This window comes from Candidatus Pseudoscillospira sp. SGI.172 (assembly GCF_050313575.1).
Lineage (GTDB): Bacteria > Bacillota > Clostridia > Oscillospirales > Oscillospiraceae > Vermiculatibacterium.
Genome location: NZ_JBNPLQ010000026.1, coordinates 1 through 42,451 on the forward strand (window position 1 = coordinate 1; position 42,451 = coordinate 42,451).

Genomic DNA, 42,451 nt, shown 5'->3' on the forward strand with positions numbered 1-42,451 from the left:
GTTTTACGCCATGAGATACCCATCCTTGCTGTTCATAAATTTGCTGAAAGAGCAATAAGTGGACAAAGAAATGCCGCTGAAATAAAAACTTGTCGGCAAGCTTTCGATGGCCAAGCTGTTTTCTATGGAACATATGCGGTTTGGGGTAAGGATATCATTCATCTTAAAAATTTGACGGAAAGGATGTTCCCATTCGCAGCATCGTGCAGGCTGCGGTCAGACACGCGCTCACGTATGTATCTCCGCTTTGGGAGAAAAGAACCGGTATCCCCAGGCGGCAATCCTGCCTGGGGATACCGGTTCTTGGCCGGTTGAAAGGGGGCGTTTTTTGGGGGGCACACGTTTTGGCTTCTCCCCTCCTTACCGCTTTGTTCCGAAGATGCCGCAGGCGGTATAAAATGTGAGGGCCCCCTTTCCCTAGTTTCCCAATTTGATAAACATAGAAAATCGATTCTGTGTACGCCCCGCCGGGGAATGTGCAGCCGCTCAATGTGTTCGATCAGCCCGTGGGTGCGCCTGTCCAACGGATCCGTCAAGGGCCCGGGCTTTTTCCGGAGAGGAAATTAGGTGAGATTGCCATTCACAAAGTGGAAAGTTTCCGTTATAATATGGTATATTTCAAACAAAAAGGAATGGAGGAGCTCCCATTGAACAGCAAAGTAACCATCCGACATCCCGAGCTGGTGGCCATTGACGGCGCCGACGGAAAGATCTATTTCGGCGGAAGGACGCAATGGCTGCCGGAAGAAATGCGGCAGCTTCGTGGCGGTGCGGTGGCGGCGGCGGAGATGATCTCCTACCTGGCTGCCACCCGGGACGACCTGGGAGATCTGTATCCGCCCCGTACCCGGCGGACGCAGGCGGAATTTGAAACACTGATGGAGCGGGTCTGGGAGGCCATCGCCCCCGGTGACGGCGCGCCCTTGACCCTCAGCGGCTTTGTGGACGGACTGAATGCATTCGCCAAGAGGGCGGGGCACCAGCTGGTTTTTAACGAACTGGACATCCGCGGTCACCGCCCCTCTGCCGATCGCTGTCAGGGCTTTATTGACGATGCCATGGTCCGGGATACGCCGGTGGCTTTTCTCAACCGTATCCACGGAGAGGACGGGGAGATCCTGCGCAACTGGTCTCTTATCGTCGGACAGGTGGGCAACCGGGTCATCTTGGCGGATGACGGGGTGCAGCGCCCCATCGACTTCCGCCTCTGGCACGACACCACCTCTCTGGGCGGCGGGCTGGTTTTTGCCATGCGCAACCCGCTGTAAAGACGGAGTGTTTTCCCGGGGCCCCGATGTCCGGCCGCCCCGAAGGAAAGGATGGAGGGCGCGATGAAGTATCTCGTTTTTTGGTGTCTGGCGCTGAGCCTGGCCGATTTTATCCTCATGGGTGTGGACAAGCGCCGGGCCAGACGGGGTGTTTGGCGGGTGCCGGAAAAGTGTTTTTTTGTGCTGGCGATCCTGGGCGGAGCTCCGGGGGCCGTCTTGGGAATGTGGACATTTCGGCACAAGACCCGACACTGGTACTTTCGGTATGGGCTGCCTGCGATCCTGGTCCTTCAGGCTGCGGCTGTCTGGCTGATCTTCCGGGGCGGAAAATAATCCTAAAAAGAGACTGCAAACTAAATTTTCGACCATCTGCACACTGGGAAAAGGGTATCCTTTTTCCGGTGTGTTTTATTTTATCTCCTGTTGAGAGAGAAGACAAACTGACGCACGATTTGACATGAATAAGTTGTCAGTATATAATGGCGTTATATTATTTACAAAAACAGGAGAACAGACCATGAGATCAACTACCATATCCCCCTACTATCTGCAGGTGGCACAGGATATTGCCGCGCGGGTGGTAAAGGGGGAATTTCAGGCCGGACAGCGGATCTACGGCCGGTCCATGATGGCGTCGGAATACAACACCTCCCCGGAGACCATCCGCCGCGCATTCCGGCTGCTGTCGGATATGAAGGTGCTGGAAGTCAAGCCGCAGAGCGGAACCGTGGTCCTTTCCGAGGACAATGCCCGGCGGTACATCAAAAATTTTGAAGCTGGTGAGACGATCCGCTCCCTTCGGGCGGACCTTCGGAAGCTGACCCAGCAATATACCCAGCTCAATGCAAAGTTCACCAGTACCATGGAGGCGTTTTTTCAGAGCCAGAGTGCGTTCTCCGAGTCGGAATTTGCGCTGCCCAGCTATGAGGTCCCGGTCTCCTCTAATTCCTCTCTCATCGGAAAAAGCATCGGAGAACTTAAATTCTGGCAGTCTACCGGGGGGACCATTGCCGCGATCCGGCGGGGTCGAAATCTGATCCTTTCTCCGGGACCCTATGCGGAGCTGTATGCCGGAGATGTGATCGTACTTGTGGGGACGCCTGCGGCAGCGGAGGCGGCGAGCAGGCTGGTTGAAGAACAAAAGGAGGAAATGCATGATCCAATTTGAGCATGTCAGCAAATCATATGGAAAGACACCCATTCTGAAGGATTTGAACTTTGTCATCCCGGATGGAAAGTTCGTCATCCTCATCGGGCCGTCCGGCTGCGGCAAGACCACTACCCTGAAGACCATCAATCGGCTGATCGCCCCCGATTCCGGCACCATTTCCATTGACGGCCGGGACATCGGGGCTGTGGACAAGGTGGATCTGCGCCGCCACATCGGCTATGTGATCCAGCAGATCGGCCTGTTTCCCAACATGACGGTGGCGCAGAACATCTGTGTTGTGCCCCGGCTGCTGAAGTATGACAAGGCGCGCTGCGATGAAATCGTTCAGACGATGCTGAAAATGGTGGGAATGGAAGCCTACGCCGACAAATATCCCTCTGAGATGTCCGGCGGACAGCAGCAGCGCATCGGAGTTCTGCGCGCCCTGGCGGCCTCTCCTCCCATCGTGCTGATGGATGAGCCCTTTGGCGCCCTGGATCCAATGACCCGGGATGCCCTCCAGGACGAGATCAAACGCATCCAGCAGAAGCTGAACAAGACGGTGGTCTTTGTCACCCATGATATGAATGAGGCTCTGAAGCTGGCCGATCTGATCATTTTCATGGACGCAGGCGAGATCGTACAGATCGCCTCCCCGGAGGAGATGCTGGAGCATCCGGCCAACGATCTGGTGCGCAGCTTTCTGGGCAAGCATGTCTCGGAGTCTCAGGTCGCCACCAAGGTGGAGGACTTTATGCGCACCAATATCTACTCCGTGAAACGGACCCGGGGCATCCGGGAGTGCGCCGAGATCATGGCCCGCAACAGCGTGGACACGCTGCTGGTCACCGACGAGGAGGAGCGGTATGTGGGCACGGTCTCCATTGCCGATCTGCGCCACTGGGGCAAAGAACTGAAAAGCGTGGAGCCGCTGGTCCGCCAGACCGCCCGGGTGGCCCGGTGCGGAGACGAGGCGAGGGAGAGCTTTGACCACCTTCTGGAGTCCGGTGAGAACTATGTGGTGATCCTCAACCAGGACGACACCATTGCCGGCCTCGTCACCAAGACCAGCGTGGCCCGCTCCGTGGCGCAGTCGCTGTGGGGGGACGGAGAATGAGTACCATCATTGAAACCTATGGCGCGCTGCTGCTGAGGGCCATTGGTGTCCATACCCTCTATGTGCTGATCTCTGTGCTCTGCGGTTCCCTGGTCGGCCTGGCGGCGGGGATCCTGCTCTCCCGCATCCCCCGGCTTTCCTTTCTCATCCTGCCTGTGGTTTCCGTCTTTCAGACCATTCCGGGGCTGGTATTCATCGGCATTTTGGCGCTGCTCATCGGCATGACGCCGGCCGCGGTCATCATTGCCCTGAGTGTATATGCGATCTTTCCGGTGATGAAGAACACCTACACCGGAATTTTAGGGGTGGAATCCCGGTATGTGGAAGCGGCCAGAGGCTGTGGGATGACAGGGCTTCAGATCCTGTTCCGGGTGGAGCTGCCCCTGTCCATGCCCACCATCGTTGCCGGGCTGCGGATGTCGGCCATTTACACCGTGAGCTGGGCCGTTCTGGCGGCCATGATCGGGCAGGGCGGCCTGGGCAACTTCATCTACCAGGGTACCTCCTCCAACAACAACACGCTCATCCTGCTGGGGGCGATCCCTGCGGCTGTCCTGGCCATTGTCATCGGCGCGCTGATCGATCTCCTGCAGAAAAAAGTGACTCCCAGGGGGCTTGACAAGGGGGTGGGCAGATGAGCTGGGCATTTTTGTGGGAACATCTGTTCCTCGTTCTCGCCTCCGGCATTTTGTCCGTTCTCATCGGCCTGCCCCTGGGGACCGCCGCATATCTGTTTCCCAAGGCCCGGGGCGTGATCCTCAGGGCTGTGGATATTTTGCAGACCATCCCCTCCCTGGCCCTGCTGGGCATCATCATGGTCTTCGCCGGACCGGGAAAGGCCACGGTGGTCATCGGGATCACCCTCTATTCTCTGCTGCCTGTGGTCCGAAACACCTGCCTGGGCCTTCAGCAGGTGGACCCCGGAGTCAAGGAGGCTGCCCGCGGGATGGGGATGGGACGGATGCACCGGCTGCTCCGGGTAGAATTTCCCCTGGCCTTCCCCACTGTGTTTACCGGGATCCGAATTGCGGTGGTAAACGCCATCGGCACCGCTGCCTTTGCCGCTTTTGTGGGCGGCGGCGGGATCGGCGTGATCCTGAACCGGGGCATCCGCATCCAGAACATGGGACTTATCCTGGCGGGCACCGCTGCCCTCATGGCCATTGCCCTGGCGCTGGACCTCCTTATGGGCTTCTTTGAGCGGGGGGCGCGCACCACCCACAGCGGAGCCAAGGCCGTTCTGCTCCCCGCCGCCGCCATTCTGGCCGCGTTTGCGCTGGTGCTTCCCTATGGGATCGAGCAGAAGGCGGGCGGACGGGAGCTGATCCTCTACGATGGGGATTACAGCGAGACCCAGCTGGTCCACCACATGGTCAAGCAGCTGGTGGAGGGAAAGACCGACCTTCAGGTGACCATCCAGGGGCAGATGTCCCAGGTGAACAACTTCAAGGCCCTCACGGGAGACAGCAGTCCCTGCGATCTGATGATCAGCTATGACGGCACGCTTCTGACTACATTTCTCCACCAGGACCCCGATGATGTGCCGGACGGCGTCAGGCTCTATGACTACGCCAATGAAGCGGCGCGGGAAGAGTACGGGGTGTATCTGCTGGATAAGCTGGGCTTTGACAATACCTATGCCATTGCCGTTCCCGAGGAGATCGCCCAACGCTATGGGCTGGAGACGGTCAGTGATCTCATCCCCGTGGCCGGCCAGCTGGTCTTTGGCGCGGAGCACGAGTTCTTTACCCAGGAGGGCAGCATGAAGTACGGGCCGTTTACCCGGTCCTACGGGCTCAATTTCCGGGACCATGTGTCGGTGGATGTGAGTCTGAAGTATGCCGCCATTGAGAGCGGGCAGTTCGATGTCACCGAGGTCTACGCCACCGACGGACTCAACCGCAAGGCGGGGCTGAAGGTGCTGGAGGACGACCGGAACTTCTTCCCCGACTACAACGGCGCCCTGCTTGTCCGGGAAGGGATCTTTGAAAGGTTTGCCGACACTGCCCCCCAGCTGGAGGCGGTCCTGGCCTCCCTGGCCGGGGAGATCTCCAATGAGGATATGGTGGAGATGACCTACCGGGTGGATGTGCTGGAAGAACCGGTGGACCAGGTGGCCCGGTCTTTTTTGACCGAGCGTGGGCTGCTGTAAGCCAAGCGCCGCCCTGTTTTGCGAAGATGCAGGGGCGATGCCTGATTCAGGACAGAAAAAGAGGGGGACAGCGCCGAAAACGGCGCTGTCCCCCTCTTGAATTTAGGGTTTTTCGTCAATCCTTCCGGGGCAGCCGATGTTTGGTGCCGTCCGGTTCCAGGATGTAGGTGCTGTCCAGGTTGGCCCGGAGGCTGGCTTTCACCGCGTCCACATAGGCCCGGCGCAGGGCGGCCTGTTCGGCCTGCTCGGCCTCGGTCAGGCCCTCGGCGGTGCGGGACTTCCGGGCCAGGGCGTTGATGCGCGCCACTTGTTCATCCGTAATCATAGATATGCTCTCCTGTCAGAGCGGAGGGACCGGCCCGCCGCTCAAGTTTCCTTTTCCCGCTCAAAGATCAGATCCACCCGGTCGATCTGGCCGGTGGCCCGCTGAACGGTGGGGATCCAGCCCGTGTAGCGCCAGCCCTCTGCGGCCCGTTGGGCGATGAGCTCCCGGTGGCCGCTGGTGTCGATGCGCAGGCCGCCGAACAGACTGTACCCCGTTCCATAGTCTGTCTCCAGAGAGACGAAATCATACTCGTACATGCCCCTCGCTCCTCACAGATACCGTTCCAGCACCAGCATGGTGCGGCCCTTTTTGGACAGCCCTCCCAGCTCCCTGAGCACGCATTTGCCCAGGCCCCGGCAGGTGATGACGTCCCCCTGGGCCACGGCCCGGTCGGGCTTGACGCAGGGGCGGTGGTTGAGTTCCACCTTTCCGGCGGAGATGAGGTCGGCGGCCTTGCCCCGGGCGATGGAGAAGCCCGAGGAGAGCACCGCGTCCAGCCGGGGGGTGCTCACCGTGTCCCGGACGGTCTTTCCCGTGACCTGGGGCGGCTCGATGCCCTCCAGGCTGATCTCCTCCGTCTTCAGCCTGACCCGGCCCGCGCTGTCCAGATTCTGCAGCAGGTAGGGGGCAAGCTCCCGCATCACCAGCAGGTCGCAGGAGTCGGGGCGGACCAGGATGTCCCCCACCTTCTCCCGTTCCAGCCCCTGGCCCAGGACGGCCCCCAGCAGATCCCGGTGGGTCAGGCTCTCCCCCGCCCGCCAGCGGCAGCGCAGAGCGGTAAAGGGCGGTTCCCAGCCGTCCTCCTCCTGCCAGTCGGGGAGAAAGGCGCACACCTTCCGCTCGGCGTCCGGAAAACCGCCGGAAAAGAGATGCCGGGGGCGGCCGGCGGCGCTCAGCAGCCGCTCCACCGCCTCCTGCTCCGCCCCCGAGAGGAAGGCGGTGCAGGCGGGGACGCCCCGCTGGGCCTGCTCCAGACGATCCAGGGCCCGGGCCAGCAGGGTGCGCTCCCCGGCGGTCTGAGCCGCCCGGTTCAAAAGCTCGGTCTTATTCACCGCACTCGGTGGCCACCACATGGGCGCAGCGGTCGCACAGCTCGGCATGGTGGCCCTCGGTCCCGATGTGGACGTCGTGGTTCCAGCAGCGGGGGCACTTGTCCCCGGCGGCGGGGTTCACCTGGACGGAGAGGCCCTCGAACTCCCTGCCCTCATAGCCCCGGGCCTCTCCCTGCACGACGGAGACGGCGGAGACGATGCACAGAGAGGCCAGCTCGGCGCTGTCCAGATGCATGGCCTGGAAGGTCTCCCACGCCTCGGGGGTGAAGGTGAGGACCAGATCGGCGTCCTGATTTTTCTTGATGCCCTGCTCGGCGCGGGCCAGCTCCAGCGCCTTGTTCACATCGTCCCGGAGGGCCATGAGCTTCTCCCACTTGTCCGCCTGGGCCTCGGAGAGGGCGTGGTCGGACTCCCACTGGGGCATATCGTTGAGCATCACGCTCTCGGCGTTGTCCGACGCGGCATGGGGCATGGCGGCCCAGATCTCGTCGGAGGTGAAGGCCAGGATGGGGGCCACCAGCCGGGTCAGGCCGTCCAGAATGGTGTAGAGGGCGGTCTGGGCGGAGGCCCGGGCGCCGGCGGCGCCGCAGTAGAGCCGGTCCTTGATGATGTCCAGATAGAAGTTGGACATCTCCACCACGCAGAAGTTGTAGATGGCCCGGTAGGCGGTGTGGAACTCGTAGCGCTCGTAGGCGTCCCGGACGGTGCGGGTCAGCTCATTGAGCTGGGCCACCGCCCAGCGGTCCAGCTCAAGCAGGTCGCCGAAGGCCACGGGGCGGTCGGGGTCGAAGCCGTCCAGGTTGCCCAGCATATAGCGGGCGGTGTTGCGGATCTTCAGATAGGCCTGGGAGAGCTGCTTCATGATCTCCCCGGAGATGCGGGCGTCCTGGGTGTAGTCGGTGGAGGAGGCCCACAGCCGGAGGATGTCCGCGCCGTAGTCCTTGATGACCTCCTCGGGGGCCACGGTGTTGCCCAGGGACTTGTGCATGGCCCGGCCCTCGCCGTCCACGGTCCAGCCGTGGGTGACGATCTGCTTGTAGGGGGCGATGCCGTTCATGGCGATGGAGGTGAGCATGGAGGACTGGAACCAGCCCCGGTACTGGTCGCCGCCCTCCAGATAGAGGTCGGCAGGGTAGCGGAGGTTGGACCGCTGGGCCACCACGGCGGTGTGGGTGGAGCCGGAGTCGAACCACACGTCCATGATGTCGCTCTCCTTGGTGAAGTGGGTGTGGCCGCACACGGGGCAGGTAAAGCCCTCGGGCACCAGCTCGTCGGCTTCCTTCTCAAACCAGATGTTGGAGCTGTGCTCGGCAAAGAGGCTGGCCACGCGGTCGATGCTCTCGGGAGTGACCAGATCCTTGCCGCAGTGGGCGCAGTAGAAGATGGGGATGGGCACGCCCCACACCCGCTGGCGGCTGATGCACCAGTCGTTGCGCTCGGCGATCATGGAGACCATGCGCTCCTTGCCCCACTCGGGCTTCCAGGTGATGGCGTCGCAGGCCTTGATGGCCATGTCCTTGATGGCGTCCACCGAGCAGAACCACTGCTCGGTGGCCCGGAAGATGATGGGGTGCTTGCAGCGCCAGCAGTGGGGATAGGAGTGGGTGATCTTCTCGCTGGCCAGCAGCGCGCCGCACGCCCCCAGATCGTCCACCACCATGTCGTTGCCCTTGGCGTAGAACTGGCCGTTGTAGCGCTCGTCGGTCATCACGCCCTTGGCGTTCACCGGCACCGGCACGCCGATGTGGGTGCCCTTGTTCTTGTCGTACCACTGGCAGATGCTGAAGTCGTCCGCGCCGAAGCCGGGGGCGGTGTGGACGCAGCCGGTGCCGGCCTCCAGGGTGACGTGGTCGCCGCACAGGACGATGCTCTCCCGGTCGAAGAGGGGATGGCGGGCGGTCATCAGTTCCAGCGCTTCGCCCTTGACCGTGCCCAGCACCTCGCAGGCGGCGAAGTCCAGCCCGGCGGCCTTGCAGACGGTCTCGGCCAGGTCCTTGGCCACCACGTAGGTCTCGCCGTTGGGCTGCCGGAGCAGCACATACTCAAAGGAGGCGTTGACGCAGATGGCCATGTTGCCGGGGATGGTCCAGGGGGTGGTGGTCCAGATGACAAAATAGGTCTTGGACAGATCGCACAGCCCGGCCAGCTTGCCGTGGTCGTTGGAGACGGGGAACTTCACGTAAATGGTGGTGCAGGGGTCGTCGGCGTACTCGATCTCGGCCTCAGCCAGGGCGGTCTGGTCGTTGGGGCACCAGTAGACCGGCTTCATGCCCTTGTAGATATAGCCCTGCTCGGCCATCTTGCCGAACACCCGGATCTGAGCGGCCTCAAAGTCGGGGGTGAGGGTCAGATAGGGATGCTCCCACTCCCCCAGCACGCCCAGGCGCTTGAACTGCTCCCGCTGCCGGTCCACGAAGGACAGGGCGTACTCCCGGCACTTGTCCCGGAACTCGGCGGTGGTGAGCTCGTCCCGCTTGACCTTCTTGTCCTTGAGGATGGCAGACTCGATGGGCAGGCCGTGGGTGTCCCAGCCGGGGACGTAAGGGGCCTGGAAGCCCATCATGTTTTTGGAGCGCACGATCATGTCCTTGAGGATCTTGTTCATGGCGTGGCCGATGTGGATGTTGCCGTTGGCGTAGGGAGGGCCGTCGTGGAGGATGAACTGGGGCTTGCCCTCGTTGCGGGTCATCATTTTGTGATAGAGGTCCTTGTCGTAGAAGGCCTGGAGCATCTCCGGCTCCCGCTTGGGCAGGCCCGCCCGCATGGGAAAGTCGGTCTTGGGCAGATGAACGGTCTGGTTGTAGTCCATGAATCTTTTCTCCTTTATGTCAATCAAATTAATACTTGGCAATGACCATGCGGCAATCCTTGCAGAGATCGGCCTCCACACCCTTCCCGCCGAGAGAAAGGGGGCTGATGGTGACGTGATCTGTCAAAAAGGGGACAGACTCCGCCGGGAGCCAGCGGATCCAGTAGCCGCCCGCGGTGAGGCGGCCTTCTTCCATTTCTTTTCCGCATTTGGGGCACTTCATACCAGTTCCTCCCACAAAAAAACGCCCTTGTCTCCGAAGAGACAAAGGCGAAAACCTCTGCGGTACCACTCTTGTTGCCCCGGGCAGACCGGGACCCCTCGTCGGCGGGTAACGGCGCCAGCCGTCGGGACCTACTGTGGGTTCAGCCCCGTCGCTCCGAGGTGATGTGTTCGCCCCTCCTCCCCTCCGCCTTGCACCCAACGGCGGCTCTCTGGGCGGGATCGGGGGGTACTTATCCTCATCACAGCGTTTTACTCTAGGCATTTTATCCGTTTTTTGCAGAGATGTCAAGGAAAAAGGGCAAAACAGAAAGAGCCGGACGCCTGCTCCTGACGTCCGGCTCTCCCTGTAAGGAAAGAGGATACAATGAAATGAAAAGAAACTGTCTCTTGCAAGGATTATGATACCCAATAGTTGTGAACGAACCAAACAAAAACTGTTACAAAAAAATTAAATCTCAAAGTTTTTCTGTCATCCTTCTGTAAAGAAGGAAAATACAAAAAGACAGCGGGCAAACCGCTGTCTTTTTGCAAAGGATTGGAGGATAGAATGAAAAGAAGTTGATGTCTCTTGCAAGGATTAAAATACCAGAAGATTGTTACAAAAGCACTCCGTGATTGTTAAATTTATGTTAAATCGCACAATCTACTCCTCTTTCTCTCTGCGCAGTTTGTTGAAAAAGTCAGCCAGCAGCGCCGCGCACTCCTCGCCCCGCAGGCCCCGGTAGAGCCGGGGACGGTGCCCGAAGCCTTCTTCAAAGAGGTTGAGAATCGAGCCGCAGGCCCCCATTTTTTCTTCCCGGGCGCCGTAATAAACCGCTGGGATGCGGGCGTTGACGATGGCCCCGGCGCACATGGGACAGGGCTCCAGGGTCACATACAACCTGGCCCGGTGGAGCCGCCAGCCTCCCAGGGTCTCACAGGCCATGCGGATGGCGGCCAGCTCGGCGTGGCCCAGGGCGTTCCCGTCCTCTTCCCGTCGGTTCCGGCCCTCCCCCACGATGCGGCCGTCGGCCCACACGATCACGCATCCCACGGGCACCTCCCCGTGGTCCAGAGCCTCCCGGGCCAGCTCCAGCGCCCGGCCCATGTATTCCTCGTCGGTCATACCACTTCTGCCCCCCTGCTTTCTTTGGATGTATCATACCCGATTTTTGGCGTCTGCGCAAGGATTTTGGTGTAAAGGAGAACCGCTTTCGACACCGTTCGGGAAAAACTGCCTAAAGATGGAAATTGTTTGAAAGCGGGAGCTGGTTTTCTATTGCTCCTGCGCGGGAATTGTGCTACACTGTACCTAATAAATTTTCAGGGGGAATTATTTTTGGTCGAGATTTTCCTCATTGCTGTCAGCCTTGCCATGGATGCCTTCGCCGTCTCCATCTCCGCCGGGATCGCGATCCCGGGCTTCGGGCCCCGGCAGGCGGCCCGCATCGGCGCGTGGTGCGGCTTTTTCCAGTTTGCCATGCCGCTGATCGGCTGGTTTCTGGGTTCCAGCGTACGCAGTTACATCGAGGCGGTGGATCACTGGATCGCCTTTGCCCTGCTGGCCCTCATCGGAGGACATATGATCTGGGACGCTCTCTCGGGCGGCGGGGAGGAGGCGGTGACCGATCTCTCCGCCCGGCGGCTTTTTCTCCTGGCGTTGGCCACCAGTATCGACGCGCTGGCGGTGGGGGTCTCCATGGCCTTCATGAAGGTGAACATCCTGCTCGCCAGCGTGCTCATCGGCGTGGTGGCTTTCGTCCTGGCGATGCTGGGCGGCCTGCTGGGCCGCCGGCTGGGGGATCTGTTCCAGCGCCGGGCCACCCTGCTGGGCGGCGTTGTGCTGGTGTGCATCGGAGTGAAGATCCTGGCGCAGCATCTGGCGGGAGCGGCGTGAGCTATGGGGATGTGGACCGAGCTGGCCCTGTGCCCCGACCGGCACCGCCTCGTCGCCCTGGTGGGGGGCGGCGGCAAGACCACGACTCTCTATGCCCTGGCCGCTGAGGCGGTCGCGGGAGGGCGCACGGTGGTGGTGACCACCACCACACACATTATGCCCCACCCCCGCCTTCCCCTCACGGAGGAGCCCGCCGCCCTGCCCGCGCTGCTGGCAGAGCACCGGGCGGCTACCCTGGGGAGGTGGGACAGGCCGGGCAAACTCGCCGGGGCGGTGCCGCCCGAGGCGCTGGAGGGACTTGCCGATGTGGTGCTGGCCGAGGCCGACGGGGCCCGGCTGCTGCCCCTGAAGGCCCCGGCGGACCATGAGCCGGTGATCCCCTCCTGCTGCGGCGCCGTGGTGGCGGTGGCCGGACTGGACAGCCTGGGAGAGCCGGTGGAGCGGATCTGCCATCGCCCGGAGCGGGTCTGCGCCCTCCTGGGGGTGGGGCCGGAGCACCGGGTGGCGCCCGCCGATGTGGCGGCGATTCTCATGAGCCCCCTGGGGGGGCGGAAAAACGTCCCCGCCGGGGCGGCGTTTCGGTGCCTGCTGAACAAGGCGGACACGCCGGAGCGCCGGGCGGCGGGAGAATCCATCCGGGAGCGGCTGGCGGCACAGGGAGTCCCGGCCGCTGTCCACAGCTATGGGGAAAAGGAGCGTGGGGGCCTGTGCTGGTTTTGATCAAGGGCGCGGGGGATCTGGCCACCGGCGTGGCGGTGCGGCTGCGCCGCAGCCATTTCCAGGTGGTCATGACCGACTTGGCCCGGCCCACCGCCGTCCGGCGGTCGGTGGCCTTTTCGCAGGCCGTCTACGACGGCACGGCCACGGTGGAGGGCCTCACCGCCCGGCGGGTGTCCGGGGCCGACGAGGCCCGTAGGGCGCTGGAGGCCGGAGAGGTCCCGGTCCTGGTGGATCCCGCCGCCGAGATTTTGCATCGGCTTCCCTTTGACGTGCTGGTGGACGCCATTCTGGCCAAGAGGAACACCGGCACCCGCATCACCGACGCCCCCACGGTGCTGGCCCTGGGGCCCGGCTTCACCGCCGGGGTGGACTGCCACGGGGTGGTGGAGACCATGCGGGGCCATGATCTGGGTCGTCTGATTACCGATGGCGCGGCCGTTCCCAACACCGGCGTGCCCGGGGACGTGGGGGGCTTCACCGCCGAGCGCATCATTCGCGCGCCCGCCGACGGGGCCTTTGAGCCGCTGGCCGCCATCGGCGAGCGGGTGGAGCTGGGGCAGCCCGTGGCCCGGGTGGGAAACGCGGTGGCCGCCTCCCAGCTCACGGGCATCGTCCGGGGGATGCTCCCGGCGGGGCTGACGGTTTTCGCCGGGATGAAGGCGGGGGACATCGATCCTCGCTGTGAGCGCCGCCACTGCTTCACCGTTTCGGACAAGTCCCGGGCCATTGCGGGCGGCGTGTTGGAGGGAATCCTCTTTTTCTCGAAAAAGAGACTTGAAAAGCTTTGACAGAGAGACAGCCGCGCTTGGGGCTGTTGAAATAGGCCGGACCGATTCCCGGTTTTTGAGAGGAAATGGTTCAAAAAGTTCCGAACAGAAAGTGTTTCGTTTGCCTGTTGCTGGAAAGGAGGGCTTCCCTTGTCCCGTCTCATTCTCTGCGGCGCGGGCCATGTCTCCCGCGCCCTGGCCCAGGTGGCCGCCCTGCTGGAATTCGAGCTGTGCGTCCTGGACGACCGGCCCGAGTTTGCCGACCCCGCCCGCTTCCCTGCCGGGGCGCAGGTGCTGGCGCTGCCCTTTGACGAAGGTTTGAAGCGCCTGGGCAGCCGTCCGGATGACTTTTTCTGCATCCTTACCCGGGGGCATACCTGGGACAAGGCCTGTCTGGCCCGTATTTTAAACGGTCAATTCGCCTATGTGGGAATGATCGGCAGCCGCCGCAAGGTGGCCGCCACCATGGAGGCGCTGGCCGCCGAAGGCTATTCTCAAGAGCGGCTGGCCGCTGTCCACGCCCCCATCGGGCTGATGCTGGGGGGACAGACCCCGGCGGAGGTGGCGGTGGAGATCGCCGCCCAGCTCATTCAGATCCGGGCCGAGCTGGGCCCCGCGCTGGCCCCGCCCCCGGCGGAGCCCGGTGTTTTGTGCACCATTTTGAAAAAGACAGGCTCCGCGCCCCGGGGCCCCGGGGCCTGGATGCTGGTGTGCCCCGACGGGCATACTGTGGGCACGGTGGGCGGCGGCGCGGTGGAGTATCAGGTGGGCCGGGATGCCCTGGAGCTTTGGGCTGCGGGAGAGTCCGCCCGGGAGAGCACTTACGATCTGGGCAGCGGCGCGGACCTGGGCATGGTCTGCGGCGGGCGCATCACCATCCGGTTTCAGCGCCAGTGACGGCGCGGGAGTTTGGAAGGGCAGCAGAGAGAAAGGATGAGAAAAATGAAGGAAATTCTACTCTTCGTCATGGCCGGCTGTCCCCATTGCCGTCTGGCCCTTCAGCTCCAGGAGGAGCTCTTTGCCGCCCATCCCGAGTGGAGGGACATCCCATTAAAAATTGTGGACGAGACCCGGGACCCGGCCTTTGCCGATCGGTTTGATTATTACTACGTGCCGACTTACTATGTGGACGGGCAGAAGGTCCACGAGGGCCACGCCGAGCGGGACGATGTGGAAAAAGTCTTTCGTCTGGCGGCCGGAGAGCCGGTCAAAAGCTGAATTGGGCATTTTCCGGAAAGTTTTCCTTGACACCCCTGCCGGGGCGTGATAACATAACAGCCAAATAAACCTGATAGAGGCGCGGTTCTCATGAGTACCACCGGACAAGGGCAGGCAGCCGTCCGTGGGAAAGGGAGCGCCGCCGAAGGGAGTGCCGCTGCCTGGCGGTGCTTGGCCTGGGCCGCCGGGGAAAACCCGTCGGACTGTCACAAGTGTGTGAAGCGCTATCTGGTCTGGTCGAGCCACGCGATGCCGTCCCCGTTTGTGGGGCCGGTGTTTTGGTTCTTTCATTCCACACGGGCGCTTTTCATAGAAAAGCGCCCGTGTTTTTTGCTTGGGCACAGGAAAGGATTGTTTGGATATGAAAAAGAAGCTGTTTGCTCTGGCCCTGACCCTGGGCCTCACCCTCACCGCCTGCGGCGGCGGAGCCTCTACCGAGAGCGCTGCCCCCGCGGCCGTGGAAATCCCCGCCGTGGAGGATCTGACCGGCGTGGACACCAGCGCCATCCCCGGCGTGGAGGACGGCGTCCTCACCGTGGGAATGGAGTGTGCTTACGCCCCCTATAACTGGATGCAGGTCGACGACTCCAACGGCGCCGTGCCCATTGCCAACGTCCCCGGCTCCTACGCCAACGGCTATGACGTGATGATCGCCAAGCGCATCTGCGACGCCTATGGCTGGGAACTGGAAGTGGTCTCCTCCGCCTGGGACTCCCTCTGCCCCGCCATCCAGTCAGGCATGATGGACGCCAACATCGCCGGCCAGTCCATGACCGCCGACCGCATGGCCGAGGTCGACATGGCCGGCCCCTACTACTATGCCACCATCGTCTGCGTCACCACCAAGGACAGCAAGTACGCCAACGCTGCCTCCATCGCCGACTTGTCCGGCGGCACCTGCACCGCCCAGTCCGGCACCATCTGGTACGACTCCTGCCTCACCCAGATTGAGAACGCCAACCTGCTTCCCCCTGCTGAGACCGCTCCCGCCATGCTGATGCAGCTCCAGACCGGCACCGTGGACTTTATCTGCACCGATATGCCCACGGCCTTGGGCGCTGCCGCCAAGGATGACAACCTGGTCATCCTGAACTTCTCCGGCACCGACGGCGATTTCCGGTTTGCCGACGAGACCGAGCGGGCCGAGAACGTAAACATCGGCATGTCCGTGGCCAAGGGGAATACCGAACTGAAGGACGCCATGGATCGGGTCCTTTCCGCCCTCACCGAGGAGCACTTCAACGCCCTCATGGACCGGGCCATCGCCATCCAGCCCGAGATTTAAGACCTGCCTTATATATACCATCCCCGCCCCCGGCCCGGCACCGGGGGCGGGCTCTGCGCAAAGAAAGGAGCATTCCCCATGGAGATCTTCGCCAAGCTGGGCTACGATATGACCCGGCTCTGGAGTGCCTACTGGGTCAAATACCTGGGGGGCATGGGCAGCACCCTGGTCCTGGCCCTGGTGGCCACCCTCATCGGCTGCGTCATCGGCCTGGCCTGCGGAATCCTGAACACCATCCCCGTGGCCCGGCAGGACTCCGCCCCCAAGCGTTTTGGCCTCAAGCTGGTCCGCGCCCTGGTGCGGATCTATGTGGAGGTCTTTCGCGGCACCCCCATGGTCCTGCAGGCCGTGTTCATTTACTACGGCCTGCCCTATTTCACCAACAACTCCATGCGGTTTGACAACATCTGGGCCGCCGCCATCCTCATCGTCTCCATCAACACGGGCGCCTACATGGCCGAGTCCGTCCGGGGCGGCATCCTCTCCATCGACCCCGGCCAGACCGAGGGCGCCAAGGCCATCGGTATGACCCACTTCCAGACCATGACCAGCGTTATCCTGCCTCAGGCCCTGCGGAACATCATGCCGCAGATCGGCAACAACTTCATTATCAACGTGAAGGACACCTCGGTGATGTTCATCATCGGCTTCACCGAGTTTTTCGCCTTCCACCGCTATATCACCGGCGTGAACAACCTCTACTTCCCCTCCGCCGCCATCGAGATGATAGGCTATCTGACCATGACGCTCATCGCCTCTTTCCTCCTGCGGTGGATCGAGAAGCTGATGGACGGCTCGGACAGCTACAAGCTGGTCCAGGCCGACGCGCTCACCATGGCCGCCGGGACCTACCGCCACCCCAAAAAGGTGGAGGACACCCTGGAGCGCAACCTGGAACAAGAGAGGAGGATGTGACATGGCCGAACCCATCATTGCCGTGCGCCATCTGTCCAAGTCCTTCGGGGCCAACGTGGTGCTCCGGGACATCGACTTCACGGTCTCTTCCGGGGATGTGACCACCGTCATCGGGCCTTCCGGTTCCGGCAAGTCCACCCTCCTGCGGTGCATCAACCTGCTGGAGACCCCCACCTCCGGGAGCGTGATTTTTCACGACCAGGACGTGACCGGCCGGGGCGTCGACCCCGCCGCCTACCGCAGCAAGGTGGGCATGGTCTTTCAGTCCTTCAACCTCTTCAGCAACATGACGGTGCTGGACAACTGCACCGTGGGTCAGCGGAAGGTGCTGAAAAAAGACGCCGAGACCGCCCGGAAAAACGCCATCCGCTATCTGGAGCAGGTGGGGATGGCCCCCTACATCAACGCCCGCCCCCGACAGCTCTCCGGCGGCCAGAAGCAGCGGGTAGCCATCGCCCGGGCCCTGGCCATGGAACCCGAGGTGCTGCTCTTTGACGAGCCCACCTCCGCGCTGGATCCGGAGATGGTGGGGGAAGTCCTCTCCGTCATGCGGGACCTGGCCCGGGGAGGCATGACCATGATCGTGGTCACTCACGAGATGGCCTTCGCCCGGGACGTGAGCAATCACGTGGTCTTTATGGCCGATGGCGTCATTGCCGAGGAGGGCCTCCCCGGGGAGCTCTTTCAAGACCCGAAAAACCCCCGGACCCGGGAGTTCCTGGCCCGGTTCCGGGAAAACTAAACAAAAATTGAAAGCGCCGCCTGCCGAGAGGATCTCGGCAGGCGGCGTTTCAGCTTGTCAAAAAAGCCTCGCAGAGTTTCGCGCCCGCAGGCGCGAAAGAGGTGGGATCTGTTTTCTGCCGCGGCGTGTACGTGGCAGAAAACACCTCTCGGCCCGTAAGTGTGCGCATGGTCCGTCAAAGGCGGACCATGCGTGCGCGCGACGGGCTGCATCCTGCTCGAAAAAGTGGCGAAGCCACTTTTTCGACAGCCTCAGGGGCGCAGTCCGCTGCCGCCCTGCATGGTGATGGTTTCACCGGAGATATATTTGGCGGCGTCGCTGCACAGGAACACCGCGGTGCGGCCGATGTCCTTTTCGGGGTCGCCGAAGCGCCCGGCGGGGATGCCCTTGATGGTCTGCTCATAGACCGCGGGGTACTCCTCCCGCCACTTTTTGAGGGCGTCGGTGAGCACCAGGGGGCAGATGATGTTGCAGTTGATGCCGTCGGGGCCCCACTCGGTGGCGGCTACCCGGGTCATGCCCCGGATGCCCTCCTTGGCGGCGGCGTAGCTGCTCTGGCCCGGCTTGCCGAACAGGCCAGCGCCCGAGGCGAAGTTCACCACAGATCCCCGGGTCTTCTTGAGCTCGGGGTAACAGTGCTTCATGTAAAAGAAGGCGGCGTACAGCCCGGAGTAGATAGCCTGGTCGAACTGCTCCTTGGTGTGCTCGGCCAAAGGCACGCCGGAGGCGGAGTTTTGGGCGTTGTTGATGAGGAAGTCGATGCGGCCGAAGGTCTTGACGGCCTCCTCCACCACATGGGCCACCTGCTCCTCCACGCCGCCGTCGCACTGCATGGGCAGCACCTTGACGCCGTAGAGCCGCTCCAGCTCCTCCTGGGCGTCGGTGAGCTTCTTGACGTTCCGCCCGGTGATGACCAGGTCGACGCCCTCCTTGGCAAAGGCGGTGGACAGTCCGTATCCGATCCCGCCGCCCTTGCCGCCGCCGGTGATGATCGCAACCTTTCCCTGCATGGTCTCCATAACACGCTGCCTCCTTTGAAAAATTGCCGCGATCCAAATGATTTGGCTGATTCTGGAACGATCATAGCACAGTCCTGTTTAAATGACAAGTAGATTTTCTGGACCAATAAAAATTAGTTTGATACAAACACAGACCGGCAGGGCCGGGCCCCTCAGAGGCCCGGCCCTGCCGGTCTGCGGAACATTCATTTTTAATAAGTTTGGTCCAAAATCTCGATCAGGCTGGCCACAGCGCCCTCCTCGCAGGCGGGGAGCAGGCGGGCTCCCCAGTCCTTGACCTCTTTGGCGCAGTTGGCGGGGGCAAAGGGGATGGCAGAGACCTCCAGCATGGGGATGTCGTTTTGATTGTCTCCAATGCAGTAGATGTGTTCCCTCCGGATACCCAGCAGTTCGGCCAGCTTGAGCACCATCCCACCCTTGGTGCTCCCTTTGGCGGTGATCTCCAGCATGTGGGGGTTGGAGAAAATGGCCTCATAGCGCTCCGGCCAGTGGGACAGCAGGTCTGCCTGGGCCTTCAGCAGAAAGGGGTGATCCTGATGAAGGATGGCCTTGCCCCAGGGGAGGGGCATGGCGGAGATGGGGCACTCGGTGGCGCCGGTGCCCGCCTTGTTCAGGTGATACCAGGTCCAGAAATTGGGGTTCCAGATATAGATGTCCTCTCCGTGGTAGGCCTCCAGCCCCACCTGGGGATTGCGGGCGGTGAGGGCCTCCAGGTCGGCGGCAATGGTGGGGGCGATGGTGGTCTCCATCACCATGCGGTCGGCGGCGAAGTCGTAGAGCTGGGCGCCGTTGGAGAGGATGACAGGGGCGTTCACCGGCGTCAGGTGGAGAAAGGGGGCGAAGGTGCGGTGGGCCCGGCCGGTGGAGACGGTAAAGATGCCTCCTTCCGCCTCAAAGTAGGCCAGGGCCTCCAGGTTGGCCGGGGGAACAGCGCCCGCGGCACTGTAATAGGTCTCATCGAAATCGGTGGCCAGGAGCACGCCGTCGAATTTTCCCAAAGGGGTCCCTCCTCTTAACGGAGGTCCGCCCCCGTCAGATATTTGTGCATGGGCTTGTAGAGAATGGCGAAGATGATGAGGCACAGGGCCATGTCGATGACCATGTAAAAACCGTTGTAGAGCAGGGAGTAAAACCAGGGGGTGGTCATCGTCAGGTTGAAAAAGGTCTCGGGCATGTATTCGGCCCAGACCGTGGCGCCCACTACGTAGTGGACCAGGAACCGGGCGGCGGAGCCTGCCACGGTGCCCCAGAAGATGCCGCCCTTGCAGCCCCGGAAGAGACCGGCCAGGCCCAGGACGGTGAAGGCCACCAGATAGTCGCCTAGAATGGACTGCCAGCCCAAGGCAAAGCCGCCGTCATACATGAACTGGAGCACGCCCAGTACAAAGCCGGCCAGCAGGCCGCTGCCGGTGCCCCAACGGACGGCGAAGAGGAAAATGGGGAGCATGGACAGGCAAATGGAGCCGCCCCAGGGCATTTCCCAGATCTTGATGAAGCTCAGGATCTGAGCCAAAACGACCATCAGGCCCCCCTCGCAGAGCCTGCGCACGGCCAGATACTTCCGGGAACGGGATCTTGTCGCTGTGTTTTCCATCGTTTCTTTTTCTCCTTTTGAAAAAAGTACCGCAAGCGCAAACCGGGGAAGGCGCATTGCGGTACGAAAAAGAGACGATGTGTCACCAAATCGCTTCCTACGCCGGCATTACCCGGATCAGGTTCAAGGGACCGGGAGCGGCACTACACTCCTGCATCTCAGCCGGACTTGCGTCCAGCGCCCCTGTATTCAGTTTGTCCTTACGGCCTGTGAATTATTTTATACCAAAAGCGGGGGGATTGTCAAGGCGCGGTGGGGAAAAGAGACCAAAACGGGAATCATTTCCGCTCCAGCCGGTCCAAAACCGCCTGGAACCAGTCAGGCAGGGGGCACTCCACCGTCACCCGCTCCCCGGTGCGGGGGTGGAGAAAGGAGAGCTTTTTGGCGTGGAGGCACTGACCCGCCAGACCGGGGACCGGTTTTTTGCCTCCGTAGACCACATCCCCCAGCAGAGGGTGCCCGATAGAGGCCAGATGGACCCGGATCTGGTGGGTGCGGCCGGTCTCCAGGCGGCACTTCACATAGGTGTGGCCGGGGTAGCGGGCCAGCACCTCCCAGTGGGTCACGGCGCTCCGGCCGTTTTTGGGGTCGACGGCCATCCGCTTTCGGTCTGTGGGGTGGCGGCCGATGGGGGCGTCCACCGTCCCGGCATCCTCCTTCAGGCTGCCCACCGCCACGGCGCGGTATTCCCGGCAGAGGCTGTGATCCTGAAGCTGGGCGGCCAGGGCCAGGTGGGCAGGATCGTTTTTGGCGGCGATGATGAGCCCTGAGGTGTCCCGGTCGATGCGGTGGACGATGCCCGGGCGGAGCTGGCCGTTGATCCCGGAGAGGCTGCTGCCGCAGTGGTAGAGCAGGGCGTTGACCAAAGTGCCGTCCGGATGGCCGGGAGCGGGATGGACCACCAGCCCCACCGGCTTGTTGACCACGATGACGTCGGCGTCCTCATAGACCACGTCCAGAGGGATGTCCTGGGGGAGCACGTCGATGGGGGCCGGGTCGGGGATACAGAGGGTGTAGCCCTCCCCCGGAAGAGTCCTGCGGTTTTTCTTCACCGCCTGGCCCTGCTGGAGGACCTTCCCCTCCTCCAGCAGCCGCTGGGCGGCCGAGCGGGTGAGCTCCGGGAGGCTGCGGGCCAGGAACTGGTCGACGCGCTCCCCTTCCCGGTCGGCGATGAGCTCAAGGGGCGTCATGGCGGGCCTCCTTCTGCTTGTCATAGAAAAACAGAACGTAGATCACCATGAGAATGCCGCCCGTCACCACGCAGATGTCCGCCACGTTAAAGACGGCGAAATCCATAAAGGTGGTGGCGAACATGTCGGTGACAAAGCCCAGAAAGACCCGGTCGATGAGGTTGCCCACCGCTCCGCCCAGGATCAGGGCCAGGGAGAGCCGGCCCAGCGGCCGGGTGAAAAGTTTGCGTGCCATCAGCACTGCCACCGCCACAGAGGCGAGCAGGGAGATCAGCGCCAGCAGCCAGGTCAGAGAGGAAAAGCTGGAGAAGGCCGCCCCGGTGTTCTGGATGTAGGTCAGCTCCATGATCCCCGGAAGAAAGGGGATGGACTGGCCCAGGGGGATGGAGGCTCGAACCCAGGCTTTCACCGACTGGTCAATAACAACCAGGACTGCGGCAAGAAGATAATACAGCATGGAATCAAATCCTTTCGGGATGTGGGCAGAAGGAGCGCTCAGGACAGCTCCTGGGCGCGGCAGAGCCTGGCGAATTCCCCGTCCCTGGCCACCAGCTCGTCCCAGGTGCCCAGCTCGGCCACATGATTGTCGTCGATGACGGCGATGCGGTGGGCCGAGCGGATGGTGGACAGCCGGTGGGCGATGATGAGGGTGGTACGGCCTTGGGCCAGGGCGTCGAAGGCCCCCTGGATGCGGTGCTCGGTGACGGTGTCCAGGGCGGAGGTGGCCTCGTCCAGGATGAGCACCGGGGGATCCTTCAAAAAGACCCGGGCGATGGAGACCCGCTGCTTCTGTCCGCCGGAGAGCATCACGCCCCGCTCTCCCACATAGGTCTGGAAGCCGTCGGGCATGGCCATCACGTCGTCGTAGAGCTCGGCCTTCCGGGCGGCGGCGTAGACCTCCTCGGCGGTGGCGTCCGGCCGGCCGTAGGCGATGTTGTCGAAGATGGTGCCCGCGAAGAGGAACACGTCCTGCTGGACGATCCCGATGTTTTTCCGCAGGGAGGTCAGGGTCAGGTCCCGCACGTCCCGGCCGTCCACCCGGATGTCGCCTCCGGTGACGTCGTAGAACCGGGGGATGAGCTGGCAGAGGGTGGATTTGCCGCCCCCGGAGGGGCCCACCACCGCCACCGTCTCTCCGGGGGCGATGTGGAGGTCGATCTTCTCCAGCACGGGAGGCTGGCCGGGGCCGTAGGAGAAGGACACGCTGTCCAGGTCGATCTGTCCCTTGACCGTCCCGGCGTCGGCGGCGCCGGGGGCGTCGGTGATCTCGGGGTCGGTCCGCATCAGCTCCACGAACCGGGTGAAGCCCGCCATCCCCTGCATGAACTGCTCTACAAAGGCGGAGAGCTTGCGGATGGGGGTGATGAAGGTGGTGACGTAGAGGGAGAAGGTGATGAGATCGGTGTAGTCCATCTCCCCCAGCATGATAAAGTAGCCGCCCACGGCGATGACCACCACGGACATGATGCCCACGCACAGCTCCATGCCCGACTGATAGAGGGCCATGGCCTTGTAGTAGTTCCGCTTGGCGCCGCGGAACTGGTCGTTGGAGGCCTCGAACTTCCGCTTCTCCTCCCCTTCGTTGGCAAAGGCCTGGGCGGTGCGGATGCCGGAGAGAGAGGACTCCACTTCCCCGTTGATGACGGCCAGCTTGCCCTTCACCCCCACGGAGACCCGGCTCATCCGGCGGCGCTGAAAGACGGTAAAGACGATGAACAGGGGCACCACGGCAAAGACGGCCAGGGCCAGCTCCCACCGGATGGTGCACATGACGCAGAAGGCGCCGATGAGGGTCACCGAGGAGATGAACAGATCCTCGGGGCCGTGGTGGGCCAGCTCTCCGATCTCGAAGAGGTCGCCGGTGACCCGGCTCATGAGCTGACCGGTGCGGTTTTTGTCAAAAAAGGAGAAGGACAGGGTCTGCATGTGCTCGAAGAGGTCCCGCCGGATGTCGGCTTCGATGTTGACCCCCATCAGATGGCCCCAGAAGGTAACGATAAAGTACATCCCGCCCTTCAAAAGATAGGCCAGGACCATGAGGACCATGACAGTGAAGAAGGTCTGGAACAGCCCCTGAGGCAGCAGTGCCTGCATGGACAGGCGGGAGACGTAGGGGAACACCAGATCCACCAGGCAGATCACCAGGGCGCAGAACAGATCCAGCAGAAAGAGTTTCATATGGGGCTTATAGTAAGACGCAAAAATGGCCAGATGGCCGTGGGTTTTCATCTCTTGGGCAGTCATGGAGAGCCTCCGTTCTTGGATTTTCAGGGCTTTAATAGTATATCCCAAAGAATGGAGTGGTGTCAACTTGCGGGGCAAAAGAGAAAGCCCCCGGCGGGGCAAAAGCGCCGCCGGGGGGAGAGAGGCGGTCAGAGGGAGGGGGGAACGTTGTCAGAAATGCCGCTGGGCGGGGGCGGCAAACCGTCCCCGGATTTTAGAATTCCTTTGAACAAGCAGACCCCGGACAGGGAGGAACAGAGCGTCAGCAAATTGCTTTCCGCCCGAACAAGAAAATTGGGCATATGCAGTCCTTTGCATAGCTGATAAATGAATCCAAAGGCAAAGAGGCAGACGATTGCAAGGAAGAGGGGACGGGCGGAAAAATGGAATCGAATTTGCCCGGGGCAGGACAGGGCACTGACAAATACTCCAAAGTCTGCCCACAGAAGAAAGAGAAACAGGATGGAAAAAACCGGAGAATAGTAGCTGGAAAAGTAACCTTGCAAGTTATGAATCAGAAAGCTGAACAAAAAGAAACACAACAAAAGATTTTATTTGCATTCTTCATGAAAAATTAGGACCGATATTGGTACATGATTTTTACTGCGTCCTCTATGGGATTTTTAAGAGCTGCACCTTTATACATGAAAAAAACACTCATTCTATAAATACTGGAAAGCGTTTCGTGCCCCATAACTCTTTCCTTTACATAAAGGGCTGTCGTATTCCCAAACGGTGCATCCACTTTGGCCTGCCCCGCAGCGGCAGCGGCTAAAACACCTGCTATTTGTCCACTGAGTCCGGGAATTGCATTCCCTATTGCAAGACCTGTGATACCGGCCAGTGCAGCTACAGTAAAGCTGCTGACGCTATTATTGAGTTCCACATCCCACACCCGGTCAGCATTTGAAATGTGTTTGGCATAGTCGTTTCGTGTTCCAAATGGACAATTTTCCACATATGTCCATCCGGTAATAGGCATAATGCCATCAAAGGCATCATGTTTGACTGTGGCCAACTTCTCGTCACCGGAAAAGATATCATCTCCGATTCGATAAAATTCAATGCCATCTATATTGCGGAAGGGCTCCTTCAGCATCCGCGCCCTCCGGCGGAGATATCGGGGGGAAAAGATTGGCTCGGGCAGGACGGCGGCGTCCGTGTCCATGATCCGGTCCCAGTCCGTCCGTTGGGCGCCCAGAAGAGCATAGCGGAGGATGCGGTCAAACTCGGCGTTACTTAAAATGTCCACGTTCGTAGCCCCCTTCCTTCAGCTTTTCACTCCGCAAGGCCCGCCCCCGGTTGACGCGCATCCTGACCGCGCCCTCGCTGAGGCCCAGTTTACGGGCGATGCTCTCGTCGCTCCATTCCCAGAGGAATTTTAGCTCCGGAATCTCCCGGCAAGCTTCCGGCAGGGCGGACACCCGCCCCGCCAGCGCCCGATAATGAGCCTGGCTCTCCATATCCTCCGGGGTGGGCGCGTCCCAGTTTTCCGGCAGGGCCGCGCCCCGGTTCTCCTTTTCCAAATTGTCCAGAGAGACGTTCTTCACTATCCTAACGGTCCAGCGTCTGATTTCGTCACGTTTTTTGAAAAATAATTTTAAATTCCTCAAAATGGTTGATGACGCGCAAAAACGCCTCGTGCACCGCCTCCTCCGCCAGGGCGGGGCTGTGGAGAATATTCAGCGCCACGGCGTAGAGCTTTCGCTCGTACCGGCAGTAAAACGCCGTAAACAGCGCCTTGTTGTCGTCCCCCTCCAGGAGGGAGAGATAAAGCATCAGCATGGCCCGGCGTTTTCTTCCAATTTTTATGATAGCATTTTTAAAAAAAGTATGATATAATACATTGATTTTTCAAAAGGTCGTGTGGGGATGCTGGAGCATTTTCTGGTGGTGCTGGGACAGGTGACCACCCTTTTTCTTCTGATGGGGATCGGATTTTTTCTGGGAAAAACGGGCAGGCTTTCTCTGGTGGGAACCGGAGAGATGTCCTTCCTGCTCATGTATATCGTCACGCCGTGCATCATCGTGGGCTCCTTCCAGACCGACTGGGAGGGGGAAACGCTCCGCACCCTGGCGGTGGGGACGGCGGCTCTGGCTGTATGCTACGGCGTCTACATACTAATCTCGCTGTTCCTTTTTCGAGACAAGCCCGCCGACCTCCAGGCCCCTCTGCGATTTGGATGCATTTACGGCAACACTGGGTTTATGGGTCTGCCCCTGGTGCGGGCGGTGCTGGGAGAGGAAGCCCTCATCTTTGCGGTGGTGTCCATGGTGGTATTCAATGTCCTCTGCTGGACCCACGGGGTCATTCTGATGGGGGGAAAGGGTGCGTTTTCGCCCAAAAAGATCGTGCTGAATCCCGGGGTGATCGCTGTGGCAATCGGGCTTCCCTTGTTCCTGCTGCGGCTGCGGCTGCCGGGACCGCTCTACAACGCCGTGGGTTTTGTAGGGGATCTTAACACCCCCCTGGCCATGGTGGTCATCGGTGCGCAGATGTCCCGGGCCGACCTGCTGAGCACGTTCCGGGGGAAGGAGCTGTATGCGGCTTCTGCCGTCAAGCTGCTGCTCATGCCGGCGGTCACCGCCCTCCTGCTCCTGCGGCTCCATCTGGACCCCTTGTTTTACTCCGCCACGGTGATTCTGGCCGCCGCCCCGACGGCGGGCATCACCAGCATGTTTGCGGAGCGTTTCGGGCGGGATTCCGCCCGGGCGGCCCAGCTGGTGAGCCTGTCCACCCTGCTGTCCATTCTCACGCTTCCCGTAGTGGGAGTGGCCGCCCAGATCCTGGGGGGGTAGTTCTTCCCCGCCGAATGACAGAACGCCCGCCTCCTGTTCAGGAGGCGGGCGTTTTCTCTTATGGTCAGACTTGAGCCGGGTCCACGGAGCGTTCGTCTCCGGCGGCGGATTCGGGCGGTTCGGCATTTCCCCGGCGGGGGTGGGAGCGGCGGATTCCCCTTTGCCTCGTCCGCTCCGCCGAACAGCTGCCCGGGACACAGAAGCGCCCTAGGCGCAGAAACCGGACCGCTGCACTCTTGCGTGATGCGAAAGAATATGTTAGACTGTATTTTGTAAAATAATGTATACCATACGAAAAGCTGTCAGAAAGGGTATGTACCCAACATGGAAATCAACGGAGAACAGGTAAGTGAGATCAAGCGCTATGATGAATTGGGGCTCTCCCCGGAATTGATGCGGGCCATCGAGAAGAAGGGCTACGTCCAGGCCACCCCGGTCCAGTCGGGGGCCATCCCCTACTTCATGGCGGGACGGGACGTGATCGCCAAGGCCCCAACCGGCACGGGAAAGACCTTTGCTTTTGGAATTCCCATGGTGGAGCACGCCGATCCCGAGGGCACCGACGTCACCGGCCTGGTGCTGGCTCCCACCCGGGAGCTGGCCATTCAGATCCAGGATGAGATCCGGGATCTGTGCGCCTTCAAGGAGGGCGTGCGGGTGGTCTGCCTCTACGGCGGGCAGCCCATCGACAAGCAGATCACCCAGCTGAAGAAGCGGCCCCAGATCGTGGTGGCCACCCCCGGGCGGCTCATGGATCACATGAAGCGGCGCACCGTGCGGCTGGACCATGTGGAGACTGTGGTGCTGGACGAGGCCGACCGGATGCTGGACATGGGCTTCATCCGGGACGTGACCCACATTCTGGACCAGATCAAGTCCCGGAAGAACATTGGCATGTTCTCGGCCACCATCTCCCGGGAGGTGATGGACATCTCCTGGGTGTATCAGCGCGACCCGGTGGAGATCACAGTCCAGGCCGACGTGGACAACAAGCCGGACATCGACCAGTACCGCATCGAGGTGGACCGGGGGGCCAAGGCCGAACTGATGCTCCAGCTTTTGAGCCACGGGGGCTACGAGCGGGCCATTGCCTTCTGCAATACCAAGAACATGACCGACCGGCTCACGGGGCTGCTGCGGATGGGCGGGGTCACCTGTGAGGCCATCCACGGCGACATCCAGCAGGCGGTGCGGGAAAAGACTCTGAACCGCTTCCGGGAGGGAAAGCTCCAGGTGCTGGTGGCCACCGACGTGGCCGCCCGTGGCCTGGACATCGACGATGTAGACGCGGTATTCAACTACGACGTTCCCGACGAGAATGAGTACTATGTCCACCGCATCGGCCGTACCGGGCGGGCCAAGCGCCACGGCGTGGCCTATACGTTCCTCTCCGGCATCAACGAGACCCTGCGGATGGACCAGATCGTCAAGGGCACCCGCAACCAGGTGAAAAAGCTCCGCTATGAGCGGGGCACCCTGGAAGAGATCCATTAAAAACAAAGATCCAACGAAGGAGTCTTTCCATCTTATGATCACATTCCAAACGCCTGTGCCCGCCGACAAAGCCTGGGTGGACGCCCATCTGGCCCGCGGCAACTACCGGGGCTGCGAGTACAGCTTTACCAATCTCTTTGCCTGGGCCCCGGCCTATGAGCAGAAGATCGCCGAAGTGGACGGATTTTTGACGGCCCGCCTTCGCGGAAACCTCGGCTGCGGCTACCTCTGGCCTGCGGGGGACGGGGACCTGGATCGGGTCCTGACCGATCTGGAGGCCGACGCCAAAGAGCGGGACAAGCCTTTTCGGCTGGTCTGCCTCACCCCCCGGCAGGTGGAGGAGCTGGAGGCTCTGCGCCCTGGACAGTTTATCTTTACCGCCGACCGGGACGGGTTCGACTACCTCTATGAGATCGACAAGCTGGCCGACCTGGGCGGGCGGAAGCTCCACTCCAAGCGCAATCACTGCAAGCGCTTTGAGGAGGCCAATCCCACCTGGACCTACGAGGATATGACCCCCGCCGCTCTGTGCGAGTGCATCGAGATGGACGCCGAGTGGGACCGCCGCAGCCGTGAGAGGGAGGGGATCGAAGAGGCCCGGGACATGACCAATGAGAAGAAGGCCCTCCTGCTGGCCGCCCAGCACTTTGAAGAGCTGGGGCTGGAGGGCGGCATCATCCGGGTGTACGGCGAGGTGGTGGCCTTCTCTATGGGAGACCTCCTCTCCACGGATACCTTTGACGTCCACTTTGAAAAGGCATACAGCGAACTGCAGGGAGCCTTTGCCATGATCAACCGGGAGTTTGCCCGGCGGGTGCGCCAGCGCCACCCCGGCGTCCGCTACCTCAATCGGGAGGACGACATGGGCGTGGAGGGCCTGAGGAAGGCCAAGGAGTCCTATTACCCGGATCTGATGGTGGAAAAGCACAGCGCCGTGAGAAAAACGGAGGCCTGAGGGCCCCTGGCGGCGAAAGACAGGAGTATTCAGGACGGAAAGGAAGGGAACGGAATGGTGGAAATGCGTGCCTCCCGACGGGAGGAGATCCCCCGGCTGAAAGAACTGTGGCGGGCCGCCTTCGGCGATCCGGACACCTATATCGACTACTTTTTTGACCGCCTCTACACGCCGGAGCGGATGCTGCTGCTGGCGGAGGACGGGGTTCCCATGACCATGCTGGCGCTGCTGCCCATGACCTTTTCCGACCGGGAGGGAAAGCCCGCCCGCATGTCCTATATCTACGCCCTGGCCACAGCGCCGGAGGCGCGGCTGAAGGGATACGGCCGCCAGCTTCTGAACTATGCCGACTACTACGCCCGCCGTCTGGGGGCCGACTGCATCTCCACCGTCCCGGCGGAGCCCAGCCTCCACCGCTTTTTTGGCACGGTGGGATTTCAGGAGTGTTTTTCCACCCGGAAGGTGGAATTCCTGCGCCAGCGGCTGCAAAAGCCGTCGGAGGGCGACTCCATCGTCCCGGCACAGGCTGGGGAATACAACGCTTTGCGCTGCCGCCTGCTCCGGGGGATCCCCCATCTGGCCTGCGCCGACGAGCTGGTCGAGTACCAGAAGGGGCTGTCCCGCATGGAGGGGGCGGACATCTACCTCCTCTCTGCCGCCGGGCAGGAGGGCTGCGCCGCCGTGGAGTATCTCAATGAGGACACCGTCCTGGTCAAGGAGCTTATCATTGCCCCCGAGGCCATGCCGGCCGCCGCGGCTCAGATCGCCCTCCGCCATCCGGCCATCCGCTACCACTTCCGCACCCCCGCTCCATGGGTGGGTCTGCCTGGAAGCTACATCCAGCCTTTTGCGATGGTGAAGTGGTATGACGACGAAAAACGCAAGACCTGGAGTCCCGATGCAAACTGTTATATGGGGCTGGCATTCGACTAAAAACGGCAGAAAACAAGATTCCAAAAAATGCAGGCAGAAATTTTTCTGCCTGCATTTGTGCTTCGCTGAAGAACAAAAAAACCGGAAATGACGGCCACAGATGGACGCCTGGTAGGACGGCTGTCCGCGGTATGAGGACAAATGTAGGGAAGGAACGGTTTCAGGAATAATTTTAAAGGGGATCAAACCTTGACGGGACAATTAGTTTGCGATAAAATAGACAAACCGTTTGGCGTGGGGGGGCAAAAATGTTTGTCATTCCCACCAAGTGAATCTTAGGGAGTGACAAAATGGCAAAATATATTTTAAAGCGTGTGCTGATGGCGCTGCTTACCATCTTTGCGGTCGCCACGCTCACATTTTTTCTGATGAAGGCGGTCCCCGGAAACCCCTTCCTCAGCGAAAAAAATCCCCCCCAGTCGGTCATCAACGCCCTCAATGAGAAGTACGGACTGGACAAGCCCCTGTCGACCCAGTACAAGATCTACATGGGTAATCTGGTCAAGGGAGATCTGGGCGTCTCGGTGAAGATGCAGAAGAACTACCCGGTGATCCGCATCATCTCCGACATGTTCCCCACCTCGGCCAAGATCGGCGCCATCGCCATCTGCTGGGCGCTGCTGGTGGGCGTTCTGCTGGGCTGTATCTCGGCCTATTACCGCGGAAGGGCGGCGGACTCCACGCTGCGGGTGGTGTGTACCGTCGGTATTTCCATGCCCTCCTTCGTGGTGGCAACGCTGCTGCTGCTGCTGTTGTGCGGCGATGGAAAGCCGTTCCCCACCATCTTCCAGGCGGGGAACTGGCGCAGCTATGTGCTGCCCTGCCTGGCGCTGGGCTTCTACCCCATGTGCTATATCGCCCGGCAGACCCGTACGTCCATGCTGGACGCTCTGAATCAGGAGTACATCAAGACTGCGCGGGCCAAGGGACTGGTGACCCGCTCCATCATTTTCAAGCACGCCCTTCGGAACGCGTTCATCCCGGTGCTCACCTATCTGGGCCCCCAGATCGCCTTCACCCTCTGCGGCGGCTTCGTGGTGGAGACCGTGTTCACCATCCCCGGGCTGGGCCGCTACTTTGTTCAGTCCATTTCCAACCGGGATTACCCGGTCATCATGGGCACAACCATTTTCCTCGCGGCATTCGTCATCATCATGAATCTGGTGGTGGACCTCCTCTACAAGGTGGTCGACCCCCGGATCAATCTGGGAAAGGAGAACGGCTGATATGGATGAAAAAAAGACCCCGATCCGCAAGCCCTTCTCCCTGCGGCTGAACGAGGAGGCTTTTGACTTCGGAAGCCTCTCCGCCGACGATTTCGGCTCGGCGGGCAAAGAGGAAAAGGCGGGCTTCATTCCCGACCGCCCCCCCACGTCCTACTGGAAGGACGCCTGGCGGCGGATGCGGAAAAATGCCGTGGCCATGGTCGCCCTGGTGATCGTGGCGCTGGTGGTGCTCTTTGCCTTTGTGGGACCCATGCTGGTCCCCTACCGCTACGACCAGTTTATCAACGACGCCAAAAACCTGCATCCCTGGCACTACTCTCTGGAGGATCAGGAACGGCTGGCCGCAGCCAAGCTCTCCCCGGAGGAGGCCCTGGAAAAGGCCCGGGAGGAGGCCAAGGCCGAGGGCCGGAAGCTCTCCCTCACCGAGGAGGCCACCATCAAGGCCCGGGCCAAGCTCTCCGGCGGGGCGGATGACGGTGAGCTTCGCAGGGAGCTGGGCATCAAGGTCAAGCTCTTCGGCTACTCCAACGCCGAACTGGAGCGGATCGCCGCAGGCGAGAAGGTATTCCCCCACATTTTCGGCACCGACGGCTTCGGCCGGGACATCATGGTGCGCACCATGATGGGCGCCCGGGTGTCCCTGCTGGTGGGCGTGTGCGCAGCCCTGCTGGTGCTCGTCATCGGCGCGCTGTACGGCTCCATTTCCGGCTACGCCGGCGGCATGGTGGACGCTGTGATGCAGCGCATCGTGGAGATTATCCAGTCGGTGCCCGAGGTGCTGGTCATTCTGCTCATTTCCGTGGTGCTCAAAGAGCGCTTCAACGCCACCCTCTCCACGGCGGGCGGCGTGGTGGGCCTGCTGTTCAACACGGTGGGCACCAACGTCATCGCCATGTTTATCGCCTTCGGCGCCCTCTACTGGGTGACTATGTCCCGGATCATCCGCGGCCAGATCCTCCAGCTCAAGCAGCAGGAGTATGTCACCGCCGTCCGGGCCCTGGGCGGCAAGGGAAGGCGGATCATCACCAAGCATCTGCTCCCCAACTGCATCGGCCAGATCGTCACCACCACCTTCCTTCAGATCCCCTCCGCCATCTTCCTGGAGTCCTTCCTGAGCTACCTGGGCGTGGGCGTGGATACCCCCATGACCTCTCTGGGCTCCATGTGTTCCGACGCCCTGGGCGGCATGACCACCTACCCCGAGCGGCTCATCATTCCCGCCATCATCCTGAGCGTCATGATCCTGTGCCTGAACCTGGTGGGCGACGGCCTGCGGGACGCGCTGGATCCGAAACTGAAGAAATAAGAAAGGAGGAGACAACCAAATGAGCGAAAAGAAAAGCGAACACCTGCTGGAAGTAGATGACCTGCACGTCTCCTTCTTCACCCCCGCCGGCGAAGTGAAGGCGGTGGGCGGCATCACCTATACCCTGGATGAGGACGAGGTCATGGGCATCGTGGGCGAGTCCGGATCCGGCAAGAGTGTGGAGGCCTATTCCATCATGGGCCTTCTCCAGTCCCCCGGCAAAGTCATCGCCGGTTCCATCACGTTCGAAGGGGAGGATGTGCTGGCCAAGGACAAGAAGGAGATGACCGCCTTCCGGGGCAACCGGGCGGCGATGATCTTCCAGAATCCCATGACCAGCCTCAATCCCGTCTACACCATCGGCAATCAGCTCATTGAGGCGCTGAAGGCCCATGACAAGGAGATTCCCAAGGAAGAGGCCGCCAAGCGGGCCATGGAGATGCTCACCATGGTGGGCATCAACAACGTCGAACAGCGGATGAAGCAGTATCCCCACGAGCTCTCCGGCGGCATGCGCCAGCGGGTGATGATCGCCATGGGTCTCATCTGCCATCCCAAGCTCCTCATCGCCGACGAGCCCACCACTGCCCTGGACGTGACCATTCAGGCGCAGATCCTGGAGCTGATGAAGTCCCTCCAGGCGCAGACCCACATGGGCATTATTTTCATCACCCACAACCTGGGCGTGGTGGCCGAGATCTGCGACAAGGTCTGCGTCATGTACGCCGGAAAGATGGTGGAGCAGGGTCCGGTGGACGACATCTTCTACTCTCCCGCCCATCCCTATACCGAGGGTCTCCTGCGCTCCATGCCCCGGGTGGACGCCGAGAGCCATGAGCGGCTCATCCCCATTGAGGGCACCCCGGTGGATATGCTCAATCCCCCCGAGGGCTGTCCCTTTGCCCCCCGGTGCGAGCACTGTATGAAGATCTGCCTGCAAAAGATGCCCCCCTATGTGGATGTGGGCGAAGAGCACCGCTCCGCCTGCTGGCTCCGGGTGCAGGAAGCGCTGGAGAAGAAGGAGGGCGGAGAGAATGGCTGAAAAGCTGCTGGAGGTCAAAAACCTCACAAAATATTTTCCCGTAAAGGGCATGAAGGGCCCCGGGGTCCAGGCCGTGGAGAACGTGAACCTGTATATTGAAAAGGGCGAGACCCTGGGCCTGGTGGGCGAATCCGGCTGCGGCAAGACCACTCTGGGCCGGACCATCCTCCGGCTCCATGAGCCAACCTCCGGCCAGATCATCTACGGCGGGGAGACCATTTATCAGCGGGAGTACCCCTTCGAGCGGCAGGCCGACGGCACGCTGGTGAAGAAGAGCGTGCCCCACGCCAAGGCGGTGGATATGTTCCCTTTGCGCCGCAAGATGCAGATCATTTTCCAGGATCCCGCCGCCTCCCTGGACCCCCGCATGACGGTGGGCGACATCATCGGCGAGGCCATCGACATTCACCATCTGGCGGAAAACCGCGCCCAGCGCACCGCGCGCATCAAGGAGCTGCTGGGCCGGGTGGGGCTGAACACCGAGCACGCCAACCGTTTCCCCCACGAGTTCTCCGGCGGGCAGCAGCAGCGGGTGGGCATCGCCCGGGCCCTGGCGGTGCAGCCTGAGTTCATCGTCTGCGACGAGCCCATCTCCGCGCTGGATGTGTCCATCCAGTCCCAGGTGGTGAACATGCTGGAGGATATGCAGCAGGAGATGGGACTGACCTATCTCTTCATCGCCCATGACCTGTCCGTGGTGCGCCACATCTCCAGCCGGATCGGCGTCATGTACCTGGGCTCGCTGGTGGAACTGGCCGAGAGCTATGAGCTCAACCGCAATCCCCTCCACCCCTATACCAAGACGCTGCTCTCCGCCGTACCCGTGCCTGACCCCGAGGTCAGCCGCACCCGGCAGCGCATCGTGCTGGAGGGCGACATCCCCTCTCCCATGAACCCGCCCAAGGGCTGCCGGTTCCACACCCGCTGCCCCTACGCCACCGACCTCTGTAAGCAGGAGACCCCAGTCTTCAAGGAGCACGAGAAGGGTCACTGGGCGGCCTGCCACCTGCTGGACTGAGCGCTGCCCGAAGGGCCATGGAACGGACCTGACATTTGTTGTTTTGAAAAGACGCGAAAGGGCCGCGATTTAACACTTTTGAAACAATTCACTTTACAACTTGTGCGCTGCGTGCTACAATACAAATAATTGCAGCACAGAAACCTGGTGTATCTCGCTCAAACCGGGCGACAATGATACAAATCTGAATTGGAGGTACAAATCGCATGAAGAAACTAGTCTCTCTTGCCCTCGTCTCCGCGATGGGCCTGTCTCTGCTGGCCGGCTGCGGCGGCGGAAAGCCCGCTGAAAGCGCTGCTCCCGCAGACAGCTCCGCTCCCGCCGCGGAGGGCTTCAACCTGAATGTCTGTGTGGCTTCCGAGCCCCAGACCATCGACCCCGCCCTCAGCTCCTCTGTGGACGGCACCATCATGACCCAGCATATGTTCGAAGGCCTCATGAAGTGGGCCGACAGCGGCGAGGCCGTCGAGGGCGTGAGCAACGCCACCCAGGCCAAGCTGGTGGAGGGCCAGGCCAAGTCCTATGAGAAGAAGGACAACGGCGACGGCACCGTCACTTACACCTTCAAGCTCCGCGACGACATCAAGTGGAGCGACGGCAAGGACGTCACCGCCGGTGACTTCGTCTATGCCTGGCGCCGTCTGGCCACTCCTGCCACCGCCGCCGACTACTGCTACATGATCGACATGGTGAAGAACTATGACGTGGTCAATGCCGGGACTCCCACCGGTGAGATGGAGACCGTGAAGGACGCCGACGGCAATGAAGTGCAGCAGGAGAAGATGGATTACGCCGATCCCTCCGAGCTGGGCGTGTCCGCTCCCGACGACAAGACCTTCGTGGTGGAGCTGACCTACGACTGCCCCTACTTCCTGGAGGTCTGCGCCTTCCCCGCCACCCTGCCGGTGCGCGAGGATGTGGTCTCCGCCAACCCCGACGGCTGGACCCATGACGTGGCCACTTACATCTCCAACGGCGCTTACACCCTGACCCAGTGGGATCACAATGCCCAGATCGTCATGGCCAAGAACGAGCATTACTATGACGCCGACAAGATGGGCCCCGACACCATCACCTTTAAGCTGATGGACAACGACAACGCCATCCTGACCTCTTACAACTCCGGCGAGCTGGACTTCATCGAGAACGTCCCTGTGGACGAGATCCCCACCCTGCTGGGCGACGGCAAGCTGAGCATCGTCCCCTACATCGGCACCTATTATGTCTGCTACAACACCGAGGCCGCTCCCTTTGACGACTGGCGGGTGCGCAAGGCCTTCACTCTGGCCATCGACAGCCAGTACATCGTGGAGAACGTGACCCAGACCGGTCAGCTCCCCGCCACCGGCTTCGTGCCCTCCGGCGTGTCTGACGTGGACGCCACCGCCGACTTCCGTACCGTGGGCGGCGACTACTGGACCGCTCCCACCACCGACGAGCAGTACCAGAAGAACGTGGCCGAGGCCAAGCAGCTGCTGGCCGACGCCGGCTATCCCGACGGCGCCGGCTTCCCCACCGTTACCTACACCTACAACACCAACGACAACCACAAGAAGATCGGCGAGGCCCTGCAGCAGCAGTGGCAGACCGCTCTGGGCGTGAGCGTGAAGCTGGAGAACCAGGACTGGTCCGTGTTCCTGGAGAACCGGAAGCAGGGCAACTACCAGATCGCCCGTAACGGCTGGATCGCCGACTACAACGACCCCATCTCCTTCCTGGATATGTGGCTCACCGGCGGCGGCAACAACGACGCCCAGTACTCCAACGCCGACTATGATGCCGCCATTGCCGAGGCCAAGTCCACCGCTGATCCCGCTGCCCGCATGGCCGCCATGCACAAGGCCGAGGATCAGATCATCGGCAAGGACTGGGCTCTGGGCCCCATCTACTTCTACACCCAGAAGTACATGCTCAACGACGCTGTCAAGGGTATGTATTACACCCCCCTGGGCTACTTCTTCTTCGGCAACACTACCAAGGGCTGAGTGAAAAGAAGCGATTGACCGCGGAGAGCGGCCGTCTACGGACGGCCGCTCTTTTTTATTCGGCCGCTCTGTTATAATTCCGCAAAATTTTGGGCGGGGCGGGCCGGTGCTATTTCGCTTTGCCCCTAAATATGGTATCATATAGAAAAACCGCTGGGGCCGTGTTTCGGAGGGCTGCGGCGTGAAAAAGGAGTGTGCAGAGATGGAAAGGACCTATATTACCATCGGTCGTCAGTTTGGCAGCGGAGGCCGTGAGGTCGGGAAAAAAGTGGCCCAGGCCCTGGGCATCCCTTACTACGATAAGGAGCTTTTGGCAGTGGCCGCCAAGGAGAGCGGACTGAGCCACCAGTTCCTCCAGGCCTATGATGAGCGGCCCACCAACAGCTTTTTTTACTCCCTGGTCATGGGCCAGCAGAATCTTCTTGTGGGAGCCCAGAACGTAACCGTGGAGCAACTGGCGGCCAAGGCGCAGCGGGATGCGGTGCAGTCTGTGGCCGACAAGGGAAGCTGCGTCATTGTGGGCCGCTGCGCCGACTACCTGCTCCGGGAGCGGGGGGGATTGCTGCGGGTCTTTATCTGCGCGGACTGGGACAAGCGGATCGACCGGGTGTGCCGCCGGGACGGCCTGGGCCAGAAAGAGGCTGAGGAGAAACTCCGCCGGATGGACAAGACCCGTGCGGCCTATTACAGTTTCCACACCGACCGGAAGTGGGGGGCGGCGGAGACGTATGATCTGTGCATCAACTCCTCCCGGAAGGGGCCTGACGCCACGGCAGATCTGATCCTGTCTTTTATCCGGGGCTGAGCACGAGGGGAGGCTTCTGTGTTGGGTAGCCTTTTGGGGCGGAGCCGGACGGTGCTCCGGGCGCTCCCCGGCGTATTCCGTGATCTGGCCGTCACCGTGATGCTGATGGCGGCGGCCTCCTTTGGAAGCGCCTTTCTTCTCCGCCACACCGGCGTGGAAAACAACTCCGCGCTGGTCTATGTTCTGGCGGTGGTGCTGATCTCCCGTCTGACGTCGGGTTATTTTTATGCGGTGTGCGCCTCTTTGGTGGCCGGGTTCTGCACCAACTATTATTTCATGTACCCCTATGCCAGTTTTTCACTGGAGTTTGCGGGCTATCCGGTGGCGATGCTCAGCATGGTGGCGATCTCCCTGGTGGTGTGCACCCTGACCACCCAGCTGAAAAACCAGGCAGAGGAGGCCGTCCGGCGGGAGCGGAACACCCGGGCGCTCTATGAGCTCAATGACCGGTTGGGACGGGAGAAAGCCGACATCCAGCGGGAGAAGGACCGGGAGACCATTCGGGGCAACATTCTCCGGGCGGTGTCCCACGATCTGCGCACGCCCCTCACCTCCATCTCGGGGGCTGCCGCCGTGCTGATGGAGAGCGGGGGGCGGGATCAGCGGGACCGGATGCTTCTGGAGGACATCAAGTCGGATGCGGATTCTCTCATCACCATGGTGGAAAACCTGCTGTCCGTGACGAGGATCCAGGGAGAGACCCAGATCAAGAAGCAGAGCGAGGTGCTGGAAGAAGTGGCGGGGGACGCAGTGCTGAAAGTCCGCCGGCGCTTTCCCGAGGCCGAGGTGGAGCTCCAACTGTCGGAGGACATTCTGCTGGTTCCCATGGATCCCATGCTGATCCAGCAGGTCATCTGCAACCTGCTGGAGAATGCCGTGCGCCACTCGGGAGACCCCACCGGGATCGTTCTGCGGCTTTACCGCCGGGGCGGGACGGCGGTGACCGAGGTGGCCGACCGGGGGCGGGGGCTGACTCCCGAGGTCCTGGAGGCGGTCCGGGCCGGCCGGCCGCTGTCCACCTCCACCTCCGGGGACGCCTCCCGGGGAATGGGCATCGGCCTGTCGGTCTGCCAGAGTATCGTCACTGCTCACGGCGGGGTGCTGGAGGCGGAAAACGGCTTGTCTGGAGGCGCTGTTTTTCGTTTTGATCTGCCCCTGAAGGAAGAGGAGGAAAGAGAATGGACGCAGCCTTGATCCTGGTGGTGGAGGATGAGCGCACCATCAGCAATTTTATCTGCCGGGCCCTGGTATCCGCAGGCTACAAGGCCCTCCCGGCCGCTACCGGCGGAGAGGCCATCACGTTGTTCTTCTCTCACCGGCCCGATCTGGTGCTGCTGGATCTGGGACTGCCCGACATGGACGGGCTGGAGGTTCTCCAACAAGTGGCCTCGGATCCCCAGCGGGAGACCCCGGTCATCATTCTCTCGGCCCGGGATCGGGAGAGCGAGAAGGTGAAGGCGCTGGACCTGGGGGCGGACGACTACATCGTCAAGCCCTTTGGCGTTCCGGAGGTGCTGGCCCGGATCCGCACTACCCTCCGTCATGCGGAGCGGGTGCGCTCTGCCACACATGGGGAGAAAAAACTGAGCTACCGGGTGAAGGATCTCACGGTGGACACCGCCCGGCACCAGGTCTTTGTGGGCGAGAAGGAGATCCACCTGACCCAGAATGAGTTCAAGATCCTGGAACTGCTGTGCCTGCACGCGGGAAAGGTACTCACCTACGACTTTATCATGAAGGAAGTATGGGGGCCCTATACCACCGGCGGCAACCAGATCCTGCGGGTCAACATGGCCAATATCCGCCGCAAGCTGGGGGAGAACCCATCTGAGCCCAAGTATGTTCTCACGGAACTGGGTATCGGCTACCGCCTGCTGGAAGAGGGGTAAGCCCCGCCGGGGCTTTTGCGCTTCCTTAACGGGAAGTCCCGCCCGTTGACACCAAATTAACGTCCTTTCGGATTATGATAATGGCAGAGAGGGGAGCACCCCCTCGACAACCGATCTGAGAGGAGCATTTTAAGATGGAAACCGTCCTGAATTCTCTGCTGGAGCCGCAGGAGAAAGTATTGTGGTTCGGCCGTCCGGAAAAGAGCAAGCTGCTGGAGGCCTACGACCGTAAACATCAGTTTGTCTTGTGGGGCGTGATGGCCGCATTTTTGATTTTGACCCTGGCTGTGGTCTTTCCCTATATGATCAAGATCGAACGGCCGCCCCAGGTCCTGGCGATCGCCTTTGCCGTCATTAACGCCGTTCCCGTCATCATGGCCATCCGACCCTGGATGGATCAGCGCCTTCTGGAGGGCAAGACCGTCTATGCGGTGACGGACCGCCGGGTCATTGCGGTGGTAAAGGAAAGCGTATATATTCTCCCCCGGCTGGGCACAGAGTGGATCATCACCCATCGGGACGGCGCCTGCGGGAACCTCCGCTTTGGAGCCGCCGCTTACGCCAAGGATCAGGACGACCGCGCGGATGCCGTGCTGGGCGTCATCGGCAGCAAGGATGGGCGTTCCACCAGCGGGCTGGTGTTTTACCACATCGCCGATGTGGATTCCGTGGCGGGCCTTCTCCAAAATGGGAAGCGCACCGCAGCTTGAATTTCGGTACTGTTCTCATTCATTCTTTCATCCCGAAAAGGGCGGCCGGAAACGGCCGCCCTTTTCGGCGCCGGAACAGCCAAAAACCGGGAGAGAAGAAACTCTTTTTTGTATAAAATGACTGTGAATACTGTGTTGCATTTTTTTGAAAACAGTGTATAATTATGCACATCAAGAAGAGGAACACAAAAGGAGCGAATTAATATGAAAAACTGGAAGAAGCTGATGGGTCTGGCCCTCTCCGCCGCCCTGAGCCTGTCTCTGCTCACTGCCTGCGGCGGCGGCGCCGCCGAGTCCGCTGCCCCCAGCGAAGCCCCCGCCGAGTCTGCCGCGGCTGAATCCGCTGCTCCGGAGAGTGCCGCCCCCACCAAACTGGTCTTCGGGACCTCCGCCGACTATCCCCCCTACGAGTTCCACATCCTGGACAACGGTGAGGACAAGATCGTGGGTATGGACGTGGCGCTGGCCCAGGCTATCGCCGAGGACATGGGTGCCGAGCTGGAGATCGTTGACATGAATTTCGACAACCTGCTCACCCTGATGGCCCAGGGCAAGTGCGACTTCGTCATCGCCGACATGGAGTCCACCCCCGACCGTGAGGCCGCTGCCGACGGCTCCGATCCCTACTATGAGGATCTGGCTCCCATGGTGGTGGTGAAGAAGGCCAACCTGGATCAGTACAAGACCATCGACGACTTTACCGGGAAGAACGTGGGCGCTCAGACCGGTACCAACAAGGCCCTCATCGTCACCGGTGGGGATGAGGAGACCGCCCCCATTCACATGACGGGCGCCAACCCAATCCTGCTGACCAACGTGGGCGACCTTATCAACCAACTGGTCTACGACAAGTGCGACGCGGTGGTGCTGGACGGCGCGGTGGCTGTGAAGTACGCCGAATCCAACCCTGAGCTGGCTGTGGTAGAAGGCGTGGAACTGGGTAAGGTGGGCCTGCCCTGCGTGTGGGTGGCCGACGGCGATCCCCAGGGCCTGCTGCCTGCCATCAACGAGACCATTGCCAAGCTGAAGGCCGACGGCTCCATCAAGACCTTCATGGAGGAGGCCGACGCCCTCAGCTCCGGCGCCATGAGCTGAGCCGCTCTTCCGAATTAAGATTTATCGGCATGCCGCGCGGGGCAGAAGCCCCGCGCGGCTGTGTCGCCGAAATGAGACAAAAAGGAGTACGCCATGTTTGACGCCATCGCGGCCTGGTATGAGGGGCTCTCCCCTGCCAGCTTTTTCAATTTTCACTTTCTGCCCAAGTATGCGGTCTATTTTATTCAGGGAGTGGAGTATACCCTGCTGCTGGCGGTGGTGTCGGTCCTGCTGGCCGTCCTCCCCGCTCTGCTGCTGGCTCTGATGCGCATGAGTAAAAACCGCCCCATCCGCTGGGTCTCCGGAGCTTATGTCTCGGTCATCCGCTCCACCCCGCTGCTGGTGCAGCTCTCCATTATCTTTTTCGGCGTTTTTAACGCCATCCGCATTCCAGCCATCAAGGTATTCGGTTTTGTGGACCTGTCCTATTTTATCCCCGGCGTGGTGGCCCTGGCCATGAACAGTTCGGCCTACGTGGCGGAGATCTTCCGGGCGGGGATCCTGGCGGTGGACGGCGGACAGATGGAGGCCGCCCGCTCTCTGGGCCTGCCCAAAGGAAAGGCCATGCAGCTGGTGGTTCTGCCTCAGGCCATCAAGAACATTCTCCCCGCCCTGGCCAACGAGGTGGTGACCATGGTCAAGGAATCCTCCATCTGCATGGTGCTGGGGATGCAGGATCTGATGTGGGGCGCCAAAACGGCGGCCGCCAGCAGCTTTGTCACCCTGGGCCCCTATGTGCTGGCCGCATTGATCTACTTTGCCATCAACTTCCCCGCCGGGAAGGCCATTGAAGTCATCGAAAGGAGGATGCGCCGTGGAGACCAGCGATAAGCTCATCCGGGTCAGCCATGTGACCAAGGAATTCAGCAACGGGGCCGTCCGGGCTTTGAATGACTGCTCCCTTACGGTGTCCAAGGGGGAGGTCGTGACCATCATCGGCCCCTCCGGTTCGGGAAAATCCACCCTTCTCCGGTGCCTCAACCTGCTGGAGGTGCCCACCTCAGGCACAGTCACCTTCCACGGGGTGGACATCACAGACCCCAAGACCGACATCGACCTCCACCGCCGGAAGATGGGGATGGTGTTCCAGCACTTCAACCTCTTCCCCCACATGACGGTGCTGAAAAACATCACGCTGGCCCCCGTGCAGCTGGGGCTGTGCACCGAAGCCCAGGCCCAGGAGAAGGCCAGGGTGCTCCTGGAGCGGGTGGGCCTGCCCGACAAGGCCGACGAATACCCCATCCGGCTCTCCGGAGGCCAGAAGCAGCGCATTGCCATTGTCCGGGCGCTGGCCATGGAGCCCGAGGTCATGCTGTTTGACGAGCCCACCTCTGCCCTGGACCCCGAGATGGTGGGAGAGGTGCTGGAGGTCATGAAGACTCTCGCCAAAGAGGGCATGACCATGGTTGTGGTGACCCATGAGATGGGCTTTGCACGGGAGGTCGGCGACCGGGTGATCTTTATGGCCGACGGCACCATCCTGGAGGAGAACACACCAGAGGAGTTCTTTGCGCACCCCAGAGAGCAGCGGACGCAGGAATTTTTGT

The 42,451-nt window shown here is 61.4% G+C and carries 47 protein-coding genes, 2 riboswitches and 1 other annotated feature; of the genes, 32 read left to right on the forward strand and 15 right to left on the reverse strand.

Annotated features, from left to right (window positions below; all coding sequences use genetic code 11):
- The 7 genes from ACQRD3_RS10180 to ACQRD3_RS10210 all read left to right on the forward strand — a co-directional run.
- On the forward strand, positions 1-315 hold a 315-nt coding region (locus ACQRD3_RS10180), incomplete at its 5' end, for a hypothetical protein (RefSeq protein ID WP_427781335.1).
- A 332-nt stretch (positions 316-647) separates the two neighbouring features.
- Positions 648-1,268, forward strand: a complete 621-nt coding sequence (locus ACQRD3_RS10185) for a hypothetical protein (RefSeq protein WP_427781337.1) — start codon at positions 648-650, stop codon at positions 1,266-1,268.
- A gap of 63 nt (positions 1,269-1,331) precedes the next feature.
- Positions 1,332-1,601: a DUF1294 domain-containing protein gene (locus ACQRD3_RS10190; protein WP_080906919.1), complete on the forward strand. Its 270-nt coding sequence runs from the start codon at positions 1,332-1,334 to the stop codon at positions 1,599-1,601.
- A gap of 184 nt (positions 1,602-1,785) precedes the next feature.
- On the forward strand, positions 1,786-2,436 hold the full coding sequence (locus tag ACQRD3_RS10195; RefSeq protein WP_158082915.1) for a TrkA C-terminal domain-containing protein: 651 nt from the start codon (positions 1,786-1,788) through the stop codon (positions 2,434-2,436).
- Entirely contained in the window at positions 2,423-3,535 is a 1,113-nt protein-coding gene (locus ACQRD3_RS10200) for an ABC transporter ATP-binding protein (RefSeq protein ID WP_080906917.1), read from the forward strand. Before ACQRD3_RS10195 ends, ACQRD3_RS10200 begins: the two co-directional genes overlap by 14 nt.
- Positions 3,532-4,173: an ABC transporter permease gene (locus ACQRD3_RS10205; protein WP_427781339.1), complete on the forward strand. Its 642-nt coding sequence runs from the start codon at positions 3,532-3,534 to the stop codon at positions 4,171-4,173. Before ACQRD3_RS10200 ends, ACQRD3_RS10205 begins: the two co-directional genes overlap by 4 nt.
- Positions 4,170-5,687: a glycine betaine ABC transporter substrate-binding protein gene (locus ACQRD3_RS10210; protein WP_427781340.1), complete on the forward strand. Its 1,518-nt coding sequence runs from the start codon at positions 4,170-4,172 to the stop codon at positions 5,685-5,687. The genes ACQRD3_RS10205 and ACQRD3_RS10210 overlap by 4 nt, the downstream gene beginning before the upstream one ends.
- Positions 5,688-5,802: 115 nt before the next feature.
- On the opposite strand, the gene ACQRD3_RS10215 is transcribed toward ACQRD3_RS10210, so the two are convergent.
- The 6 genes from ACQRD3_RS10215 to ACQRD3_RS10240 all read right to left on the reverse strand — a co-directional run bounded on the left by ACQRD3_RS10215 (position 5,803) and on the right by ACQRD3_RS10240 (position 11,203).
- Positions 5,803-6,009 carry a DUF896 domain-containing protein gene (locus tag ACQRD3_RS10215; RefSeq protein WP_080906940.1) on the reverse strand — a complete coding sequence of 69 codons (207 nt, stop codon included), beginning with the start codon at positions 6,007-6,009 and terminating at the stop codon, positions 5,803-5,805.
- A 44-nt stretch (positions 6,010-6,053) separates the two neighbouring features.
- Positions 6,054-6,269: a DUF4177 domain-containing protein gene (locus tag ACQRD3_RS10220; protein ID WP_080906914.1), complete on the reverse strand. Its 216-nt coding sequence runs from the start codon at positions 6,267-6,269 to the stop codon at positions 6,054-6,056.
- Positions 6,270-6,281: 12 nt separating this feature from the next.
- Positions 6,282-7,064 (reverse strand): YlmH/Sll1252 family protein, encoded by a 783-nt coding sequence (locus tag ACQRD3_RS10225; protein ID WP_080906913.1) that lies wholly within the window; start codon positions 7,062-7,064, stop codon positions 6,282-6,284.
- On the reverse strand, positions 7,057-9,873 hold the full coding sequence (gene ileS, locus ACQRD3_RS10230) for an isoleucine--tRNA ligase (RefSeq protein WP_080906912.1): 2,817 nt from the start codon (positions 9,871-9,873) through the stop codon (positions 7,057-7,059). The genes ACQRD3_RS10225 and ileS overlap by 8 nt, the downstream gene beginning before the upstream one ends.
- 28 nt (positions 9,874-9,901) lie before the next feature.
- On the reverse strand, positions 9,902-10,096 hold the full coding sequence (locus tag ACQRD3_RS10235) for a PF20097 family protein (RefSeq protein ID WP_080906911.1): 195 nt from the start codon (positions 10,094-10,096) through the stop codon (positions 9,902-9,904).
- 34 nt (positions 10,097-10,130) lie between these two features.
- Positions 10,131-10,350 (reverse strand) — a binding site (T-box leader).
- A gap of 391 nt (positions 10,351-10,741) precedes the next feature.
- Entirely contained in the window at positions 10,742-11,203 is a 462-nt protein-coding gene (locus tag ACQRD3_RS10240; protein ID WP_080906910.1) for a nucleoside deaminase, read from the reverse strand.
- Positions 11,204-11,416: 213 nt separating this feature from the next.
- On the opposite strand from ACQRD3_RS10240, the gene ACQRD3_RS10245 reads away from it, so the two are divergent.
- The 8 genes from ACQRD3_RS10245 (at position 11,417) to ACQRD3_RS10280 (ending at position 17,621) form a co-directional block, all read left to right on the forward strand.
- Positions 11,417-11,974 (forward strand): manganese efflux pump MntP family protein, encoded by a 558-nt coding sequence (locus tag ACQRD3_RS10245; protein ID WP_427781341.1) that lies wholly within the window; start codon positions 11,417-11,419, stop codon positions 11,972-11,974.
- 3 nt (positions 11,975-11,977) lie between these two features.
- Positions 11,978-12,694, forward strand: coding sequence for a selenium cofactor biosynthesis protein YqeC (yqeC, locus tag ACQRD3_RS10250; protein WP_427781342.1), 717 nt, complete (start codon positions 11,978-11,980; stop codon positions 12,692-12,694).
- On the forward strand, positions 12,682-13,482 hold the full coding sequence (gene yqeB, locus ACQRD3_RS10255; RefSeq protein ID WP_427781343.1) for a selenium-dependent molybdenum cofactor biosynthesis protein YqeB: 801 nt from the start codon (positions 12,682-12,684) through the stop codon (positions 13,480-13,482). The genes yqeC and yqeB overlap by 13 nt, the downstream gene beginning before the upstream one ends.
- A gap of 129 nt (positions 13,483-13,611) precedes the next feature.
- On the forward strand, positions 13,612-14,358 hold the full coding sequence (locus ACQRD3_RS10260; RefSeq protein ID WP_427781344.1) for an XdhC family protein: 747 nt from the start codon (positions 13,612-13,614) through the stop codon (positions 14,356-14,358).
- A gap of 45 nt (positions 14,359-14,403) precedes the next feature.
- A complete protein-coding gene (locus tag ACQRD3_RS10265) occupies positions 14,404-14,679 on the forward strand; it encodes a thioredoxin family protein (RefSeq protein ID WP_080906906.1) in 276 nt (91 codons plus the stop codon).
- Positions 14,680-14,745: 66 nt separating this feature from the next.
- Positions 14,746-14,914: riboswitch (Lysine riboswitch) on the forward strand.
- 126 nt (positions 14,915-15,040) lie between these two features.
- Positions 15,041-15,964: a transporter substrate-binding domain-containing protein gene (locus ACQRD3_RS10270; protein WP_080906938.1), complete on the forward strand. Its 924-nt coding sequence runs from the start codon at positions 15,041-15,043 to the stop codon at positions 15,962-15,964.
- 78 nt (positions 15,965-16,042) lie between these two features.
- Positions 16,043-16,879, forward strand: a complete 837-nt coding sequence (locus ACQRD3_RS10275) for an amino acid ABC transporter permease (RefSeq protein WP_080906905.1) — start codon at positions 16,043-16,045, stop codon at positions 16,877-16,879.
- A 1-nt stretch (position 16,880) separates the two neighbouring features.
- Positions 16,881-17,621 carry an amino acid ABC transporter ATP-binding protein gene (locus ACQRD3_RS10280; RefSeq protein WP_080906904.1) on the forward strand — a complete coding sequence of 247 codons (741 nt, stop codon included), beginning with the start codon at positions 16,881-16,883 and terminating at the stop codon, positions 17,619-17,621.
- 251 nt (positions 17,622-17,872) lie between these two features.
- Here the strand turns inward: ACQRD3_RS10280 and ACQRD3_RS10285 are convergent, their stop codons facing one another.
- The 6 genes from ACQRD3_RS10285 to ACQRD3_RS10310 all read right to left on the reverse strand — a co-directional run bounded on the left by ACQRD3_RS10285 (position 17,873) and on the right by ACQRD3_RS10310 (position 23,668).
- Positions 17,873-18,640 (reverse strand): SDR family oxidoreductase, encoded by a 768-nt coding sequence (locus ACQRD3_RS10285; protein WP_080906903.1) that lies wholly within the window; start codon positions 18,638-18,640, stop codon positions 17,873-17,875.
- Between the two features lie 191 nt (positions 18,641-18,831).
- Complete coding sequence (locus ACQRD3_RS10290; RefSeq protein WP_080906902.1) at positions 18,832-19,638, reverse strand: HAD-IIB family hydrolase; 807 nt, start codon at positions 19,636-19,638, stop codon at positions 18,832-18,834.
- A 14-nt stretch (positions 19,639-19,652) separates the two neighbouring features.
- Positions 19,653-20,234, reverse strand: a complete 582-nt coding sequence (locus tag ACQRD3_RS10295) for an energy-coupled thiamine transporter ThiT (protein WP_080906901.1) — start codon at positions 20,232-20,234, stop codon at positions 19,653-19,655.
- 77 nt (positions 20,235-20,311) lie between these two features.
- Positions 20,312-20,429: riboswitch (TPP riboswitch) on the reverse strand.
- 83 nt (positions 20,430-20,512) lie between these two features.
- Positions 20,513-21,424 (reverse strand): RluA family pseudouridine synthase, encoded by a 912-nt coding sequence (locus ACQRD3_RS10300; RefSeq protein WP_427781345.1) that lies wholly within the window; start codon positions 21,422-21,424, stop codon positions 20,513-20,515.
- Positions 21,411-21,881 (reverse strand): signal peptidase II, encoded by a 471-nt coding sequence (lspA, locus tag ACQRD3_RS10305; RefSeq protein WP_080906899.1) that lies wholly within the window; start codon positions 21,879-21,881, stop codon positions 21,411-21,413. Before lspA ends, ACQRD3_RS10300 begins: the two co-directional genes overlap by 14 nt.
- 38 nt (positions 21,882-21,919) lie before the next feature.
- Entirely contained in the window at positions 21,920-23,668 is a 1,749-nt protein-coding gene (locus ACQRD3_RS10310; RefSeq protein ID WP_080906898.1) for an ABC transporter ATP-binding protein, read from the reverse strand.
- 362 nt (positions 23,669-24,030) lie between these two features.
- Here ACQRD3_RS10310 and ACQRD3_RS10315 point away from each other — a divergent pair, with 362 nt between their 5' ends.
- On the forward strand, positions 24,031-24,225 hold the full coding sequence (locus ACQRD3_RS10315) for a hypothetical protein (RefSeq protein WP_143476595.1): 195 nt from the start codon (positions 24,031-24,033) through the stop codon (positions 24,223-24,225).
- Here the strand turns inward: ACQRD3_RS10315 and ACQRD3_RS10320 are convergent.
- The 3 genes from ACQRD3_RS10320 to ACQRD3_RS10330 are packed head-to-tail and all read right to left on the reverse strand — an operon-like array spanning position 24,222 to position 25,432.
- Positions 24,222-24,899 (reverse strand): hypothetical protein, encoded by a 678-nt coding sequence (locus ACQRD3_RS10320; protein ID WP_427781346.1) that lies wholly within the window; start codon positions 24,897-24,899, stop codon positions 24,222-24,224. The two genes, ACQRD3_RS10315 and ACQRD3_RS10320, sit on opposite strands and share 4 nt — an antisense overlap.
- Positions 24,883-25,197, reverse strand: coding sequence for an RNA polymerase sigma factor (locus tag ACQRD3_RS10325; RefSeq protein ID WP_427781347.1), 315 nt, complete (start codon positions 25,195-25,197; stop codon positions 24,883-24,885). Before ACQRD3_RS10325 ends, ACQRD3_RS10320 begins: the two co-directional genes overlap by 17 nt.
- Before the next feature lie 28 nt (positions 25,198-25,225).
- The gene (locus ACQRD3_RS10330) at positions 25,226-25,432 is read right to left on the reverse strand and encodes a sigma factor (RefSeq protein ID WP_080906894.1); all 207 of its coding nucleotides are present in this window, start codon (positions 25,430-25,432) and stop codon (positions 25,226-25,228) included.
- 87 nt (positions 25,433-25,519) lie between these two features.
- On the opposite strand from ACQRD3_RS10330, the gene ACQRD3_RS10335 reads away from it, so the two are divergent.
- From ACQRD3_RS10335 to ACQRD3_RS10410, 16 genes are all read left to right on the forward strand, one after another.
- Entirely contained in the window at positions 25,520-26,446 is a 927-nt protein-coding gene (locus ACQRD3_RS10335) for an AEC family transporter (RefSeq protein WP_080906893.1), read from the forward strand.
- Between the two features lie 324 nt (positions 26,447-26,770).
- Entirely contained in the window at positions 26,771-27,940 is a 1,170-nt protein-coding gene (locus ACQRD3_RS10340; RefSeq protein WP_427781348.1) for a DEAD/DEAH box helicase, read from the forward strand.
- A 34-nt stretch (positions 27,941-27,974) separates the two neighbouring features.
- Complete coding sequence (locus tag ACQRD3_RS10345; RefSeq protein ID WP_080906891.1) at positions 27,975-28,895, forward strand: phosphatidylglycerol lysyltransferase domain-containing protein; 921 nt, start codon at positions 27,975-27,977, stop codon at positions 28,893-28,895.
- A 54-nt stretch (positions 28,896-28,949) separates the two neighbouring features.
- On the forward strand, positions 28,950-29,828 hold the full coding sequence (locus tag ACQRD3_RS10350; protein ID WP_080906890.1) for a GNAT family N-acetyltransferase: 879 nt from the start codon (positions 28,950-28,952) through the stop codon (positions 29,826-29,828).
- A 290-nt stretch (positions 29,829-30,118) separates the two neighbouring features.
- On the forward strand, positions 30,119-31,054 hold the full coding sequence (locus ACQRD3_RS10355; RefSeq protein ID WP_080906889.1) for an ABC transporter permease: 936 nt from the start codon (positions 30,119-30,121) through the stop codon (positions 31,052-31,054).
- Between the two features lies 1 nt (position 31,055).
- Entirely contained in the window at positions 31,056-32,360 is a 1,305-nt protein-coding gene (locus ACQRD3_RS10360) for an ABC transporter permease (RefSeq protein ID WP_080906888.1), read from the forward strand.
- A gap of 19 nt (positions 32,361-32,379) precedes the next feature.
- Positions 32,380-33,402: an ABC transporter ATP-binding protein gene (locus ACQRD3_RS10365; RefSeq protein ID WP_080906887.1), complete on the forward strand. Its 1,023-nt coding sequence runs from the start codon at positions 32,380-32,382 to the stop codon at positions 33,400-33,402.
- Positions 33,395-34,420: an ABC transporter ATP-binding protein gene (locus ACQRD3_RS10370; RefSeq protein WP_427781349.1), complete on the forward strand. Its 1,026-nt coding sequence runs from the start codon at positions 33,395-33,397 to the stop codon at positions 34,418-34,420. The genes ACQRD3_RS10365 and ACQRD3_RS10370 overlap by 8 nt, the downstream gene beginning before the upstream one ends.
- A gap of 206 nt (positions 34,421-34,626) precedes the next feature.
- Positions 34,627-36,405: a peptide ABC transporter substrate-binding protein gene (locus tag ACQRD3_RS10375; RefSeq protein ID WP_427781350.1), complete on the forward strand. Its 1,779-nt coding sequence runs from the start codon at positions 34,627-34,629 to the stop codon at positions 36,403-36,405.
- Positions 36,406-36,607: 202 nt separating this feature from the next.
- Entirely contained in the window at positions 36,608-37,210 is a 603-nt protein-coding gene (locus ACQRD3_RS10380) for a cytidylate kinase-like family protein (RefSeq protein WP_080906937.1), read from the forward strand.
- Positions 37,211-37,231: 21 nt separating this feature from the next.
- Positions 37,232-38,404 carry a sensor histidine kinase gene (locus ACQRD3_RS10385; protein WP_427781351.1) on the forward strand — a complete coding sequence of 391 codons (1,173 nt, stop codon included), beginning with the start codon at positions 37,232-37,234 and terminating at the stop codon, positions 38,402-38,404.
- Positions 38,389-39,099 (forward strand): response regulator transcription factor, encoded by a 711-nt coding sequence (locus tag ACQRD3_RS10390; protein ID WP_080906883.1) that lies wholly within the window; start codon positions 38,389-38,391, stop codon positions 39,097-39,099. Before ACQRD3_RS10385 ends, ACQRD3_RS10390 begins: the two co-directional genes overlap by 16 nt.
- Positions 39,100-39,233: 134 nt before the next feature.
- On the forward strand, positions 39,234-39,809 hold the full coding sequence (locus ACQRD3_RS10395; protein ID WP_080906882.1) for a hypothetical protein: 576 nt from the start codon (positions 39,234-39,236) through the stop codon (positions 39,807-39,809).
- Between the two features lie 204 nt (positions 39,810-40,013).
- On the forward strand, positions 40,014-40,904 hold the full coding sequence (locus ACQRD3_RS10400; RefSeq protein ID WP_080906881.1) for a transporter substrate-binding domain-containing protein: 891 nt from the start codon (positions 40,014-40,016) through the stop codon (positions 40,902-40,904).
- Between the two features lie 93 nt (positions 40,905-40,997).
- Positions 40,998-41,735: an amino acid ABC transporter permease gene (locus ACQRD3_RS10405; protein WP_080906880.1), complete on the forward strand. Its 738-nt coding sequence runs from the start codon at positions 40,998-41,000 to the stop codon at positions 41,733-41,735.
- Positions 41,719-42,451 (forward strand): amino acid ABC transporter ATP-binding protein (locus tag ACQRD3_RS10410; protein ID WP_427781352.1); only part of this gene is annotated, 733 nt, incomplete at its 3' end. The genes ACQRD3_RS10405 and ACQRD3_RS10410, both read left to right, overlap by 17 nt.

Bases quoted from the DNA above. Each gene is read 5' to 3' on its own strand.
- ACQRD3_RS10190 (WP_080906919.1), top strand. From the start codon at position 1,332: ATGAAGTATCTCGTTTTTTGGTGTCTGGCGCTGAGCCTGGCCGATTTT.
- ACQRD3_RS10300 (WP_427781345.1), bottom strand. From the start codon at position 21,424: ATGACGCCCCTTGAGCTCATCGCCGACCGGGAAGGGGAGCGCGTCGAC.
- ACQRD3_RS10345 (WP_080906891.1), top strand. From the start codon at position 27,975: ATGATCACATTCCAAACGCCTGTGCCCGCCGACAAAGCCTGGGTGGAC.
- ACQRD3_RS10210 (WP_427781340.1), top strand. From the start codon at position 4,170: ATGAGCTGGGCATTTTTGTGGGAACATCTGTTCCTCGTTCTCGCCTCC.
- ACQRD3_RS10360 (WP_080906888.1), top strand. From the start codon at position 31,056: ATGGATGAAAAAAAGACCCCGATCCGCAAGCCCTTCTCCCTGCGGCTG.
- ACQRD3_RS10390 (WP_080906883.1), top strand. From the start codon at position 38,389: ATGGACGCAGCCTTGATCCTGGTGGTGGAGGATGAGCGCACCATCAGC.
- ACQRD3_RS10280 (WP_080906904.1), top strand. From the start codon at position 16,881: ATGGCCGAACCCATCATTGCCGTGCGCCATCTGTCCAAGTCCTTCGGG.
- ACQRD3_RS10275 (WP_080906905.1), top strand. From the start codon at position 16,043: ATGGAGATCTTCGCCAAGCTGGGCTACGATATGACCCGGCTCTGGAGT.
- ACQRD3_RS10405 (WP_080906880.1), top strand. From the start codon at position 40,998: ATGTTTGACGCCATCGCGGCCTGGTATGAGGGGCTCTCCCCTGCCAGC.
- ACQRD3_RS10355 (WP_080906889.1), top strand. From the start codon at position 30,119: ATGGCAAAATATATTTTAAAGCGTGTGCTGATGGCGCTGCTTACCATC.
- ACQRD3_RS10375 (WP_427781350.1), top strand. From the start codon at position 34,627: ATGAAGAAACTAGTCTCTCTTGCCCTCGTCTCCGCGATGGGCCTGTCT.
- ACQRD3_RS10335 (WP_080906893.1), top strand. From the start codon at position 25,520: ATGCTGGAGCATTTTCTGGTGGTGCTGGGACAGGTGACCACCCTTTTT.
- ACQRD3_RS10295 (WP_080906901.1), bottom strand. From the start codon at position 20,234: ATGGAAAACACAGCGACAAGATCCCGTTCCCGGAAGTATCTGGCCGTG.
- ACQRD3_RS10395 (WP_080906882.1), top strand. From the start codon at position 39,234: ATGGAAACCGTCCTGAATTCTCTGCTGGAGCCGCAGGAGAAAGTATTG.
- ileS (WP_080906912.1), bottom strand. From the start codon at position 9,873: ATGGACTACAACCAGACCGTTCATCTGCCCAAGACCGACTTTCCCATG.
- ACQRD3_RS10240 (WP_080906910.1), bottom strand. From the start codon at position 11,203: ATGACCGACGAGGAATACATGGGCCGGGCGCTGGAGCTGGCCCGGGAG.
- ACQRD3_RS10400 (WP_080906881.1), top strand. From the start codon at position 40,014: ATGAAAAACTGGAAGAAGCTGATGGGTCTGGCCCTCTCCGCCGCCCTG.
- ACQRD3_RS10350 (WP_080906890.1), top strand. From the start codon at position 28,950: ATGGTGGAAATGCGTGCCTCCCGACGGGAGGAGATCCCCCGGCTGAAA.
- ACQRD3_RS10195 (WP_158082915.1), top strand. From the start codon at position 1,786: ATGAGATCAACTACCATATCCCCCTACTATCTGCAGGTGGCACAGGAT.
- ACQRD3_RS10235 (WP_080906911.1), bottom strand. From the start codon at position 10,096: ATGAAGTGCCCCAAATGCGGAAAAGAAATGGAAGAAGGCCGCCTCACC.
- lspA (WP_080906899.1), bottom strand. From the start codon at position 21,881: ATGCTGTATTATCTTCTTGCCGCAGTCCTGGTTGTTATTGACCAGTCG.
- ACQRD3_RS10285 (WP_080906903.1), bottom strand. From the start codon at position 18,640: ATGGAGACCATGCAGGGAAAGGTTGCGATCATCACCGGCGGCGGCAAG.
- ACQRD3_RS10220 (WP_080906914.1), bottom strand. From the start codon at position 6,269: ATGTACGAGTATGATTTCGTCTCTCTGGAGACAGACTATGGAACGGGG.
- yqeC (WP_427781342.1), top strand. From the start codon at position 11,978: ATGGGGATGTGGACCGAGCTGGCCCTGTGCCCCGACCGGCACCGCCTC.
- ACQRD3_RS10200 (WP_080906917.1), top strand. From the start codon at position 2,423: ATGATCCAATTTGAGCATGTCAGCAAATCATATGGAAAGACACCCATT.
- ACQRD3_RS10380 (WP_080906937.1), top strand. From the start codon at position 36,608: ATGGAAAGGACCTATATTACCATCGGTCGTCAGTTTGGCAGCGGAGGC.
- ACQRD3_RS10370 (WP_427781349.1), top strand. From the start codon at position 33,395: ATGGCTGAAAAGCTGCTGGAGGTCAAAAACCTCACAAAATATTTTCCC.
- ACQRD3_RS10315 (WP_143476595.1), top strand. From the start codon at position 24,031: ATGGAATCGAATTTGCCCGGGGCAGGACAGGGCACTGACAAATACTCC.
- ACQRD3_RS10310 (WP_080906898.1), bottom strand. From the start codon at position 23,668: ATGACTGCCCAAGAGATGAAAACCCACGGCCATCTGGCCATTTTTGCG.
- ACQRD3_RS10270 (WP_080906938.1), top strand. From the start codon at position 15,041: ATGAAAAAGAAGCTGTTTGCTCTGGCCCTGACCCTGGGCCTCACCCTC.
- ACQRD3_RS10340 (WP_427781348.1), top strand. From the start codon at position 26,771: ATGGAAATCAACGGAGAACAGGTAAGTGAGATCAAGCGCTATGATGAA.
- ACQRD3_RS10205 (WP_427781339.1), top strand. From the start codon at position 3,532: ATGAGTACCATCATTGAAACCTATGGCGCGCTGCTGCTGAGGGCCATT.
- ACQRD3_RS10265 (WP_080906906.1), top strand. From the start codon at position 14,404: ATGAAGGAAATTCTACTCTTCGTCATGGCCGGCTGTCCCCATTGCCGT.
- ACQRD3_RS10365 (WP_080906887.1), top strand. From the start codon at position 32,380: ATGAGCGAAAAGAAAAGCGAACACCTGCTGGAAGTAGATGACCTGCAC.
- ACQRD3_RS10330 (WP_080906894.1), bottom strand. From the start codon at position 25,432: ATGCTGATGCTTTATCTCTCCCTCCTGGAGGGGGACGACAACAAGGCG.